Here is a 57,671-nt window from a genome sequence, read left to right as displayed (position 1 = left end):
CTCCGCACAGATGTTGGCATTGTGTTCATCTGCACAGTAATAGTCGGCACTAAAGGAGGTACTGGCTCGTCACTTCTGGGGCTAATGACTCTAGGTATTTATCTAGATAACTCTGACTTCTTTCTTCCATGAAAACAGGCACCTTTACGATTAAAAATAAGTAATATTAAGCTGTTAAATTAATGGCATTAATGAGCTATGCTTTTTTCACATATTTAGCGGTAACGAGCATTTCGCCTGCGCCATCAAGCTTACAATCAAGCTGGTGATCCTTTCCTTCAATGATCCGTTTGATAACAGCTTTCGTACCAATTTTTAGATTTATAGAACTGCCTTTTGCTTTTAAATCTTTTACCAGAGTGACTTTATCACCTTGCTCCAAAACTTTTCCATTCACATCATGCACAGTGAAAGCTTCTTCAACTTCTGATGGGTTCCATTCATAGGCACATTCAGGGCATACAAGATGGGTTTGATCTTGATAAACATATTCAGATTGGCAATTAGGGCATGGTGGAAATGACATAAGCTACAACTTTATTTAATAAATTCAGCCGGTATTTTAATTATTAAAAGCTATCTTAGCGAGTATGTTTGTTGGAATTTTTAGAAGTAGGCTCTAATATCTCACTAAGTTAATGGGGTTACCCTCAACTCTCCTTTATCAGTATCTCTTTATCGCATGATCAAAAAAGGCGCTCAACGGCGCCTTTAGTTTTCATTCATGAGAGTTTAGTAATCTCTTAGCCAAATATCATGATTTGATAGCGCTTTTTTACGCTTCTTCTTTCCCGTTCCAGCCGGTTTCGCTACTGGCTTGATTGCCTCTAGAAGTTCTTTTGTCGCTTCTTCATCAACTTCAAAACCTTCAACTTGCTCACGCTCTAGTCGAATCTTGTTCTTTTTCTCGATTACTTTGAAATGATGGTAATCTTCGTAATCAATCAACGATAGCGCCAAACCAACTTCACCAGCGCGTCCACTTCGACCAATACGGTGCATGTAATCTGAAGGGCTTCTTGGTAAATCAAAGTTGATAACAACAGGCAATTTTTCGATATCTAAACCACGCGCAGCAATATCTGTCGCAATCAGTACATCAATTTCACCTGATTTAAAGTCTTCAAGTATACGCGTACGCGCGCCTTGCCCTTTATCACCGTGGAATACTTCAGCAATAATGCCTCGCTTATAAAGCTTATCAGCCAAGTGTTCACAGCTATTCTTAGCATTTACGAAGATCAGCGCTTGGCGCCATTCGTGCTTTTTGATCAAATGTGCAAGCAGCGCTGTCTTTTTTCCTTTATCTACAGTAAATACACGCTGAACAAGAGTTGAAGCATCATTACTTTGAAGCTGTACTTCTACAGGATCATTTAATAGCTCTTGAGTAAGAGCTTGAACTTGCTCTGGGAAAGTTGCAGAAAACAGCAGTGTTTGCTTTTGTTTAGGCAACAAAGCCAGTAATTCAGATAGCTCTTCAGTAAAACCTAGGCTTAGCATTCTGTCTGCTTCATCAAGAACCAGCGTATTTACTTTATCCAGCTTAACCGCATTGCTTGAAATAAGGTCAAGTAGACGACCAGGAGTCGCAACAAGAATATCCGCACCACCACGTAGAGCCAGCATTTGTGTATTTGCTGATACACCACCAAAAACAGAAACCGTTTTAATTGCGCCATTAAAATGCGTTGCGTAAGACTTCACGCTATCAGCAACTTGTTTTGCTAATTCACGGGTAGGAACAAGGATTAGGTTTGAAACAAAGTTACCCTTGCCATGTTTGCTACCAGAATGGACACCTTCACGCTTATTGGTATACAACTCTTGCAATAAAGGAAGAGCAAAAGCGGCAGTTTTACCAGAACCTGTATTTGCCCCTGCAATTAAGTCACGACCAGTTAAAACACTTGGGATGACTTGTGCTTGAATAGGAGTTGGTTGTTGATATTCCAACTCGTTTAATCGAGCTAACAGTGGAGAGATAAGACCAAGTTCAGTAAAGTTGTTTGGCGTTTTAGCGGTAGTCATGAATATAAAGGCTCAGAGCTAAGATAATAGCGGCGTATTTTAACGTATTTATGGCTTGATGAGTGAGTTAAATTGCATTTCCTAAGCAAACTAAACAATCAAGCTACTACCTATTGATAATTAAGGTTTAATCCAGCCTGCAACAGTTTGCTCTGGTTTGAAAGAGCCCGGTTTGGTTAGCCACACGGCAACAGCATCTGCTTTAGCAATTAACAGACTTTCAGGAATAGTAAAGTGCCAATCAGATGAAGCTTTCATGTTTCCTTCATACAGCACCACAAAGTCATGCTCTAACAATTTTCCTTTATTCTCACCAGCTTTCACTTCAGTGATCTCATCCATGGCAAGCAGAGTAATATGAGCAATATACTCCCCCTTCTTCTCGTAACGGATATAATACTCTTCACCCAGCTTTTCAAGCGCTAACAATGATCGTTCCTTAGTCGCTGATTCTGGTAATGATCGCTCTAGCCAATTGAAATAACCGCGCCACTCATTTCCATCCACAATAAAACCCGGGGTATAGACGCCACTGGTTACACCATAAGCTTTATATAAGCGTTGCTTTTGGCTAAATGCTGCACTGGCAAACTTATCTTCCCAGCCTAGATAATTCCAATAGTCGACATGATAGGCAACAGGAATGTACTCCTGCCAAAGTGTTGGCTTATCTTGAAACTCACTTAGATATTGATCGGCTGGAGGGCAACTGGAGCAGCCTTCCGAAGTAAACAGCTCGATAACTTGGGCAGGTTTCCCTTGATGTTCCCACGTTTGTGCAACAGTAGAGAAAGGGAGCGCAACTAAAATCTTAGCCGCTAAAAGAAAAGGAGTGATTCGAAGCATCTGGACAGCCTATAGAAAGTGGAAGCCTACTCTACAAGACCGCAACAACGCTGTTTTTCTTTCAGATACAAAAACGCCAGCTTTATTAGCTGGCGTTTATAATTCATTTGCGAAAATTAACGGTACATACCGATATCTTTCTGCATGTGCCCAGATAAATCATTTGCGTAGTAGCTTTTTGGAGCGTTATCTACAAATAAGATATCTAGAATGTGAGCAATCAGTCCTTTGAAGTTAACCGAGTAGGTTTTCTTATCCATAGAGTTTGGAACAGCGATAGTATTCATTTGAATTGCTTGAGCCATGATTGCCTCTCTATAAATTTGTTTGTGTGATTCGTTTCGTTGAGAAGAATATTAAGTGTTTTTATGACAATTACAAAATGACAAAAACTCCTAATTCAGATTAGTTTTTCTAATAAAACAAACCATTAACAATCTCTTTGATTATGCATTCGATATAATTGAATACAAATTCAAAATTGTGCTTATTTATTGAATTTCGCATAATTTACTACCATTTACGCATGCTTTGCATCACAATTTTTTTACACAATTTATTTTACACAGCCCCTCCCATTCTATATTAACCATATTTTTTGATTAGTTATTTTGTTGTTAACGTAAGAAACCAGTAAGGATTATTTATTACTACTTTGCATCGGTTTACCAAAACAAAATATAGTGAACGGCATATTCTTCATGCCTATATTCCAAAAAGTATTAGTAGGATGGTGTCTGTATGATTTTTATAATAATGAACTGTATCAATCAAAAATGAATCATCATTCAAAGCGATAAATTATTGATTGGAAGATGCAATAAAACGAATAAAGAATGATGTCTTTATAGGGGCATTGATTTTGATGAGAATGAAAGTAAATAGCCAGTCATATGGATAATGACTGGCTACTATCTTGAACTGCTACTTAGGAAGTGATGACCGTTTTTTTACTGTATACGGATGCCACAACTGCAATCAGCATAGTTGAAACTAGAACACCCAGTGAAACAAAGGTTGGAATTGCCCATTGGCTTTCGACCAACAACATTTTTACACCGATAAAAACCATAATGAACGATAAAGCAGGTTTCAAATAAATAAACTTATCCATCATACCTTGAAGCACAAAATACAGTGATCGTAATCCTAGTAGTGCAAATACGTTCGCAGCTAATACTAAGAATGGTTCTTGAGTCACTGCAAAGATTGCAGGAATCGAATCTAAAGCGAACATCACATCCATCACTGCAATTGCACCGATTACTAGCATCATTGGTGTTAAGAGCCACTTGCCACTTTGTTTAATTAGCAGTGCATTACCGTGAAAACTATCACTCACAGGCATAATTTTACGCAGTAATTTTTCAGGGTAAGGGCTAATACTGTCTTCACCTTTGTCTAGTGCAAGCTTAACACCAGTGGCAATTAAGAAAGCAGCGAATACATAGAGAACCCAATGGTATTGAGCGAGCAACTGAGCGCCAACAGCAATCATAATCGCTCGTAGGACAAGCGCCCCTATTACACCCCATAATAATGCTCTAGGTCTTAAATGCTCAGGTACCTGGTATTGACCGAAAATCATGGCAAATACAAATAAGTTATCAACGCTCAGTGATTTCTCTAATAAATAACCCGTTATAAACGCGATAGAAGCTTTCTGAGGCGAGTAATCACTTGAAGGTGAATAGACATCCCAGAATAAATAAATGGAGCCTGCAAAAACGAATGCGAGCATTATCCAGAAAACGCTCCAAGTGCCAGCTTTTTTGATCGTGACATTAACGCCGCGTGTTTGATAGATATCAATAGCAACCAGAACAAGCGTTAACAAGAAGAAACAAGCGTAAGTAATAGTACTTGATGAATTCAATACAGTTTCACTGCTCGATGCCACAGAGCTTACAGTTACAGAGCTAGAGTTAACAGCACTTGCAGTCGCTATACTTGCGCTAACTAAGTTTGATATAACTGAGCTTGAAGTGTCTAAGCCTGAAGAAGCGAGGCTTGAAACGGTGGAACTAATTGATGATATAGATTCAGTTGGGTTCATTATCCCTCCGGGCGGAAGGACTTTCATTAGACCTTCCGCAAACAAAACTAATTAAGAAAAACACTGTATAGATCCAGTGTTACTCAATGTTGATTGCGTTGGTCTCGTTGAAGTGAAATTGGGATTTCACCTTTATTTACCGGATAAGCTCTTTGGCTTAACGAGATGACGATAAATAAACTTGCGCTAACTACTCCCCAAACGAGTGGATAGTAGTCCTCAAATTTTCTGACGTCTATATAAATTTTACCAAAATAAACAAAAGGAGCATTTCGCTCCTTTTATGTCATCACGCTGTAGTAAGAATGTTACTTCTATAGGGCTGATTATTATGTTTTTTCTATACATTAATTGCATTTTAATTAAGAGCTAAGGTCTAATACGAAAACATAATAAACGGTATTAGGAACATTCTAGACACCAGAAATAGGTACAAAATAAACCAGTACCGACCAAGCTGAAACCCAACCTACAACGACAACTGCATCTACCCAATCTTTATTCCACATCTGATTTCTCCCAAGCCTAATATCCTTTATTAGGGTCAAGAAAAATAGAGCAAAAACCATACCGAAAGTACGCGAGTTAACACCTTTATTTTCGAAAATTTTCAGCCATATTACCTATCTGTACATTACCCTTCGCAAACGCACGCGAGGCAATCATAGCCATTATTATTACCTAATGCTTGAGGTTGATCGGTCAAGAACTCGATGAAACAATCGGCCATTGAAACATTAGTAACCAATCCTTCATCCAGCATATCTAATACTGCACCATAGCCTTCTTTACCTTTCATGGTATAAGCAGATGAAGTACCTATATAGGTTTGATTAGGTATGACCTTCTGCCATCCCATCGCTTCCGTGTAAATTTCCAAGTGGCTGATTCTATGATTGATCGGGTGTTCTTTGTGATAACAGAATTTAAGGTTATGGGTATATGGAAAGCTACCAGTACCCGTGCCCACTACACCATTGTCTATTGAATTGTTAATTGCCCCCTCTAGCATTGCCATCATTGTACTGCCCAGTACGGTATAAACGCCAATAGGCACGGCAAACGGAAGCAGTTTTCCGGCAATATCTGCCACAGATACATCGCCGGCATTAAGTGAATTTCTGACTCCACCAGCATTATGGATAGCAAACTCAACTTGGTGCCCTTTCTTATTCATCATGTAATGAAAAGACTGCGCAACAAGAGGGGCTAATTCACTTGCGCCTTGTTCATCAGGCACTCGCACATGGCGAAGTTTTTTATCTGTAGAAGCGATCACTTGTTGCTGAAGCTTTCTTACTCTTGGTAAATACTTATCAACAAGAATGCTCTGAATGCCAGAGTCTTTCTTACACACAATAATATTGGGGTGCTGGTGCAAATAGTTACATGCAAACTGATGGGCTTGATCATTGCCTTCTTCACTCATTTTGGCATCTAAAAATAATCGGCGCCCCAGAAGCAACTCATTTTTTCCGTTAAAACTTATGACTTCACCTTCAGCTGAGAACTCAATCTCACAATGACCTAAACTCATAGAGTGGAAACCGGCTTGAACGACATAAGTGCCATCAATTAAGACACCGTATTCATCATCTTTTACTAAACCCACGCCAGAAAAGTCACCCTGTAACCTATGACTATGCCCCCCCACGATGACACTGATTCCTTCAATTTTGCTCGCTAGATCTAAATCTGCTTCATAGCCTAAATGGCTGAGCAAAATAATTTTGTTAATCCCTTGCTGGTGAATTTGTTCAATCGTCGCTTTCGCTGTATTCAATGCGGAGGTAAATGGCGTATCCAGATCTGGGTTGGCAATGTCTGCCATTTTATCGATGCTTAAGCCAAAGATTGCGATCTTTTCTCCATCAAAATCTTTGGTAATAAAAGTCGCGCTATGGGTTTCAGGGATGTAAGGCTTAATAATGGGGTTATCAGATAAGGTATGAGTTTTATTGATATCTTCATTCGATAAATCCCAGTTACCTGCCAGTAAAGGAAACTTAATCTTTTTAGCGAAGATAGCCACCGGTTCATTACCCATATCAAGCTCGTGATTACCCAATGTCATTGCATCTATATTCAGAGCATTCAACAAGTCGGCATTCGCTTTGCCTTTAAATAATGAAAAGTACAAAGTACCTTGGAAACAGTCTCCAGCATGCAGAAACAGTGTGCCCTTACCTTGTCTTGTTGCTTCATCTTTTAATTGTTTAAAACGTGTTGCGATTCGAGCAAACCCGCCAGTACTAACATAAGGTTCGATGATTTGCTTATTCACATTTAGTGATAGCTGTAATGACGTTGGTTCAAAGTATGAGTGGGTGTCATTAATGTGTGCCAAAACAATTTTGGTCGGCTTATTATTTTTAGTCATATGATTTCTCTCTTTGTCCCATTCATACTAGGTGGAGAATCATGACAGAATCGTGAATTTTATGAAACAAGACTGCAAAAAAATCTCACTCTTATTTCAGTATAGAAAAGAGTGATTTCTACCAAAAGATTTTGATTTGTGACCAGGCAAGACACCAAACGGTGAATTTTCTATTATGATGAAAGTAATCTGTTAGCTTTCAAACAATTAGCAGATACACCAGCAGGAGTAAGCCTATGCAATTAGAAAGAATAGAAATTTCTGGCTTTCGCGGTATCAAACGTATGTCTTTAGCTTTTGATGAGCTCACCACTCTAATAGGTGAAAATACGTGGGGTAAATCGTCTTTATTAGATGCACTTTCAGTCGTATTACCCGCAGATGGCATCCCCTATCATTTCGAAATGCCCGATTTTCATGTCGACTATTCTGTTTCTCACCCACAATCTCAGCACCTTCAAATCGTCCTTTCTCTTAAAGCTAATGACAAAAGCGAACTTAATGCTGGTCGATACCGAAAATTAAAACCGATTTGGGTTCAAGACGAATTTGGCGTCTTTCGAATCTATTACCGAATTAGTGCAACCCTTGAGCAATACGAAACCACTACCCATTACGCCTTTCTAGATTTAGAGGGAAATCCTCTTAAACTTCACCACTCTGAAAAATTGGCGCAAGAATTAATGACGCTTCACCCGGTAATTCGCCTGCGTGATGCTAGGCACTTCGAGCGACCATTTAATGCTCAAACAGCTAAAAGCAATGGCAATGGCAATGGCAATGGCAATGGACAGACTAACGGTAACACTAGAGTTGAAAAACGAATTGATAACACTTGCCGACGTTTAATGGCTATTCCGGGGCATGTAAACAAAGGTGAAATGCGTAGCAGCCTTAATTCAATGCAAAGTTTAATTGAGCACTACTTTTCATTTAAGAGCTTAACAAGAAAGAATCCTCGTAAACCAAGGGACGGTTTACTCTATTCATCAGGGGCAAATGACAAAAGTATTCACCAAATTGTAGAAGAAACGAAAAACAAACAAACTCAACTGCTGTTTATGGGACTGTTGAATGCCTATTTACAAGCAAAGGGACCAACCGATCTAAGGCGTTGCGCTCGCCCTTTATTGATCCTTGAAGATCCTGAAGGTCGTTTACACCCGACACACCTTGCTAGAGCTTGGAGTTTATTGCAGAAGTTACCCATGCAAAAGATCTTAACGACTAACAGTGGTGACCTTCTTGCAGCTGTACCTCTACAATCCATTCGTAGGTTAGTCCGTCAATCAGACAAAACTGTCGCAAATCAGCTATCTACAAACAAATTCTGTAAAGATGAACTGCGTAGAATCGGTTTTCATATTCGTTTTCACCGTTCTGGTGCTTTATACGCAAGGTGCTGGTTATTAGTAGAAGGAGAAACGGAAGTATGGCTTTTCAATGAGTTAGCGAATCAATGTGGCTATAACTTAGCAGCCGAAGGCGTTCAAATCATTGAGTTTGCACAATCCGGTTTGAAAGCTCTTATCAAAGTAGCCAAAGAGTTTGGGATTGATTGGCACGTAGTGACTGATGGAGATGCCGCTGGTAAAAAGTATGCTTCCACTGTTATTTCACAGCTCGGGCACGATCAAGAGAGACATAGACTGACAGAACTGCCAGATAAAGACATTGAGCATTATTTATATGCGAATGGCTTTGAAACTTTTTTTAGAGATATGGTGAAGATCCCGCATGATCACCCTATTCCAGCCAAAAAAGTGGTAATGAAAGTCTTAAAAAAACACGCAAAACCCGACCTAGCTTTAGCTATTGTTTCTTATTGCGAAAGTCGCGGTCAAGAGTGCATCCCTCTGCTACTTAGATGGACGCTAAAGCGTGTAATTACCATGGCAAACGGTAATACTTAACTTTCTGATTTCATATCAGAATACTTTATAGATTGATCTGATTATAACTTCTATTAAAAAAGGCACACCAAATGGTGTGCCTGTATAAAAACATATACAAATTAATCGGGGGTTAATCTTAATCCTTACAGTACAACCAACATTGTGTAAAAACTGATTTAAGCTTTCGCGTGCTTAAGCTTTTACTTGTTTAGAGTGTTGTTCTGGTAATTCAGAAGATTGGTTTGATTTTTCATGAAGCCATAAGCCCGTTGCTTTCATTAAGTATCCAAATACACCACCGAGCAGAAGTGAAGGCACAACAAGTTGCCAATCACCTGCTGCTGCAAATGTCGCACAACAACCAATGAAGGTACCAGGGATGTACCCTAGCCAAGCTTGTTTTGCTTGAATACACATAAAGAAAGCAACCACAGCCGTAATCACATAACCCAGAATTTCAAGACCTGCAAATGTTGAGCTGTGAATAATCACCATCGCCCAAAAAACGCCAGTCATGTTTGTCAGTAAGCTACTCAATAGCCCCTTAAACCCGGCAGTAGGTGAAGCAAAGTAGCTGGTGCACCCTAAGAAACCAGCCCACGAGAGTAAGCCAAAAGAAATGGCAATCCATCCCCAAAGACCTGACAAAATACCTGTTGTTAAAGAAATTGCGACTAATGTACTCATACTATTTCTAAACATTCAGTAGTTGCTGTTGCTACTACCTGTTTAGCCTCATATAAAATCAAGTATGCATACTATGTGAAGAATGGACTTTTTCTAGCGATCTAAATCACACTAACAATGTACGGTGGATTAGGTTTATCACAATAAGGAGACCGATATCGCTTAATCAACAGATATCGGTATCTAGGTTTGGGTGGGATTTTTATGAATATTATCTAAATTAGAATCTTAAAGGACCGATGGTCTACCTTTCATCATTCGTTTACCTTCTTGCTTTATACATTCAGCAAGCGGGTTTTCAGACATATCGGCACGCCAAATAAATGAAAGTGTTCTTTCCATTTCTAACTGCGGCACATTCAGTGTTACTAACTGTCCTGATTCGATAAAACGCTCTACATCTAAAAATGGTAAGCATGTTAGATATTGACCATTCGCAACCAAACTTCTCAGTACAGGAACGTGCTCATACTCACGCCATACATCAAGATCTGAAATTAAATGATGAATAGAGCTATCAAATATTTTTCGAGTGCCAGAGCCATGTTCACGTAAAACCCACTTTGCTTGCTCTAATTGAGCCAAACTGACCCTTTCACGTTTTGCAAATGGATGATGAGCCGATGCAACAACGGTTAAATGGTCTGTACACCACACTTCTTGATTCACTCGGTTGTCGTCACAGCGCCCTTCAATCACACCTAAATCATATTTGTAATCCAGAACTCCATCAATCACAGCTTGGGTACTTTGCACTCCAAGTTCAATTCTCATTTCCGGAAAGTCGTTATCAATAATACTGATGAGGTCTGGAACTAAGTGCTCTGCTGGAGTTTGGCTCGCGCCAAGTTTAAGTTCACCACTTAATAGATGCTGCTCATAAAAGCCCATCTCAATTTGCTGAGCATCTTGCAATAAACGCTTGGCTTTGGGTCTAAGCCACATCCCCCAATGAGTAAGCGCCATTTGCTTCCCTTGCCTTTCAAACAAAGGTCTGCCGAGCATTTTCTCTAGTTGTGCAAGCGACATACTGGTCGCGGATTGTGTCAGGGCTAACTTGTCAGCAGCCTGGCTCACACTGCCGGACTCTGCAACAGCGTCAAACACCGTTAGTTGCTTAAGTGAATAGCGCAATTTTCTTCCTTAATTTTATTGTCATTATTTGTGGATCCATCGCTTTATAAAACTGACGTTGTAAGCAATCAATTTCATTTTACCCTCTGAAAAATCTATATCAATATTTTTGATAAGGTTTTTAAAAATTATCAATTTTACCTAAGCACCTTCGAGCCGTAATCTGATTTGGCAGCACAGAAACACGGTCTGCAAAAACAAATAAATAAACACTTTTACTCATTAAACACTGACTCATTAAAACACTAGGAATTACGTATGAAGGATTGTTCAAGGAGGTGGTATGGCTGCCAGTACTTCTGAAAATCATCAATTGTTTTCACCGACAGAAATGATGGCTGAAGCTGAAAAGTTTGCATTAAGTAAAGCCAGTAAAACGAGCGGGATGACAATCAGCTTAGCCATTATGGCAGGTGCTTTTATCGGCTTAGCATTTTTATTCTACATAACCGTAACAACAGGTAGTGCAGATGCAGGCTGGGGGCTCAGCCGCTTAGCAGGCGGAATCGCATTTAGTATGGGGCTTATATTAATCGTGATATGTGGTGGAGAGCTTTTTACAAGTTCAGTTCTCTCTAGTATTTCATGGGCAAATAAGCAAATTACATTTGGCAAGATGCTGTCTATTTGGGGAAAGGTCTACCTAGGTAATTTCATAGGAGCAATGTTTCTTCTTGCTCTTGTGGCAGCGGCAGGTTTGTACCAATTAGATCATGGTCAATGGGGACTTAATGCTCTAAACATTGCACAACACAAGCTACACCATAGCCCAGTTCAAGCGTTTGCTTTAGGGGTGCTATGTAACCTACTCGTCTGCTTGGCTATATGGCTAACATTTAGTTCAGCCAATGCCATGACTAAAGCAATGATGACAGTTCTACCCGTAGCAATGTTTGTCAGCAGCGGTTTTGAACACTGTGTTGCCAACATGTTCATGGTGCCATTGGGGATTACTATCCAAACATTTGCACCTGAAAGCTTCTGGGTACAAATAGGCGCAAGCCAAGCAAGCTATGCAGATTTGAATATTGTGCAATTCGTTACCGCGAATTTAGTACCCGTAACACTTGGCAATATCGTCGGAGGTGCAGTACTCGTTGGATTAGCTAACTGGAGCATCTACCGCCGTCCACAACTAAAAGCAACTCAAGTTGCCACTATTACTCAAACAACAAATATTACGTCAGTTAAGGAAAATCCTATGAACACTAACACTCTAGTTAAAGAAATCATGAATACTCAACCTATTACTCTTAGTGTGGAAATGCCAACTGCCGTTGCTATCGATACACTTTTGGATGCTAACCAAGTTGGCGCTCCAGTATGTGACATTGAAGGTCGCTTAGTTGGATTTTTCTCTGTGCATGACGTGATGGTTGATTTGTGGTGCCAAGATTACTTACCAGTTAAAGGTCAAAAGGTTGTTGATTTAATGAGCCGTGATGTCATCGCAATTAGCTCTACAGACAAACTTGTGGATGTTGCTGAATTCTTATGCATCGATAAAGAGCAGCTATACCCAACAACAAGCATGGGCATCGCGACTCGCTTAACTTCTCTATCTCTTGAAGAGCGAGCAAAAGCGATGAAAGTGAGCCAGCCACATATGCTGCCTGTTTTAGAAAACGGCGTGATGACTGGCATGCTCACCAGAGCAGAAGTAATGAAGTCATTACGACCAGTATACGGTGATCGTTTGAATATTGTAGAGCCAGCACAACTAGAAACGGCGTAACTAAAAACCTTAGCTGTAAGAGCATTAGTTGGTAAAACAGTAGTTAGAACGCTAATCATAAAGAATTAGTCGCCATACAACGTTAGGCTAATAGTTGGATAATAAGTAACAAATCTAAATCCACAAAGATTAAAATAAATAATAATCAAGTGGTTAGTATAGATTTAGTGAGTATAGTTCTAGTGAGAATACGGCTTAAGTTAATATGATTCTTGCTAGACGCTCTAGAAATGAATAGCTTAAATTCAGCATAATAAAAAGGCGCAAAGTAGTAATACTTTGCGCCTTTCTTCATTCTATATTTTTATGCACTCAGTCGATTGCAAAATATGCATGCTTCTTAAATTTAGAAGCCACTCACTGAAAGCATATACCTAGAAGACTCTAGGCTAAGCAAATACTACTATTTTTTTACACCTTCAACATGCAGATCCATATCTACATAGCTTGAAGCGCCCATTACTGGAATGTTGAAATCAACAAGCTCTAGACGAGTAGTACCAACGAAACCAGCACGCTCTCCGCCCCAAGGGTCTTGACCAGCACCGATGAACTCTGCAGCTATTGTAATAGGCTTAGTAACACCATGAAGAGTCAAGTCACCCATCACATCTAGTTTACCATTACCTTTATCAACAACTTTTGTACTGTTGAATTTAGCGTCGCTAAATTTGCTTGTGTTGATAAAATCTTTACTACGGATGTGCTTATCACGCTCGGCATGATTTGAATCTAAACTAGTTGTATCGATAGTTACATTTACTTTAGACGCTTCAACGTTGCTTTCATCAAAAGAAAAATCGCCTGAGAATGTGTTAAAGCGACCTTGAATAAAGCTGTAACCTAGGTGGCTTACTTTAAAGTTTACTGATGCGTGCGCACCTTTTGTATCAATCACATAATCGGCTGCGTTTGCTGCAAAAGGCATTGCCATTGCGAATGCTAGTCCTGTAGCGATAATTGATTTTTTCATTTTGAAGCTCCTATCATTTTTCGTAACGTATCGTCTTTGTCGATAATATGATGTTTAATTGCAGCTAGAGCGTGTACTGACGCCATGATGATCAGCACCCAAGCTGCGTAGTAATGAACTGAACCCGCAAGATCAGATTGATTTTCAAATAATTCACCTAAACTTGGAACGGTGAACAAATTGAATACGTCTATTCCTCTACCATCTGATGTTGAAATCAAATAGCCCGAAATAAACAATGCAAATAAATTAATGTACATAAAACCATGCACTAGTTTAGCCGCAACAACTTCATAAGGTTTCCCTTCAACAGAAGGTGACGTGGTCACATGCTTCCAAACGATTCTAATTAGAGTTAAGGCCGCTAGCAAAATTCCAGCAGAACGATGTAAATCAGGGGCAGTTTTATACCACTCACTATAGTAAGAAAGATCAACCATCCATAAACCTACACCAAATAAGCTAAAAATAGTCAGCGCTGAAATCCAGTGGATTGCTCGAGCAACTGCATTATAATTTTTGATTTTGTTTTCCATGAATAACCACACTAATACAAATGGGAATGATTTCGGCTAACTTTAACGTTGTGCCCCTTCTTGTTACACATTATTTACCAAGCTTTACATAAAGGACACAGGATGAAATGAATCAACTTATTCAAAATTTTCGAACAAGTCGTGCTTTCCCTAGCTTAAATCTCAACAATTTGCTCAATTTCATACAATTCATCTGCAATATCTAACATTTTTCTTTCCATTACTTTTTGAGCATCTTCAATACCTTTGTTGTAATAAACGGCTCCAAACTTCTTACTTACAAAATCAACAAGAAACTCTGTATCAAATTGACCGAGTTCGACATCAAGCTCATCTTGTAGGTAAACTTGCAATGAATCGGTTAACGCTTTTTTTTGATTTTTGTCTAACTGAATGTCCATCATTAATCCTCTTTTTTTACAATAATTTAAAACACTCATTATCATATCGCTAGCTACTCAGATAATTACTCGCGCTATTGTTTATTTTTGATAGAGAGATCATGAACTAACTATTTGATGATAGTCATCTCAAATGAATTTACCGTACTATGACAAACTCTCAATTTCATTACCTGGTAGTAAGGGTGCTCATTGTTATTAGATCTCGTCATTCAAAGTGTCAATCTGTTTCAAGACGATTGCCTAAAGCTCTGTGAACGCCATTACCCAACAGTCCATAATCAAGGTATTAGTGAGCATCATATCGGTAAGGCATTTGCCAGAAGAATGCAGCACACCTTTCTCAGCTTCGAGCATGCTTCTGAAATTAGCCCCTTAGATACAGTCGAGTCACCGGATTACCCGCATCATTTTAGAATCTCTTCCGAAATTGGGACAGTTTGGGTGATCACTCATCATATGGTCAGTGCAGGAAAGGTATGCCGTAAGAAATTAATGTCAGATATTCAAAGTTGGCAACAAGAATATGGCTTTGCAATACAACCTAATGACTTACTAATTTTAATTAGTGACCATTGGATCGGTAGAAATAAAAATAGCCGAGAACTTCTTCATTGGTGGATGGGTGAACTTCCTGATACTGTCAATGAATATACGCAACAGGGTATCACTTTATATAAAAGTGACTCGCAACTTGCGCATATCCTAAGCGATAATTTCAATATAAGTCCTTGTTATATAAAATTTGGACATCCATTAAAGCGTTCAATAAATCAACAAATGGTAAGGAAATATATTCAACTTTATGCCGTTCTTCAATGGCAATAGTTATTATTACTTCTCACTTTAAAATACCTTTATAATTCGACATTCATCGCAAGCTGAAAATATCGTCATAACATACAAACCCTCACTCATTCGAACCTTTACCCACTAGGTCTCAAGTGATATTTGATTCATATGCAGAAACAAAATGTAATCGATTACTAGAGTTAATTTAGACACTCGTCCATAATCGATAAATAATCATCCGTTAATTACATAGTATGCTTACTTATTATTTTCATTTCTGATAATACTAAGACTATATAAATTCACCCAATATATTAGCCATGTATTTTCAATGGTATACAGTAAAAAGTTTCAAATAAAATGTAAGTTTTGGGGGCTGTGATTGCATATTAATTAGCTAAATGGGGTGTTATTCTAAATACTCGAAATTGGGCTTTATTAATTGACAATTCACTCATACATGTCAATATTGTGACACTTGGTTAAACAATGGCTTCACCATTGTAATGTATTACTTGTAGCGTATTAAACTATGATTTTAAGTGAGAGAAGTGAGTTTATAAGCTGCATATACGTCGATGACGACATGCAGTTTGTAGCTGATTACAAAAATTTGACGCTGGGCAGTGTTTATCAACCCATATTTGATTCAACAATGACTCAAATCGGTGTTGAGGCATTAGTCCGTATTGTTGATGACAAAGGCAATACTGTACGCCCTGATGAGTTTTTTCATTCTGATGCAACCTGCAATACAGATAAGATCAATGTTGAGCGCTTAAGTCGAGTCATTCACATTAGAAACTTTGCTCAATCAGATATTTCTCACCTACATCTTTTCTTAAATGTCTTACCCAATGTAGGCGAGTTATTTGCTGTTGAAGACGTAAGTGATAGCCTGTTAGCTAAACGCCTTGTTGAACTTAATTTGTCAAGTAGTCAAATTGTCATGGAGCTTGTTGAGCTCGATGCAAAATGCGAAACCAATCTCAAAATTGCTGCAAGTTCATTAGCTGACAATGGTTTTCAAATCGCTATCGATGATTTTGGTTCAAATGCTTCAACAGTCAGTCGCGTTAAGCTAATTGCACCACACATTATCAAAATTGACCGCTCTCTCATGCTTGAGTTCGAGCAAGGGAATTCAGAGAAAATTGAAGTCGCCCTGTCTTTAGCAAAAAAAATGAACGCTAAAACTGTTATTGAGGGTATAGAAACACCAGAACAACTCAATGCGATGCAAAATCTTGGGTTTGATATGTACCAGGGCTACCACCTTGCAATGCCTGAAAAAATCAACCTGAACACTCAGCAAACAGGTTAAACAACCTATATTTAAGGCCTGTTCTCCCTGAACCAGGTCTTTTTACATTAATGGTTTCTCACCTACTCCACTAATTTCAAGTTCTGACTTCTAACTACCAATTCTTCGTATTAACAGTAATTGTTCCACTGTAATCACTACCAGCATGTGGAATTTACTTCCACTTTACCCTCACCTCTTTTTTACTTCTTATGTTTCTATGTATAGCTTCCACAAAAAAACAATTACTTTGTTAACCGCTAAAAAAACCCAGTCTTTCGACTGGGTTGGCTAAAGAATCACGAGATTAAAAATCCTTTTATCCGGCAGTGGATGGTTTGATTCTATATAAGATAGCGAACATCACAGGTACAACGATTAATGTAAGTACCGTAGCAAAGCCTAAGCCTGCCATTATTGTTATTGCCATCGAGCCAAAAAATGCATCAAATACCAAAGGTATCATGCCTAAAATAGTGGTTAACGCTGCCATTGAAACAGGTCTAACACGGCTAATTGCACTATCAACTACAGCTAAGTAAGGGTCTTTACCTGTTAATAGTTCGCTGTTGATCTGGTCAAGCAGTACAATACCGTTCTTCAAAATCATGCCGCTTAGGCTCAGTAAGCCTAAGAATGCTGTGAAGCTGAATGGCATATTGGTGCTCAACAGACCAATAGACACACCAATGATTGATAGAGGTACTGTGAACCAAATTACGAGAGGCTTACGTACCGAGTTAAACAGAAGCATAGTGATGATGAACATCAGCAAGTAACCCATTGGCAACGAACCAAACAGGGACTCTTGCGCATCTTTAGAACTTTCGTATTCACCACCCCAGCTAATGCCATAGCCTTCTGGTAAATCTAATGCTTCTACCTTTGGTTTCACACGCGCAAACAAACTCGCAGGCGTTTCATCCCCAAGTACATCGTGGTCAGCCAGTACCGTTAGTGTACGTTTTCTATCTCGACGCTGAATCAGTGGTTCTGACCATTGAAGCTCTACACCATCAATCACCTGTTCAACCGGAATGTAAGTTTGCAGCGATGGGCTCCAAATCTTCACTTTGTTCAGTGATTCAAAATCAAAGCGTTCTTCTTCTGGTAAGCGCGCTACGATTGGCAGCATGTGCGTACCATCACGCAATAATCCGATGTTATAACCGCCAAATGCCATTTGTAGCGTTTCTGACAGATCAGTTTTTGAAATACCAAGACGACGCGCTTTTGATTCATTGAACAGTGGAACTAACTCTTTAGTACGTTCACGCCAGTCGTGGCGAACATTTCTCGAGCCAGGATCCGCTAGCAAGATATCTTCTACTTCCACTGCTATGTTTCTCAGCACTTGTGGATCAGCACCAATGATGCGCGCTTCAATTTTCGAAGCTGGTGAAGGACCAAATTCAATCAATTTGAGTTGGAATGTTGGTTGTTCAAATTTGTTGGCTAAGTCCTTGTCTAGCTCTTCTAGGACTTTAAACATAGTGTCACGGTCAGTCGTTCGAACTTGCAATTGACTGTACGCTTCGTAGCTTTTCTCAGGTTGATATGTCAGAGCAAAACGTTGCATGCCCTGCCCAACGGTTGTTGTTACAAACTCCACATCATCTTGATTACGAATATAGCTTTCAACTTTTTCTGTCTGTTTGATCGTTTCACGGACATCAGTGCCTTCTGGCATCCACATATCTACGTAGAACATTGGTGTATTTGAAGGCGGGAAGAACTGTTGCTTCACCATACCGAAACCAACAACTGATACCGCAAGCAATGCAATCATGCTAACTACAGTTACCCATCTAAAACGTAATGCTAATTTTAAAGAGGCGCCAAACACAACGAATAGGATGCCTTTGTAAGGATCTTCGTTTTCATCAACCTTATCTTCTTCTTTAAGCATCATCTCAGCTAAGAATGGCGTCAGCGTTAGTGCGGTTACCCAGCTCAAAAACAATGAGAAACACAGCACCCAAAACAATGAGCCCATGAATTCTCCGGTTGCATCTTTCGATAAACCGATAGGCGCAAAGGCAGTGATAGCAATAATGGTTGCGCCTAGTAGTGGCCATTGTGTTTGCGTCACAATGTCTTTAGCAGCTTGAAGTTTAGTCTTGCCTTTTTTCAAGCCAACCAAAATACCTTCAACCACAACAATCGCATTATCCACCAGCATACCCAGAGCAATGATCAAAGCACCCAGCGAGATACGGTGCAATTCTACATTGTTGTAGTCCATGAGAATGAAGGTGCCGAAAACAGTCAACAAAAGTACTAAACCAATGATTAAACCACTGCGTAAACCCATTGCGAAAAGCAAAACGATAATAACAATCGCAACGGCTTCAATCAGACTAATTAAAAAGTCAGCAACTGATTTATCGACTTCCTGCGCTTGGTTGTAGAAATAGTTAAGCTCTACACCCGCTGGTTTAATGCTTTCTAAGCGATCAATTTCTGCATCAAGTGCTTTACCTATTTCAACAACGTTTACGCCTGATGAAAATGCAATGCCGATATTGATGGCTGGCTTGCCATTGTAAGTTAGTACATTTCCGGGTTTCTCTTGGATTCCTCGTGTAACGTCAGCTACGTCTTTTAATCGAATCAAGTTGCCCGTATCACGACCATGAATGATCAGGTTTTCAAGCTCTTCAACCGTACTCAATGTACCATTGGGTTTGATTGTTAAGCTTTGACCATTCAACATAACTTCACCAGCAGAAACTACATTATTCTGCTGTGCTAATAGTGAATTCACGGTACCCATATCTAGGTTAAGAGCAGCTAACCTCTCAAGGGACATCTCAACAAAAAGTTGCTCTTGTTGGTTACCAGCAATGCTGACTTTACCAACACCTTCTACCAATTCGATTTCTCGAGTCAGGTAATCTGCGTATTGCTTAAGCTCAACGTAGTCATAACCATCCCCTGTCAGCATCATCATCACGCCAAATACATCGCCAAAATCATCGATGATTTGAACAGAGTTAACACCACTTGGAAGTGTCGGTTGTAGATCGTTGATTTTACGGCGCATCTCATCCCAAATTTGTGGCAGCTCATCAGGACCGTAATCCATCTTCATACTAACCATAATTTGAGACATACCATTCGACGAGGTTGAAGTAATCTTGTCGATATAAGGAAGCTGTCGTATCTCTTTTTCAAGTGGATAAGTCAGTTCCTCTTCAACTTCCATTGACGTAGCGCCAGGGTAAGTTGAAATAATCATTGCATCTTTAATGGTAAAAGCTGGATCTTCTAAACGGGATAGGTTGCCAAAAGAAGTCACACCGCCAATGGCTAAAATGACTAGAAATAGCCAGCTGATTACTTTATTTTTTATTGAATATTCTGCGATGTTCATTCTGTTTTTCCTGACAATTTGATTCCGTCACGGAGTTTTCTTAGATTTGAATTTACGAGTAGCTCGCCTTGTTCAACACCATGAGCGATAAGAGCCCCTTGACCGCTGATCTTGTCAACTTCAACTGCGCTTCTGAATGCTTTGCCATCATCCATTTTCCAAACATAAAACTGGTTTTCTGCAGCACCCGCTTGCAGTGTCGTCATTGGGAGCAGGTAACCTTGTACATCACTTAAACCAGCTTTTGCCATATCGACATTTACCGTGACGCTTGTACCCGGGAGAATCTCATTTTCTGGTTGCGGCATTTGCATCCAAAATTCATAAGTACGAGATTGAGGGTGGAGTTCACTTGTGTGCTCTAAATAAGTCAGTGGGTATTGATCAATGTGACCACCAAATGTTGCTTGAGGATGGTAGGAGCTTGAGCGCATTTCAGGGCTAATTGATGCCAAGATAGAATCTGAAACTTGAATGCGCACATACACTTTGTCGTTTTGATAAACACTTAATAACGTTTCACCTGGTGTCGTATTTTCAAAACGCTGTTTATCTACTGTGGAAATTGTTCCCGAGAATGGTGCTAGAAGTTCGGTATAGCTTAGTTTACGTTTTGCAGCAGCAAAATTAGCCGATGCCAACTTATAATTAGCCGTCAACTGATCATGCTCTGATTGCGAAAGCATCTTTCTGCCAAACATCTCTGTACCACGAGCCAACTGCTTACTTGCAAGTTGGAACTGCGATTTAGCATCCGTTAAATCTTGAAGATAAGTAGCGTTGTCTAGAGTTGCAAGTAGCTGCCCTTTTTCGACATTATCGCCAGCTTCAACCAATACTTGCTGAATTTCGCCAGACAACTTAAATGCCAAAGGTGTCAGTTCAGCAGGCATAACTTGACCATTAAAGCTTCTGAATTGATCAGTAAGTGGTGCGTCAACTTCAAATGTTGAAACTAAAAGAGAAGGTTGTTCTCGGTGAGCCACTTCATTGTTGCAAGCTTGCAACAGCAATGCAGACAAAACTACAACGGATAATTTAGAAAGGTTCATTAAATACCACCCTCACGTAACCAAGCTTTTACTTGCTGTCCATCAGATAACACATCTACACCTGCTTCTACGATAAGGTCTCCAGAGGACAGACCATCGATCACATTGCCTTGACTATTTAGAGTAACTTCAACTTTAGAGATAAGCTGTGAATCTGGGTTATAGCGCCACAGTTCACCACTATCTGCGTTTTTACTTAGCCAAGCTGAATCAACAATTCCAATACCGTATTCAGATTTATTTTTCTGAACTTCAACTTGCGCTGTCATGCCTGAAAGCAGATTAATGTCTTCATGTTTTGCAATAGACACAACCGCCTCATAACTATTAGTGTCTTCATCTGGTTGAGTTGAAATTTCTTTAAAACGAGTCGGTATGCGAATGCCGCGGTGGCTATCCATTACAACCCACATATTTGAATTGGATAGATCTTGAATTGAGCGGTCTTCCAGTTTCGATACCGGAATAGAGAAAGTTACATCCATTTCGCTGTGGTTTAGAATGTTAAGTACCGGCTGCTTTTCTGCAATCAATTGATATTGCTTACCAAATACCATAGACACTACACCATCGAATGGAGCGACTAATGCGGTATAGCCTAGGTTCGTTTTTGCTTGGTCTAACTCAACTTCAGCCGCTGTAAAAGTGTTTACGGCTTGATCGTAGTAATCAGTACTTACAAGTTTTTTCTCATACAACTCCGACGCTTGTTTGTACTGGCTATTTGCTAAGTCAAAACTAGCCTGTGCAGCATCAACCGCAATACGGAAGTCTGTTGCGTCTAATACAGCTAACACTTGACCTTTCTTTACTTCTTGCCCCATACGAACAGAGAAAGTTTCAATATCACCACCGACTTGAAATGAAAGTGCCGCGCGATCAGTTGCGTCAACTTTAGCAATAAAGCGATCTAATGCCATTTCACTCTGCAAAGGCACTTCAAACAACTTTACTGGTTTAACAACCAATTCATTTTCTTCTGATTGAGCTTTATCACACCCGGTGAGAACGCTGCTTAACAGTAACGCCATAATCGTAATGCTGATTACTTTAATAGACCTATTGGGCTGCATAATGCATCTCCATTTATCATTATAATTTATTACACAGGTGTGCAGTATATTGAAATTGAGACATTACACAAGTTTTACTTTCCACGTGTACAGTATTTTTTATTATGACAAAAACAGTGTAGAATCTATTCCAGCTATTATTAATGTAGAATTTGATATGACAGAGAAGAAGCAAGGCAGAAGAAGCGCAAAAGATGCTGAAGAAACACGCTTTCAAATTATGACAGTTGCTGCAGAGATGTTTTGCGACTTAGGTTATGAGCGTGTATCACTAAGAAATATTAGTGAAAAAGCGGGTGTCTCTCACAGCCTTATTCGTCATCACTTTGGTAGCAAAGAGAAAATATGGCACTCAATAAGTGATTGTTTACACTCATACTTTCAATCTTACATTAGTAAGATAATGCAAGAGCTACCAAAAGACATTACGCCAAACATCTCCATTTATTTGTTTTCTATGCGACTTTTTACCAACATGATTCATTCGCGTAGACCTATGCAATTACTCTCGGATTCCGTTCGTCAAACAGACAATCTAGTGGATTACTTCATCGACAATGTTGGTGATCTTGAATATGAAATTAATATGTTGGCTGACCAATTTAACGATGCTAACCCAGATAACATCGTCAATATTTACGAAATAAAATGGCAAATGATCATGTATGCCAATGGAGCCGTCTGTTTGACTCCGTTTATGGAAAGCACTTGGAACGAAGGCGATATGAAAGCCACTTCTGAAGAAGCTTTGATGAAGCATTGGCAAATGTTCAATTCACAAATGATCAGTAAGTTTCAAGTTGAAGATGAGTGGGTGCTTAACCCGAGTTGTCTAGAAGATCTGATTTATGATGTGCCTTGTGTTTGGAAATGTAACCACGATCAAGCGTAACCAGAAAGAAAATACAACTTTACTTTCTCAGATACAAAAATGCGCCGTTACAGAGTTTCTGTAACGGCGCATTTTTATGTGTAATCAGTTAATACCTTAACAAGGGCGATACCTTATCGACGGGATTGACCTCGACCTTGATGAATTTTCAATTTAGCTTTCATCTTTCTTTTTTCTGACGAGCGGCTTTTTCCTCGCCCACCACGTTCTGGTGCAGAGTCATCCACCAAACTTGGCTCAAAGCCTTTGAGCCACTCTTGAGGAAGTCTATTACCAAGCAAAGTCTCAATAGCTTCAAGAAGATATTCTTCGTCACGTCCCATTAAAGAAACAGCAAGACCGCTATTGCCAGCACGCCCTGTTCGACCAATTCGATGTATATAATCTTCCGCTTTATAAGGCATATCATAGTTCACAACTTGTTCTAGCTGCTGAATATCGATACCACGAGCGGCTACATCAGTTGCAATTAGTGCTCTTACTTTACCTGATTTAAAATCATCTAGTGATTTTTGACGCGCACCTTGGCTTTTATCTCCATGAATGGAAGCAGCTTTAATTCCATCTAACTTTAATTCTTTTACAAGGTCATCTGTGCCCTGCTTTGTTTTAGTGAAGACTAATACTTGTTGCCAGTTTTTAGAGCCAATTAAATAAGCAAGTAACTCACTTTTACGCTTTTTATCCACTGGATAAACTATCTGTTTAACCGTTTCAGCTGTGCTATTTTTCGGCGTCACCTGAATTTCACTAGGTGATTGCATCATTCGGTGAGCAATCGTTTTGATTTTATTATCGAATGTAGCTGAAAAGAAAAGCGTCTGACGAACATCATTCATGCGTTTCAAAATACGCTTAATGTCAGGTAAGAATCCCATATCAAGCATTCTATCTGCTTCATCTAGTACCAAAGTCTCAGTCTGGCTTAACATGATATTTTTTGTAAAAACATGGTCAATTAAACGACCAGGTGTCGCGACAAGAATGTCGGCTCCTGACCTCAAATTGTCGGTTTGTACTTTCATACTTGTACCGCCGTACGCAACCACAATCTTAAGGTCGGTTCCTTTTGCATAACTCACCAAGTTATCAAACACTTGCTGGGCCAGCTCCCTTGTCGGCACTAAAATCAATGCACGAACTAATTTAGGGTTTGGGATCACGTTATCTTTTGTCTCAATTAATCTTTGAATAATAGGTAAGCCAAACGCTGCCGTTTTACCAGTACCGGTTTGTGCGCCTGCTAAAACATCTTTGCCTTCTAAAACCAATGGTATTGCTTGCTCTTGCACGCTGGTGGGCGTTGTGAAGTTCAGCTCAGATAACGTCGACAATAATTGCTCAGTTAAGCCAAGTTGATCAAAGGCTTTGGTGGATTCAGACATAATAAGTTGCTCAAAGATTAAATAGGCGCGGATTGTAGCAAACCTACATAAAACTGTTTAGCTTTCGTGATTATTTTTCTGTATTTCAAGCTGATTGAATTGGTAGGCGTTCATTAACACGATAGGATAGAAAGACTCAAAGTGACACTGTAGCGAACTGTAGTGATCCTCTAAATCTTTAAAGCAGTGTGCCAGCGCTGCTAATTTTGGCCTTCTTAGAGCCATGCGTTGCAGACGACTTCTATCGACTCCATGCTTTGATAAGACTCAAGCCAACGACCTTGACTCATTTTCTCGTGAACAAATACGAAGTTTTCAGACCAATGCGGTTCAACTTCATGCTGAATCGTTCGATGTGAGTTTTGACAAAAGTTGAATAACGGCTGTGGGTGATACTTTGACCAATTCTGAGCGAGGCAATGATCCCAAAACACATCTAAAGCAATTGGCGAATAACGACGAGTTTCATTAGAAAATAACCGCTTACACTGCAAAGTTATCTCGTGAGTGTCCGTAAAACTATCAACAAAACGATGAAGCTTAATACCAGCACATAATTCAGGATTATAGTGTTTTGAAGGATCACCTTTAACAAAATCTCCCAGTAAATTACCGGCAAGACTACTTTTGCAATGCTGAGCGATATGAAGATGGGCGAGAAAATTCATTGAACCTCATTAAAGCATGCTTAATCGTATACGGTTGTGAACGTATTCATCATCTCTACTACAAATAGAAAACATTGACTATAAACTTATTGTTTGAAAGCTTATTTTTTGATGATGTAATTCTAGCGAACTTTACGAGGTTCAGGTTAAACAATGTGATAGCTAAACAAGTTAATGGTTAATAAATCGATGCTTAAGCTAATTAATAGTTAGCGCAAATTATTCAGCTGGTTTGAAGATGTCTTCAGCGAGTTGCTGAATCATTTGCTCATAATCTGATAACTGGATACCAATTTCCATGGCATCTAGCAATTCCAAGTTTTCTTCGTTTGTGTATTGGTCACTCATATTGTGCCCTTCTATTCCTTGATTCGGACCTAGCGTCCATTTACTGATAACGTCTTGCACCAGTACTTTTTATCAAACTAGTTGTATCTAATATATATGACAGTTTTAAGACAAGACCAATCTCATAAATTTATATTTATGAACAAGATCATGGTAAATCGTTTGCGTTTCTGCCGACCTCATTAAAAAACCAAAATGCGTAAACATTAATTTACAGTGGATATTTTATATTACATTTACAGTTGTAAATTCCATTAAAATTCTACAAAATAGAGTCATACAAGATGATAACAGCTATTTTACCACCTAAAATTGGTTTAATTATCTTAAACAAACCCTCTACGTAAAGAATTATATACAATGAATAAATCAAAGGTTTTTGGTAGTACTTTGATCATTGCTGGCACAACAATTGGCGCGGGCATGTTAGCTTTGCCACTTGCATCTGCTGGGATTGGTTTTTCAACATCTTTAATTTTAATGCTAATACTTTGGGCATTAATGGCATTTACCGCTTTGCTGATGGTTGAATTACATCAATTCGCGGATAACGATGCGACTTTGCATACCTTAGCTGAGAAAATTCTAGGGACAAAAGGGAAATGGGTAGCGAGCTTTGCTGTTATGTTCCTATTTTATGCTTTATGTGCGGCATATATTGCTGGTGGTGGTTCACAGTTTAACCAACGTATATTCGACTTATTCGACATATCTCTTGATAGCCAATTAACCACACTTTTATTCACTGTACTGGTCGCAGTAGTCGTGACGATTGGTACGCACAGTGTTGATAGAGTCAACCGAGTACTGTTCAGTTTAAAACTTATAGCAATGGTTTTAGTACTTAGTTTCTTAGCGCCTAACATCACTTCTCAGTACTTAATGAGTATGCCAATCCAACAAGGTTTAATAGTTGCAGCGATTCCCGTTGTTTTTACTTCATTTGGTTTCCACGGCAGCATTCCATCCATCGTCAAATATTTAGATGGGGACGTAAAATCTTTACGTAAAGTAATGCTCATTGGCTCTGCATTACCATTGATCATTTACGTCTTTTGGCAAGGGGTAACGTTAGGAGTGGTTAGCCAAGAAACACTATTGGCAGACTCAAGTTTAGGGGCTTTGCTTGTGTCTTTATCTCAGACCGTTCAGCAATCTAATTTAAGCGTAATTGTAGGTATCTTTGCTGATCTAGCACTGTTAACTTCATTTATTGGAGTGAGTCTTGGACTATTTGAGTTCATGGGCGACTCAATGGGGAAACATTTAGGCAGTGCTAAACGCGTTAAAACTGCAATCATTACTTTTGTACCGCCTCTAGGGTTTGCTTTATTTTACCCTCAAGGCTTTATCACCGCACTTGGTTATGCCGCAATTGCATTGGCTGTATTAGCCATCTTACTGCCTACCATCATGGTTCATAAAGTACGTACCCAACCTCAATCCTTAGTAATGGCAACATCGGTTCCAGCTTCTAATGCTAGCCAAACAGAAAGCTTATACCAAGTACGCGGAGGCTCTAAGTCTCTTATTATCGCAGGCGGTATCGGGTTACTTATCATTAGCTTTCAATTGATGATCTCTTTTGGGATGTTACCTTCTCTAGGTTAAGATTCCGTCGCTAAAACAGCCCCTTAATTATTATTAAAGGCTTCTTACTATAGAAGCCTTTTTATTTTAGAAGTACACATACATTCTGCAACTTCTATACTAATAAATTGTTACAAGTATAGTCAGCCAACCCAAAATAATACCAAGTTGCATATTAATGAAAATGCTTAAGATCTCATAAATATGATTCATGTAACACTATGTTTCAAAAATAGCAGATTTGTATCACGTTTTTATTAGGTCGTGTTTATTAAAGTTCAACGTAATGGATATACCGTGGAGTCTTTATGAAAGAAGTTGAATTTCGAACGATAGATAAATTATTTATTAAGATGTCTATCAACGATAAAATGTGGGTAATTTTCTTTATCTTCCTTATGGCACTGAGCTCTGTTTCTGGTGCTCGATATTTTTCAAGTGTCGATAAAATCAATGATAGTGCAAAACAGCAAGTTGAAATGAAACTTGATGGGATACTCACGGTTCTGGATAACCCTTCAGAGCAATACGGTAAGCTTCAATCAGCTTCATCACCAAGTGACACCATCATCAATCGAAACGGTTTAGTTACGGCGACTGCACAAGGAAAAGATGGAAAATACTATTCTCTTTCACTCCCAAGCAGCAATACAGAACAACAGAAGCAGCAAGCACTTTATTCTTTCCTTTTAAGCTACTTGTGGTGCATTCCTTTTGCACTCTTTGTGTATTGGGTGGCAACCTTCCTTGGTGGTGCGCTTTGGGTGCTTTACTCAACCACACAGAAAATTGGCGATGGAGATTTAACTTCTCGTTTGGGCTTCCACCCAGGGCGAGATGAGTTTGGTACGATTGGTTGTGCACTGGATCGCTCAATGGACACATTAAGTGAACTAGTGAATAACGTAAATGAAAGTGCATCGACATTAAGCGAAACATCTTCATCATTTGAAACTGAAATGAAACGTAGCGAAAGCCAGATTTCTAGTCAGCACGCTTCACTTGATTCGGTAGCTACTGCAATGGATCAAATGACAGCTTCAGCTCAAGAAGTATCGAACATTTCGGCTCGTGCTACTCAGCAAAATGAACATGATGCACAGCATGTACATAATAGCCATGCAAAAGTTCAGCAAGCTATTTCTGAGATTTCGACTCTTTCAACATTAATTGAACAAACTTCGTCTTCAGTGACAAGTTTGAACGAAAATACCAACCAAATTAATGAAGTGATCACCACGATTAATGCTATTTCAGAACAAACTAACCTGCTTGCCTTAAACGCTGCGATTGAAGCAGCACGTGCTGGTGAGCAAGGTCGAGGTTTCGCAGTAGTAGCTGATGAGGTTAGAACCCTTGCGAGTCGAACTCAATCTGCGACAGTTGAAATACAAGCGATGATTGAGAAACTGCAAAGCGAAAGCCAAACCATTGCAACTATCACTCAGCAAACCGTTAGTCAGGCTCATACGAGTAGCGACTTAATTTCCAATATTGGTGGTGACGTCAATGCGATTGCAGATTCTGCACAAGCTTTAATGGATATGAGCATACAAATCGCGACATCTGCCGATGAACAAAGTAGTGTAGCAAATACTATTGCGGCGGAACTTAATGACATTCGAAGCCAATCTGATGTGATACGAGAAGTTGCTCAAAGCTCATCAAGCGGCGTTTCAAAGCTAACCGATGCTTCTGTAAACTTGTCTAATACACTTGCTCGATACCGTACTAGCTAAAAAAATCAGCAGTTTACTTACGTAGATAATGAAAAAGGACTCAAAATAGAGTCCTTTTTTGTACATCATAGCTTTAGTTCATCATAGCTTTAGTTCATCATTGCAACGCTTCGACCAACTATAAATAACGACAAACCTAGATTCGAGCAACCATACAGTGACCTACCTAACCTACATTGACACAAGTTCCTTACCAGCTTTCGCATCGTTTGGTTCGGTCTGAACTTGATCATGTTCTCTAAAAAATAAGCTATACAAAACAGGTACCACACCTAAAGTAAGTAAAGTCCCTACCGCCATACCAAAAATCATCACAATAGACATTGAGTACCAGAATTCACCACCAGATATCGCAAGTGGTACAAGACCAAGAATAGTCGTCAATGTTGTCATGACAATCGGTCTGAAGCGAGTTACACAGGCTTCAATGATAGAATGGTTGATATTCCTACCTGAATTACGATTTTGTTCAATACAGTCGATTAGAACAATCCCATTATTAATAATAATACCTGCAAGACTGAATATCCCTAACATCGCCGGAAACGTAAAATACGCATCCATAATCAGCAGTCCTGATACCGCACCAATTAAAGACAAAGGAATCGTCAGTAAAATAATCGCCGGTCGGCGTATTGAATTGAATTGCAGTAGCAGCAATAAAATCATAGCAGCGAAACATTGAGGCAGGTAACCAAACAGAGCACCATTAGCTTTGCTCGCACCTTTAAGCTCTCCTCCTAACGCAATATGATAGCCCGGCGGCAAATCGATTTGCTCAAGAGTCGGTTGTATGAGCTTATTCAGCTCACTGGCTTGCAGTGATTCATGCTTGAGACTTATTGTTACTGTTCGCTCAAGGTTAAAGCGTCGAATGATAGATGCTTCACTTGTCGGTTCAATCGTTGCAAACTGTATCAATGGTAAAGCAGCACCATTAGTTGACGATATAATTTGAGTCGTGAATAGTTTATCTATCGACTTTTCATCTTCAGATGCTTTTACCACAACAGGAATCACATCCTCATCGTCACGATAACTTGTGACCTCATGCCCTCTTAAATAGCTGTCTAAGCTTGTCGCTATATCTCGGCTGCTAACTCCAGCTCTAAGAGCCTGAGCTTGATCAATATTGAGTACAAGTTTAGGAACATTGTTTTCCCAATCATTACGTATACCAACCGCACCAGGCACTTGCCTTAAAGCAATTTCTATATCTTTTGCGATATTTTGAATAACTTTGATATCTTTACCAACTACTTGGTACTCAACTAACCCAAGCTCCGTTCCGCCAAGCCACATGCGTTTTGCTTGTCCACTGGCTTCTGGTAGCTGCTGGGTAATAAAGCGATTTGTTTTATTGACCATGGTCAGTGCAGATTCATAGTCTTTTGTATTCACGACCATAAACACTCGGTTTGGCACTCTATCAATGGGTGATAAAGCAAGGAAAAACCTTGGTCCACCATCGCCCACATACCGAACAGTACTAACTACATCAGGGTTTTCTTTGGCATCGAGCAACCAATTATCTAGACGTGTAGATACCCTATCTGACTCTTTAGCTGTTGTCCCAGCGGGGAGATCAACAAAAACAAGGTACTGATTACGTTCAGAACCTGGCATAAATTGCACGGTAACAAACTTAAACCCATAGATTGATACAGCGAAGATCATCAAAACGACTGTTAAAGTAATGAATCTCATTCTTAAAATTCCGCTGATAAAGCGGCGATATAATGAATGAAATAATGACTCAGGATTAGTCGTTACAGTTTCATTACTTGGTTTAATGAACCACACGCACATGACAGGTGTGGCAAACAAGCATAAGAACCAAGAAGATAACAAGGCAACGGTGATCACTTGAGACAGTGAGCGTAAGTATTCGCCTGTAACGTCTTGTGCCAACAATAATGGCATAAACGCTAAGATGGTCGTTAATGAGGACGTTAATAAAGGAACTGCCATTGATTTTGAGGCTAAAATTGCCGCTTCAGTTCGTTCCACCCCTTCAGATATTTTACTCTTAATGAATTCAGCCACCACGATGCCATTATCCACCAGCAAACCTAACGATATAATAATAGCGGCAATAGACATCCTCTGAAGCTCAACCCCCCAAAGGGACATTCCTACAACGGTCATCAAAATCGTTAAGGGCACAATGCTTCCAACGATAAGCCCCATACGAACACCAAGAAAGACCATAACCACAGCCAGTACAACCGCGACCGTTTGCATTAGGTTAGTTGTTGCAGAGCTTACAGATGCGTTCACTTTGTCAGGCTGAAATGTCGCGAGGTCGAGCTTCATACCAACAGGGAGTGCAAGCTGGCTTTCTTCTAAAAACTCGCGGACTTTAATTCCAAATTCATCACTTTGGCTGCCAGATGCCATTGAAGCCGCAATAATGACCGCTCTTTTTCCATTAAAGTAAACTGGCGTGTTGAATGGATCTTCATACCCTCTTTTTACGTCCGCTAAATCACGTAAGTAAACAGTGTTACCAGATTCTCTTTCTTGGAGGTCTAAATTTAGAATTTCATCAACAGTATTAAAGTTTCCTGTAGGTTCAATTTCAATTTGAAGAGTATCACTTTCAATACTCCCACCAGGAAGAACAACATTACGAGACTGTAGCGCTGTAACTATCTGACGAAATTGAAATTTTTCATTTTCAATTGCACCACTTCTCGTTTTAACCCAAATTCTTTCTTCATTAACCCCGTACAGTTCGACCTGTGAGACAGTTTGGATACTACTCAATTGATCTTGAAGATCTTCTGCTGTTTTTCTCAGTTCGCGGTCATCAAATCCATCACCTGTAAGTGCAATCGTCGCTGAATACACTCGCCCAAATTCATCATTAACGATAGGACCAATTGTTCCATCTGGTAATTCGCTTTTAATGCTGTCCATTCGGTTTCGTAACGTGTCCCAAATAGGCTGTAGATCGAAGTATTTATCATCCACCGTTACCGTGATTTGAGAAACTCCAGTACGCGACCAAGATTTAATTTCTGTCACTTCAGAGATCTGTTTAATCTCTCTTTCAAGCGGCTTGGTAATAAAGTTTTCGATTCTATCCGGCGACATCCCTGGAAATTGAGCAACCACAATAGCATTACGAATCAAAATTTCAGGGTCTTCTTTACTCGGCGCATTCTTGAATGTGCTGATGCCTAAAACAAAAAGCATGATTAGAAATACTTGAGTAAAACGGTGGTACTTTAAAGCAAGTTCGGTAATTTTATACATATGAGAATCCCTATAGCCCTTCCCATAATGTGACTTCTTGCCCTTCATATAAGAATGGGATACCGGCAGTCACAACTTGCTCACCTTCAACGAGGTTATTTAAGACAACTACTTCTGAATTGATATTTTTCTTTATTGATACATGGCGCTTCTCAAGACGCGATGTTGTCGGATCAACAATATATATCGCAGCATTTTCTTCAGTGTTTGCTCCTTTATCATCGAAGTTAAACGCTTCTAATGGTAATAGGACAACATTTTGGCTCGTACTTCCTATATTAAGTTGGATGTTTGCTGACATGCCATTTCGCAGTGCTGAGGAAGGTTCACTGAGTACAAGTGTTACTGCATAAGCATTACCTCGTTTCACAACCGCACCTATTTCTGACACTTGCCCAATAAATACGGTGTCGTTTAGCGCTGGAACTATAATTTGAATTTTCTCGCCGAATGTCACCTCTTGGATCAAAGCTTCAGGTAAAAGAAAATCTACTTCGTATACGAAATCATTCACTAACTCTAAGATTTTTTGACCTGAATTGACCTCAGTGTAATCGTCAATAAACACTTGGCTAATTTGACCAGAAAATGGGGCGTATAATTTGGCACGCTCAAGGTTTAATTCTGCATTTGAAAGGTCGGTGAGAGCTAATTGCTCCTGTTGGTGTTTAGCATCAAATTCGGCGTGGATAGCATTAAGTTCAGAATCGGAAACGAAGCCTTTATTATTTAATTTTTCAGATCGTTCGAATTTATCTTGAGCTTGAAGGCGTGAAGCTTTTGCTGCTCCTACCGATGCTTGCGCCTTACGAAGTGCTAATAGGAGGTTACTGGTTTCAAGTTGAGCAAGCACTTGACCTTGCTTTACTTTGTGCCCTTTGGAAACAAGTACATGATTAACTGTACCACTGACTTGAAAACTGATTGGTGAAGTTTGGGCACTTCTAATAATACCCGTAAGTTCTCGGAATTGAGTGTGGGATTGATAGACAGCTTCAGTATATTTTACGCTTCTTACCGGTTCGTCAGAAACAAGATTTGAACTATCTATTTTTTCATTACAGCCAGACAAGATTGCTGCGGATACGAGCAAATAAAAAAATTTCACAATTAAGCCTAAAGGTTATGGTACTCTATACCATCATACCTTATTGCATATTGTTAATCTATTTTAAATAGATTACCTTGAGGCTTGTCTCAAATTTCAGATCTATTCTGTAGATAACTGTCCAATATTCGAGCATAGCGTTAATCTAATATGGTGACATTTATTCGCGCTATCTTATTGCTGCTAGGTGACATTATGACTACAAAAAAAACACCGCCAAATGATATATCATGCCCTCTTTGCCAACATGATGAATACTTCATATCAGAAAATGGAGAAAAATTCACTTGTGGTTCCTGTGGGTTTCATACCAAACAATTTAGCCAAATTAATCCAACTAACCTTGTTCCAATTAACCCACAACCTCAGAGCGTGATGCATTGCTTAAGTAGTGCTTGTCATTAATCCACGCCGTAAGTTCATTTAAACTATAGATATTTAAGGTCGACGCATTATGTGTTTCGACCTTAGTTTTATCTGCAATATTAAATGTTTTTAGACAAAACGTTTTAATTCCTGCACGAATACCAGCTTCAATACCTTTCTTTGTATCATCCACATAAATACAGTCACTGGGCAAAAAACCCATATTCATTGCCGTGTATAAGATTAGATCTGGCTCAGGCTTCCAACTGTTTGCGTCAAAAGCAGAGAAGATTTTTCCTTTGAAATGATCGAACAAACCAGTCATCAATAAAGATGATTCAATCCTAGACTTGGGAGCGTTTGAAGCGATACAAAATTCAATATTTTCATTTTTTAAATATTGAATTAACTCAAACGCGCCATTCATCGGCTGTAAATGACGCAGAAATAAACTTTCCACTTCTTCACGATATAAAGGCTCTAAAATATCGAGTGAAATCGACAAACCAAGTCGATTTTGCGTCTCAGATAAAATATCGGCAAGTTTTCCACCTTGAAAATGTGTCAGAGACTCCTCAATAGATAAGTCAGCATCGAATTCTGAAAAGACATTTACTAATGCCTGACAACATAATCTCTCACTATCTATTAGCGTTCCATCACAATCAAAAATGACGCATTTAACTTCTTGTTGAACCATGCTCTACTCAATAAGCCTTGACCTAAGTTTCATAGTATAGGCTCCTCAACTTTAGAGGCATGACTGATGTAGCAATTTGCAGATGCTGACTTATTTAGCTTTGCGAAATATGAAATAGATCACGTGATTAAGCGGATATTGGAGCAATTTAAAACACTAAAGATAAAACTCGTTCTGTAGAGAAGACCGTGAGTTGGTTTATGTGGTTAGCTGAATGATGAATCTGAGTGCGTATTTCAACAACATCAGCCAAGCTCTTCATAAACGACTGAGTAAAGTATGGGGGTTAAAGCATTTTCGATGTTTTTGGAGATAAGCCGTCCATTGATAAGACGGCTCGTAGGAATTCACAATATATTTGCGTTTAATGTCCCAGTCTAAAGGGTCAGCAAAAGCTTGTTAGGTAAAAGTAATCGCACCAATACAGTAATAGCCAATATTGTCTTTGAATATTCGCCACTCAATAAGTGAAGCTGTTATTGCTGTATCTTGAAATCGACTAAGAAATGCTTTTAGCTCTCTAACCAATTTTTAGCTCTCTAGCCAATATTGAGACTTCAAACCATGGGCGTCTTTCCAAACTGATATTAATTGCTCTACAAAACTGAGTTCACTTTGACCTTGTTGCCCATGTACCACATCTGAGATGAGTAATGATTTTTCATCTGCTGTTAAAATAGCACTGGCTACCACTTCACCATTGGATAGACCAATATATAAGGTATGTTCATCACAAAGAATGATTTGGCTAAAAAATTCAAGAAGATTATCTTTGTTACTTTCATTCCTGCAAGCAGTGGCTTGGTTTAATGAAAACATCACCGTCAACTTGTGGAAATCAACTTTGTAAATTTCATCGACTTGACTTTCACCAGTATCAATACCATCAGGTGTAATAAGTTGATAAGACTTTGTCTGAGTACTTTGTTGATAAATATCTCGCCCTAGAAGGCACTCTTTTGTAGGAAAAGCAACATCCACCTGACTCAAGAGCCAGTTGTTTTTTTTGATCGCGATTGCAGGTATTTCATTATTCATTCTTTTATTACCTTTAATTGTTACCCCCAAATATCACAATTATTTGGTAGGCACACATTCGACTTAGGTGCCGAACTGCAGGCAAAAAGCATACAGACCATCGATACCAGCAACAAGCACTTTAAATACTTCATAATTTCTTCCTTTTTATCTACAACAATGGACCTTTCGTTAATGTAAGAAAAGTTCTAAACTCCTACATAAATCTTAAGTCGCTGATTAAAACAATTAGAACTCATTAAATTAAAAGGATTTCTTATGAAAAAAGCCTTAGTTGCCATTGGACTTGTAACACTACTTGCAGGCTGCTCTGATAATGAGGTGGGTGACGTATCTCTTGGTATGTTTACCATGAAAGATATCAAACTCAACACTCTTATCGACCCTGAAGTACCAGGTGTAACATGCCACGTTGCAAGCATCGAAGCTGATTTCAGTTTAGCTGATCCTAGTGACAGCTCAATTTCATGTCGCCAAACGGGCGAAATCACTCTCGATATGCTGAGTAATATCGACACTAGTAAGTCTGGTGAAGTTGTTTTCAAAAAATCAAAAAGCATATTTTTTAAGAACATGAAAATTAGACGTATTTTTGATCCAGCCAATCAAACCCTAATGTATCTATCATATTCTACTAAAGAGACATCTGGTAGCTTTAAGCATAGCCTTTCGACTGTTCCATTATGGGGAACAAAAGCTTATACAGACCCTAACACTCTCAATTTAGAAAAATAGACCAGTTATAAACCACCTGTTCAATAGATGTTCAGGTGGTTCTTTATGTAATAAAAATGAAAGAAAAAATACAATAATGTGATATGATACGGGAAAATTTTCTCACTGTATTTTTCATATGAAGTTTCCTGGACAGCGTAAATCTAAGCACTACTTTCCTACTCATGCACGCGACCCATTGGTCAACCAAATTCAACAAACACCTAAATTGCATCGCGCGACTATTGTTGGCGTAGGTCAAACTATTGTTGATATTGAAGCCCGTGTTGACAACGCATTCCTAGAAAAATACGAGCTGAGTAAAGGTCACTCTCTTGTGTTGGAAGAAAGCAAAGCCGATGCACTTTATGAAGAGTTAGTTGAGCGCGGTTTAATCACACACCAATACCCTGGTGATACGATTGGTAACACACTTCATAACTATTCAGTACTTGCTGACAGTAAATCTGTTTTACTTGGTGTTATGTCTAAGAAGATTGAAGTAGGCTCATTTGGTTATCGTTACCTTTGCCGCACATCTTCTCGTATGAACCTTAACCACCTTCAAACTGTTGATGGTCCGATTGGACGTTGTTACACGCTTATTTCAGAAGATGGTGAACGTACGTTTGCAATCAATGAAGGGCATATGAATCAACTTCTGCCGGAAAGTATTCCTGAGAAAATTTTCGAAAAAGCATCAGCATTAGTTGTTTCATCATACCTAATGCGCGGTAAGCCTGAAGATCCAATGCCAAAAGCGGTACAAAAAGCGATTGAATACGCTAAGGCACATAACGTCCCTGTAGTACTAACACTCGGAACTAAGTATGTGATCGAAGGTAACGCAGAATGGTGGCAAGAATACCTAAAAGAAAATGTCACCATCGTCGCCATGAATGAAGATGAAGGTGAAGCATTAACAGGTGAAAAAGACCCACTTTTAGCCGCGAACAAAGCACTGGATTGGGTTGACCTAGTTCTATGTACTGCTGGTCCTATCGGCTTATATATGGCAGGTTACACCGACGAATTAGCAAAACGCGAAACGACCTTGCCTTTACTTCCAGGTAACATTCCTGAGTTCAATAAATTCGAATTTAGCCGAGCTATGCGTAAGCAGGACTGTAACAACCCCGTTAAAGTGTATTCTCATATTGGTCCTTACCTTGGTGGTCCACTTGAGATTAAAAACACAAATGGTGCTGGTGATGGCGCACTTTCAGCCCTACTTCATGACATGGCTGCAAACAGTTACCACCATGTTAACGTTCCAAATTCAGAGAAACATGAGTATGAATGTTTAACTTATTCGTCACTTTCTCAGATTTGTAAGTACGCAAACCGAGTGAGCTACGAAGTGTTAACTCAGCACTCACCTCGCCTTTCTCGAGCACTGCCTGAGCGAGAAGATAGCTTAGAAGAAACGTACTGGGATCGTTAATTAAAATTTAATATGGGCTTAATTGCTTAGTTAAATATAAAAGAAAGGCTACTTTTTGTAGCCTTTTTTTATTGGTAATGCCTTAAGTCGTTATATGAAAATTTTGTAGTTTTACGACTAGTGGTTTCTAGACTTGATCTCGCGCAATATCACTGCAGATCTGTTATCTTCTAGCACATAAATTCATTCGTTTGCCTTTACATCAGAATTTAATGCCTTAACATCCTCACGCAAACGATTACGTACACTATTTCTTGTTTGATAGAGGAGCGCAAATGCTTTCTGATATTGATATCTGTCGTTCGACAGTACTAGCCCCAATCAACTCAATTGCTCGTAAAGCAGGATTACTGGATCAAGAGTTCCAAGCACTTGGTCAACATAAAGCAAAAGTATCCCTTAGTTGTTTAGACCGTTTGACCAATGATTCAGCTATAAATGGCAAGCTAGATCACAACCCAAAAACGCCAGGTAAACTCATCGTTGTTACTGCGATTACCCCGACTCCCCTCGGTGAAGGTAAAACAGTGACAACAATTGGTTTAGCTCAAGGCATTGCAAAATTAAATGAATCAGTTTCAGCGTGTATCAGGCAACCATCAATGGGACCTGTTTTTGGTGTTAAAGGAGGAGCGGCTGGAGGTGGCTATTCACAGGTCGCTCCAATGGAAGAGCTTAATTTACACCTCACAGGTGATATTCACGCTGTTACTGCAGCGCACAACCTTGCTTCAGCCGCAATAGATGCCCGTATTTACCATGAGCAAAGAGAAGGTACGCTAGCCTTTGAGCAACGTTCAGGTTTACAAGCTTTAAACATCGATTCAGATCGAGTGGTATGGCGCAGAGTCCTTGATCATAATGACCGTGCTTTACGCATGATTACTGTCGGTAAAAATGAAGCTGGTAAGTCTATTAACGGTTATGAGCGTGAAGATGGGTTTGATATATCTGCGGCATCAGAATTAATGGCTATTTTAGCTCTTGCCTCAGATCTACAAGATTTGAGAAAACGTATTGGTAAGATCGTATTGGCTTATGATATTAACAATAAAGCACTGACAGCAGATGATTTTCAAGTAGCAGGAGCCATGACGGTCACTCTTAAAGATGCAATTGAACCGACATTAATGCAAACTCTTGAAGGTGTACCTGCGTTTATCCACTCAGGTCCTTTTGCCAATATTGCTCATGGTAACTCTTCCATTATTGCCGACAACATCGCTTTACAACTTTCAGATTACGTTGTCACAGAAGGCGGATTTGGCTCTGATATGGGATTTGAAAAAGCCTGCAATATCAAAGCACAAACATCGGGGAAATCACCAGATTGTGCTGTTATTGTTACTACCTTACGAGGGTTAAAAGCAAATTCTGGTTTATATAATCTTCAACCAGGTAACCCATTGCCAGACTCCATTTTCAATGATGACAATAAAGCATTGATCGCAGGCTTTGAAAACCTTAAATGGCACCTTAAAAATGTCAAAAAATATGGGGTCACACCTGTCGTCGCTATCAATCGATTCCCACAAGACTCAGACAATGAATTAGCGTTGCTTAAATCAATGGTTAATACCTATGACCCAGAAGTTTCAGTTGAGATCAGTAACGCTTTTGGACAAGGTGGTGAAGGAGCTATTGAGTTAGCCAAGTCCGTTATTAAAGCCTGTGATAATGATGACACATTTACGCCGCTCTACAAATTTGAACAAACGCTAGAAGAAAAAATCATGGCAGTCGCCGAAGTTGGATATGGGGCAAGCAGTGTTACCCTTTCTGAAACCGCCAAATGCCAATTGGAACAATACACAAAATCTGGATACTCCGATTTAGCGGTATGCCTAGCAAAGACACCTTTATCGATCTCCACTGAAGCACGGGTAAAAGGTGCACCAACTCAATTTGATGTACCAATTCGAGAACTCAAACTCTGTGCCGGTGCGGGCTTTATTTATGCATTGTGTGGCAATGTAATGACAATGCCAGGTTTACCAGACAAGCCAGCCTTTATGTCATTAGACATTAATTCAAAAGGTCAAATTGTTGGGTTAAGTTAATAAAGCATATTTATTGGTCATGGATTTACCATTTATCGTATTTTCATGACCATAAAAACCATTAATAACCAGTTATTAAGTAAGGCTAAAATTACTACTGGGGTAAAGATCACATTATTTTTCAATATGAAACTGTATTATGCCGCCCACATTAGAGGGGAATAATGAATACGAATATCATTAAATTAGCCGGACAATTCATCTTTGTTGCTTTCGCACTTGGTCTGGTTCCTGCCCTCTATATAAATTCAGAACTTGATCGTATTGAGACCCAATACAATCGAAATATTCAGCAATCTAGTTACAATCAAATAGAATACAGTTCGCATAAATTAAAAGATATTATTCGCGAAATTGCTATTTCAATTCCGACTCTAGCTCAATCTAAAACTTTGCTAAAAGCAATAAAGCACCCGACAACTGATAATACAGAATCTGTTGAAGACCTCTGGAATATGCTGGCTTTAGGTCAAAAGTATTACTCACAAATTCGCTACCTTGATTTAGATGGCAATGAAGTCATTAGAGTAAATTATAATGAAGGGACATCTGAAACTGTCCCAAGCCCTAAGCTTCAAAACAAATCTTCCCGTGATTATTTTAAGAAAGCACAAAGTCTAAACATTGGACAAGTGTCTGCTTATGGTATTGATCTTGAAATCGAAAATGGAAAGATTGTTCAACCGCTAATACCCGCATTCCGCATCATGACTCCTGTTGCTACAGCTAACAATCAGATACTTGGGTACTTTATTGTAAACCTCAGCATGTCTGACATTTACCAACAACTTCAGTATGAAAAGCAGGTCACTCAAACCTTACCTATTTTGCTCAACCGATCTGGTCATATCATTATGGATACTGACCTAGAGAGTGCATTTGGTCACTTATTGCCAAACCGCGCTGATAAAACTTTCGCAATCACTCAACCAGAACTATGGGCTGAAATTCAAAATCACGCGAGTGGTAGCTATCTAGAAGGTGAATCATGGTACATCTACACTGATGTTGCTCCTGATATCCAGCAAATTACTGAGCCTTTATACATGGTTCTTAAAGTCGAAAACCGACAATTTAATAAACTTTACAACAGTGAAATTCGTTCAACAATCGAGCAATCCATTGCCCTTGGTATAATTATATTTCTGCTTTCTAGTGGCTTTGTTTTGTGGAATTACACACACAAGAAAAACAGCATTGAAAGCCAATTAGCCACAGCGGCTATGAATGGTATGTCCGCGCTCGTTATTACTGACCGTAACAACCGAATCATCAAAGTTAATCAAGAATTCACTCGCATCAGTGGTTACACGATAGATGAAGTAAGGGGAAGACAGCCTTCAATGTTTGCATCTGGTAAGTATAACCAAGAGTTTTACATTAATATGTGGGCTGTAATTCGTGATAATGGCATGTGGGAAGGTGAAGTCATAAATAAACGTAAAGATGGCTCACTGATAACTGAAATACTCCGCATACAAGCAATTAAAGACAAACTAGGGGTGATTCAGTTTTACGTCGCCTCTTTCGTAGATATTAGTCGCCATAAAGAACTAGAAAAGCGTTTAAGAGACTTAAGTGAGAAAGATGCACTTGCCGGATGCTGGAACAGAAGAAAGTTTGATAATGAGCTACGAGATGAATGTCTTCGTACCACCCGCTACCCTGATAAAATTGAATCTTGTCTAGCCATTCTAGATATCGATCACTTCAAACGAATAAACGATATGCATGGTCACGACCATGGAGATGAAGTCATTCAAACCGTTGCGAAAGTATTGCAGCGTGAATGCAGGGAAACCGATTTTGTAGCCCGAATTGGTGGGGAAGAATTCGGAATTATTCTCCCGCACACATCAACTAATGAAGCATATTGTGTATTAAACCGCTTAAGAATTGCTATTCATGTAGAGTTGGAATATAAAGTAACAATAAGTGGCGGCGTCACCAATATTACAGATAATGCTAAGACCAACTATAAATGTGCGGATTTAGCTCTCTACGATGCCAAAACTAATGGTCGTGATACGATCTGTATCTTCCTTGATGAAGAAATCAATCAAATTGCTTAAGCGAAACAACTAAGGTTTCGCCCCTTCCATAAATCACTTTAAAACCATCTAGTTTTAATACTCATGTGACTTAAATTTCAATCATTATTCCATTTACTCGTGTTGCTTAAGAAGTGTGGCTCAGATGAAGCGGTTCAACTGATCGGTTTAGGGAATAGCTCTAACTCACTACCATTTATGACCATTATGCAGTCCATATTCGCAGCATGGGCGGCTTTCTTTCCTAACTCCGTATCTTCGAACACCACGCATTGACTAGGCTCTAACCCAAGTTGCTCGCAGGCTTTAAGAAATGTCTCTGGGTGTGGTTTGTGCATTTCTACATCCGTCGCAGTCACGAGAGCACTTATTTTATCTAATATGTTATTTTTCTTTAATAGTTGAGTAGCGCTCACTCTTTGGCTTCCTGTCCCAACCGCTAATTTTTTATCGGTTTGGTGTTCCATTAACAACGAGTAAGTGCAATCAATGATTGAGCCTTTATCTTCAATTTCAGAGAAAACCTTCATTTTGAATTGTGATACTAATCTTGGGTCCAGATCCAAACCATATTTCATATTTACTTGAGAAGTAATTTTAAAACTAGGCATACCACCTAAACTATGAATCCATTGCTCGTCATATTGGAAGTTGAAATGCTCAGCTGTCGATCTCCAAGCTTTCATATGCGCAGGCATTGTATCGATTAAAGTCCCATCCATATCAAAAATTAAGCCTTCATAAACGCTTAAATCTATAGTCATAAAATTATTATCCTATTAAAAAATTACTGATACCTTAACCAACATTGCGTATCATACTCCATCAATTTCCATAGTGAATATAGCTCTATGTTACATATTTCAAACTCTGTCACCATCAAAAGCTGGGAACTCCAGCTAACTGCGATCCGCTCACAAGGTGCTGGAGGACAAAATGTCAATAAAGTATCGAGTGCAATACACTTACGTTTTGATATACACCACTCTTCCCTACCCGACTTTTATAAAGAAAGGCTACTAGCCTTCAAAGATAGCCGTATTACAAAAGATGGGGTCATCATCATTAAAGCTCAGCAATACCGGACTCAAGAAAAAAATCGAGATGATGCTTTGGAACGGCTTAAAGAGTTAATCTTAAGTGCAACGAAAGTTGAGAAAGTGAGGAGACAGACTAAACCAACTCGTAACTCTCAAAAAAGACGTCTAGAATCAAAGAACCAACGTAGTCAAACTAAAAAGCTAAGATCAAAGATTAATTAACGTATTGCATCCTATTTTAAGGATTCAGATTGATTATTTCTCTATTTATAATATGCTCAGATAGTTAGTAATATTTATATTAATAATATACATAATAAAAACAGTAATATATTTTTGAGATATGCATAAAAACAATAGTTAAGGATCGATGATGAACATTAGGCAAAAGCTATATTCACTTGGTTTTATTGCCGTATTAGGTGTATTAACACTGTTATTTACAGCAACACATTTTGCGACAACCACCGGTGATTTAAACCAAGCAACAAATTTAGTTTCACAATTAGAAACTCGCCTACTGCATCTACGTAGGAATGAAAAGGATTTTCTTCTCAGGCATAACATAAAATATTTAGACAAATTTGAATCCAATGTCACTTTGTTTTTAGATTTGGAAAAACAACTTTCGGTCATATTAGACAAACATCAACTCCCTTCGAGTAGCAAGCTACGTCAAGATCTCGTTGCCTATCAGAATGGCTTCAATAAACTAGTTTTCGGATATCAAAAACTAGGGCTGAGCAGTAAAGAGGGCTTAAAAGGTTCTTATAATAAAGCCTTTGATACTGCTTACTCGCAGGCCTCAACTAAACAAGCCTTAGATTTATTGCTTTTCAATAAAGAAGTCTATAACGGTGTATACAATTTTGATTTAATTTCCTCTATTAATAGCAGTCAGCTAGTCGATACTAGCCGTCAATTTATAGCTCAAGAGAAAGTAATCGGGCTCAAATATAATGAAGGTTTATTGGGTGATACGCGCTCATTATCACACGCAGTTGAAGAGCAATTTAAAAATTTTTCAGCGACCATACATGATGAAAATTCACAACAACTGGAACGCTTAAGTTTTATAAAGCAGCTGGTGTCTGTTGTTGTCCTTCTTGTTATATCAGGTCTAGTTTTCCAAATATCACGCTCCATCAACCGCCAAGTTCAATCTTTATCTAATGTTATAAGCAAAATATCTCAAACGAATGATATCGGCGTACGTGCTAATTTACCGGGTAATGATGAACTAACTTCTATTGGTAAACATTTCAATAGTTTATTAGATAAGATCGAAGCCTTGATTCTTGGTTCTCAAGATAAGTCTAAACATTTATCCGGCAGTACTGGCAACATGCATAATCAACTTGAAGGTGTAATTACTCAATTCCATGTTCAAGCCGATCACACAGCAACAATGGCTACATCAGTTCAAGAAATGGTCTCAACAATCAATGAAATCTCCGAAAGTACTACGATTGCGGTAGAAGGTGTTCAGCAAGCGGCTAATAATGCGCAAAGTGGGCGTCAAGTCGTAAGGACAACTGTGCAAAATATAAGTGAGCTTTCCTCGACCCTAGCGAATAGCCAAACTTCTATTAATTCTTTAAATGAACATGTTGATAAAATTGGTGGTGCCGTAAACATTATCCAAGAAATTGCAGAACAAACTAACCTTCTTGCTTTAAATGCTGCAATTGAAGCTGCACGTGCAGGAGAGCAAGGAAGAGGTTTTGCGGTTGTTGCGGATGAAGTTAGAGCACTTGCCAGCCGAACGCATCAATCAACTGAAGAGATTACTAAGGTTGTGTCAGCGATTCAAAACCAAATGTCGACAGTTGTTGGAGACATCGATAAATGTAACCAGCAAGGGCAAGACACACTATCTGACTCTGAATTGCTTGATTCAAGCTTAAGTCAAATAATAACGGATATGAGTACCATTCAAGCCAATTCTGAACGTATTGCTTCTGCAATAGAGGAACAAGGCATTGTAATGAATCAAGTGAGCGAATCCATTACGGAGCTAAACGGTATATCCGAAAATAATATGCATTCAGCGCAAGAGTGCTTACTAGAAGTAGATAACGTATCAGCGCAAGCTAATGATATGGATTCTGCTGTCGCAGAATTTAAAACAAGCAAAGTTTAGTTTCATAGATAACCTAGCCTAAACAGGCATTACAACACGCACTAAAAAGCCGCTCAATTGAGCGGCTTTTCACATCATTCTCAAAATTTTACTTCATCTTTCTACGTCTTAAACCAGCTAATAAAATAAGTGGTAACCCCAATATGGAGATACTACCGCCGCTAGAGCTACTGCTGCTTGAAGAATCACCGTCTGTTGGGCTGTTACCAAAGTATTCAATTTCACCATTAACTGCTAAGTAATTAGTTCTGAGATTATCAGAACTAGTAGACTTAGGAGTTTCCCCGCCAGCTAAAACACTATCAATCCAAGCATTGTAATCATGAATTTCGGTGAATACTGAGGTCACGCCTATATTCGCACCACATGATGATGGACCAAAGCTAGTGATCCCTACTTGTACGTATTTACTTCCATCATACCAATATACGGGGCCGCCAGAGTCGCCTTGGCAGGTACCATTTTTAAGTCGAGTTAAAGAGCTGTAATCCCCATCAAAACAAATTTGCTTGGTGGTTATTCGATCGCCATTAAGAAATACAGATGAACAGGCGCTATTACTAACTAGGTTTAAATCAACTTGCAGCAACTGATCATTACCATCATAGCCTGATACAGTATCTCCGTGCCCTACAGCAGTAAACTTAGTGTTGACCTGATCATTTCGATAGGACTCACTATCTGGTCTACGAATAACATCATTAATAGTATCAATGTTCATGGCTGTTTCCAGCTTTAAAATAGCAACATCGTTCTCTAAAAAATAATTGATATCATCGTTATAGTCATTGCGATAGTAAATTTCTTTGACTCTATTCCTTTGAATATCCCCTAAAGGGTAAGCATCAACATTTTGCAGTTGAGGTACTACAACCGTGAACAGAGAGATTGCTTCATTGCCATAAATACAATGCGCCGCGGTTAATATATGGTGTTCATCTAAGATGGTGCCACCACAGAAAGGATTGGTGAAATATTTACCATCGTATTCAAAGCTATCAAGAAATAAATTAGCAATAGAAGGATATTCACTGACTGGTGCATTTACGCCATTAACTATATAACTAGATACATCATTGTTGTCACTTGCACTTACACTTACACTTACACTTACACTTGCAAAGCCTGACAGCAATAAACATAAAGTTACGGATAATCGATTCACCTTCATTATGTTGCTCCATTACATCTTTATAAAATACGTAGCTACTAGATACGATTTTTGTTGCTAATACAAGTGTAGCGTTAAATCAATAGACAGAATGAGATGAAGGTCGAGGCTGGTTACATGGATTAAGTTATTTTTTCAAATCTCCTCTTCGATATCATCGTTTAGTTCATTTAAAAACGCAGGCAACTGCCTAATAAAAAACAAAAAAACCTACTGCTTACTCAGCAGTAGGTTTAACTTTCTCCACCTCTGTAAATGGAGAATATTACGAGTTATTTAGAGAAAAAAGTAAAATCTAACCTTTGACTCTTAACAAATTGTACTAACCGCGGTAATAGCGCTGCGGTACAAATGGCATTTTTTCGACAGTCATTGCAAGTTTCTTACCACGAACTTCAGCAAATACTTCCGTTCCAATAACGGCTAAATCAGTACGTACATAAGCCATAGAAACCGGCTTACCTGCATTTGGACCAGCAGTACCACTTGTTACTACGCCAATTTTGTTATCATCAGCATCAAATAATTCAGCGCCTTCACGAACCGGGGCTTTAGTTTGACCAACTAAACCTACACGCTTACGTTGTACGTCTTTAGTAACAATTTGTTCTAAAATAATGTCAGCACCTGGGAAACCACCAGCACGTTCACCATCAGTGCGACGAACTTTTTGAATTCCCCATAGAAGGCTAGCTTCAACTGGCGTTGTTGTTGTATCTAGGTCATGACCGTACAGACATAGGCCACATTCAAGACGAAGTGAATCACGAGCACCAAGACCAATCCACTCAACTTCCTCTTCGCCCGTTAATTTACGAGCCAGTGCTTCAGCGTTATCATTAGGTACTGAGATCTCGTAACCATCTTCACCAGTGTAACCACTTCGGCTCACGATGCACTCAACGCCATCGATATCTACTTTTTGAACATCCATGAACAACATGTCTGCAACACTTGGTTGGAAACGAGCAAGAACTTCAGATGCTTTAGGTCCTTGAAGTGCTAATAGAGCACGATCATCAATCACCTCCATCTCAACATCAGCAGGAAGATGAGCAGTTAGATGGTCGATATCTTGTGTCTTACACGCAGCGTTCACAACAACAAAAAGGTGATCACCTAGGTTTGCAACCATAAGATCATCCATAATGCCACCTTGCTCGTTAGTAAAGAACGCATAACGTTGCTTACCCGCAGGGAGATCCATAATATCTACCGGAACGAGTGACTCAAGTACTTTCGCAGCATTCTCACCATGCAGGCGTAGTTGTCCCATATGTGAAACATCAAATAAACCAGCAGCATCACGCGTGTGTAAGTGCTCTTTCTTAACGCCAAGTGGATACTGAACTGGCATATCATAACCAGCAAAAGGAACCATTTTCGCGCCTACTTCAACATGTAAAGTATGCAGTGGTGTTTTCAGTAAGTTAGCTTGTTCTTGAGTCATTTTATTCTCCATGCGTCGCAGGGCTTTCATTTTAAGCCTGCCGCTTTGTCTCTATTAAGAGTCATCTCTTATTTGCTTGATTGTAGATCTTATTAATTAAGATACCTTGTACAAATATCGATAAGACCCGGTAGATAGTGGGAACTTAATTTAAGCGTAAATCAAATCCCCAAGAATTCACTTCAATAAACCATGATCTACATGAGTAAACCTTGTTCACTATAGTAAACAAGCATGAGACAGTTTTATAGCCTTAACAAGATTAAAACAGTCTAAAATGTGACATTTAACAATTAAATTACAATTAAATCGCCCAAACAAAAACGCCACTTTGATGATTATCACATCAAAATGGCGCTTTTTAATCGAAGTTAGCAACACAAGCAAACGGTTGCCTTCACTATAAGAAATTTATTATTCTTTGTTTTATTTTGCAGTAACCCACAAAATATGAGCATCATCGACGCTCGAAGAGATCAACATATGCCCCATATTCGCATCATAATACATGCTATCCCCTTCACTCATTGAAACCGGTTCATAGAACTCAGAATAAAACATAACTGAGCCAGATATGATCATCAAAAACTCTTCACCATCATGTCGAACCCAATCACTATACTCATCAAAGCTACGCGCTCGCACTCGGCTCTTAAAAGGCATCATCTTTTTGTTTGATAATTCAGTGGCTAGAAGCTCATGCTCGTAAGTAGGTGTTGGATGGGGTTTACCTTGCCCTGACTTGGTTAAATCCCTACGCCCTGTTGCCACCTTTTTTCTTGGCGGTTCAAAGAGTTGAGGCATATCTATCTGCAAACCCAAGGCGAGTTTTTGCATAGCTTGATAAGTCGGCGAGATTTGTTCGTTTTCAATTTTACTTAAAGTAGACCGTGCCAAACCTGTTCTTTGACTGGCTTCTTCTAGAGTTATACCCAATTTGCTACGGATATCTTTGATTCTCTGACCAAGCTTTAAAGGCTCGATATTTTGATCTAGCGACTCTTTCGCCAACGTTAAAGATGGGTACTCATCATAAATGTCTTCTGACATAGGTCCCTCATTATTTTTATGCATCCTGTCTATAAATATTATTGTTGCACGAAGACCTTTGTTGATTAAAGAGCACGCAGCAAAATAAACCGTGCTCTCGGTAACAGAATCAGAAAATCTGTTTCCTATAGGAAATTTTTGATTGATTGTTTGTGACAGGAAAGCTATGTTATCGACTTGTTAGATGAAGAGATGCTACTTCTGCTCGAAGCGAATGATAGTTTTAACATTTGCTTAAGCTATTTTTACCCTACTTTTTGGGGACCAATTCGTACTGCATTAACCCTACAAATAATCGTTAGACGTAATAACAAATATGACGCGAACGATAACAATGCAGAAACTAACGTAATACTGATGGAACAATAATAAACACTCACCATTGGTTATAATGAAAGGTCATCGACAATGAACAACGCACATCAAAGCCATAGCCTAGACAGCTTTTTTTCTACTACTCTTGCTGCGACAGACGATGCGGTGTTTGCTGGAATTCAAGCAGAGAACACACGCCAAAATGATCAAATCGAACTTATTGCTTCTGAAAACATCGTTTCAAAAGCAGTAATGCAAGCTCAAGGCACATGCCTAACGAATAAATATGCGGAAGGCTACCCTGGCCGTCGTTATTACGGTGGTTGTGAACACGTTGATACTGTTGAATCTATTGCTATTGAACGTGCTAAGCAGCTTTTCAAATGCCAATACGTAAATGTGCAGCCTCACTCTGGCGCACAAGCAAACGGCGCAGTTAAACTTGCACTTCTTCAGCCGGGCGACACTATTCTAGGGATGTCCTTAGATGCAGGTGGTCACCTTACTCACGGTGCTCGCCCAGCAATGTCTGGTAAATGGTTTAACGCGGTTCAATACGGTGTTGATCGTGACACGTTAGAAATTGATTACGAAGCAGTACGTCAATTAGCTATCGAAAGTAAACCAAAAATGATCATCGCGGGTGGTAGTGCTATTCCACGCGTAATCGATTTTGCAAAATTCCGAGAAATCGCTGATGAAGTTGGCGCTATCTTAATGGTAGATATGGCGCACATTGCGGGTCTTATCGCGACAGGTGCTCACCCTAGCCCACTTCCACACGCACACGTTGTAACAACTACAACGCACAAAACATTACGTGGTCCTCGTGGTGGCATGATTTTGACTAATCACGAAGACATCAATAAAAAAATCAACTCTGCCGTTTTCCCTGGTCTTCAAGGTGGCCCACTAATGCATGTTATCGCGGCTAAAGCGGTTGCATTTGGTGAGGCTCTAGGTCCTGAATTTACGACTTATATTGATTCAGTGATCGATAACGCAAAAGTTCTTGCTGAAGTATTGCAAACTCGCGGTTGTGACATCGTGACAGGCGGAACTGACACACACTTAATGCTCGTTGACCTTCGTCCTAAAGGATTGAAAGGTAACGTAACTGAAGAAGCATTAGAGCGTGCAGGGATCACATGTAACAAAAATGGTATACCATTTGACTCAGAAAAACCTATGATTACTTCTGGTATTCGTTTAGGTACACCCGCTGGAACCACTCGTGGTTTTGGTACTGAAGAATTCAAGCTTATCGGTCAATGGATCGGTGATGTACTAGATGGGTTAGTTGAAAGCCCAGAAGGTAACGCCGAAGTTGAGCAACGTGTTCGCAAGCAAGTAAAAGAGCTTTGCAAGCGCTTCCCTCTTTACCGTTAAGACTTTTAAAATAATTACTCGTTTTTTAAATTAACATCTCATAAATTTTTGGAGAATTAGCAATGGACAATACACTGAAGTTTGCAGACAGCCATGAGTGGGTAAAAGACAACGGTGACGGCACTGTAACAATCGGTATTTCTGAGCATGCTCAAGAAATGCTAGGTGACGTTGTATTCGTTGACCTACCAGATACAGAAGACGAAATCGAAGCTGGTGAAAGCTTCTCTCTTATCGAATCTGTAAAAGCAGCATCAGATATCTATGCGCCAATCACTGGTGAAATCGTTGCAATAAACGAAGAGCTAGAAGATAGCCCAGAGCTTATTAACGAAGAACCTTATGACGGTGGCTGGATTGTTAAAGTGAAGATGTCAGACGCATCTGAACTGAACAACCTAAAAGACGCTGAAGAATACCTAAGCTCTATTGAAGAAGATTAATAGGTAAACTCATTACGATAAAGCTGCTCTTTGGAGCAGCTTAATTTTAGGGGCTAGCTCACGGTTCCTATAGAGAGAAAGTAGAACGATATCATGACAGAATTACTTCAAAGCCAATTACTGAAAGACTTGGGTACTCAAAACGAGTTTGTTGCTCGTCATAACGGCCCAAATAAAGCAGACCAGCAAAAAATGCTTGAAGCTATCAACGCGACTAGCCTAGAAGCACTGATCGACGAAACGGTACCTGCACAAATCCGTTTAGAAAAGCCAATAACACTTGCAGCGCCACTAAGCGAAGTCGACATGCTGACTTCTCTAAAAGAGATCGCTAACCTAAATCAAGTGAAACGCACTTTCATTGGTCAAGGCTACTACAACACATTCACTCCAAACGTTATTTTACGTAACGTTTTAGAGAACCCAGGCTGGTACACAGCTTACACACCATACCAACCAGAGATCTCTCAAGGCCGCCTTGAGGCTCTGCTTAATTACCAACAAATGGTAATGGACCTAACCGGTATGGAAATCGCGAACGCATCGCTTCTTGATGAAGCAACTGCGGCTGGCGAAGCAATGACACTGTGTAAGCGTGCTGGCAAAAGCAAGAGCAACGTATTCTTCGTTGCTAACGATGTTCATCCTCAGACACTAGAAGTCGTTAAGACTCGTGCTGAGTACATCGGTTTTGAAGTAATGATCGGCGCACTTGAAACACTCCCAGAGCAAGACGTATTTGGTGCATTGGTTCAATATCCAGGTACTACTGGTGAAGTAAAAGACCTAACAGACATCATTGCAAAAGCTCAAGCAAACAAAACACTCGTAACGGTTGCTACAGACCTACTTGCATCCGCTCTACTTAAGCCTGCTGGCGAAATGGGCGCAGACGTTGTAATTGGTTCAGCACAACGTTTCGGCGTTCCTATGGGTTACGGCGGTCCACACGCTGCATTCATGGGTACTCGTGAAAAGCATAAACGTACAATGCCAGGTCGTGTAATCGGTGTATCTATCGATACTCACGGTAAACAAGCGCTTCGCATGGCAATGCAAACTCGTGAGCAACACATCCGCCGCGAGAAAGCGACGTCGAACATCTGTACAGCTCAAGCACTTCTAGCAAACATGGCGTCTTTCTACGCGGTTTACCACGGTGCAGAAGGCCTACGTACTATCGCTCGTCGTACACACCACATGACAGCTATTCTAGCAGCAGGTCTAACTAAGACAGGCTACGAGCTAACAAACAACAGCTTCTTCGATACCATCACAATCAACTCTGAAGATAAGACAGATGCACTGTACGCGAAAGCGCAAGCAGCAGACATCAACCTTCGTCTGCTTAAGGGTAAGATCGGTATCAGCTTAGATGAAACAACAACGATCGACGACGTGAACGCACTGTTCGCAATCTTCGACGTGAAAGAAGACATTCAAGCGCTATCTTCTGACATTGCATCAAATGAATTTGCAGCAATCCCAGAAAACTGCCGTCGTGAATCAAAGTTCCTAACTCACCCAGTATTCAATACGCACCACAGCGAAACGCAAATGATGCGTTACCTAAAACAGCTTGAGAACAAAGACTTCTCACTAACGCACGGCATGATCCCACTGGGCAGCTGTACCATGAAGCTGAACGCTGCTGCTGAGATGATCCCAGTAACATGGCCTGAGTTTGGTTCTATCCACCCATTCGCGCCTCTTGAGCAAGCGGCTGGTTACACAGCGTTAGCAAAAGATCTTAAAGAGAAGCTATGTGAAATCACCGGTTACGACGATTTCTCACTACAGCCAAACTCAGGTGCATCTGGTGAATATGCGGGTCTAATCGCAATTCAACGTTACCATGCAAGCCGCGGTGAAGGTCACCGTAACGTTTGTTTGATTCCAAGCTCTGCGCACGGTACTAACCCTGCAACGGCATCTATGGTTTCTATGAAGGTAGTGGTTGTTAAGTGTGATGAAGATGGCAACATCGACATGGTAGATCTAGCTGCGAAAATCGAGAAGCACAAAGACAATCTATCAAGCATCATGATCACTTACCCTTCTACGCACGGCGTATACGAAGAGCAAGTGAAAGAAGTGTGTGAACAAGTACACGCAGCGGGCGGTCAGGTTTACCTTGACGGCGCGAACATGAACGCTCAAGTAGGTCTTACTTCACCAGGTTTCATCGGTTCAGACGTATCTCACTTGAACCTACACAAAACTTTCTGTATTCCACACGGTGGTGGCGGTCCGGGTATGGGTCCTATCGGTGTTAAATCACACCTAGCACCTTTCCTACCAGGTCACATTGAAAACGGTGTACAAGGTTCTGATTACGCAGTATCGGCTGCCGATCTAGGTAGTGCTTCAATTCTACCTATCTCTTGGGCTTATATTGCTATGATGGGTGAACCGGGCCTAACAGAGGCAACGAAAGTCGCTATTCTGAATGCTAACTACTTGATGGAACAACTTGCTCCGCATTACCCTGTTCTTTACCGCGGTACTAATGGTCGCGTTGCGCACGAATGTATTATTGATATTCGTCCGCTTAAAGAAGAAACGGGCATCAGTGAAGAAGATATTGCTAAACGTTTAATGGATTTCGGATTCCACGCTCCAACAATGTCATTCCCAGTTGCAGGTACATTGATGATTGAGCCAACTGAATCAGAAGATTTAGAAGAGCTTGAGCGTTTCTGTGAAGCGATGATTGCAATTCGTCATGAAATGACAGCAGTGAAAAACGGTGAATGGCCACTAGACAACAACCCTCTAGTAAACGCACCGCATACACAAGCGGATCTTTCAGGCGCAGAATGGAATCGCCCTTATTCTCGCGAACTGGCTTGCTTCCCATCGAAAGCAACGAAGAACTCGAAGTACTGGCCTACTGTTAACCGTGTAGATAACGTATACGGTGACCGTAACCTAATCTGTTCTTGCCCAAGCATCGACAACTACGAAGATTAATTGTAGTTGATCACAGATAACCAAGTTGGAAACTGTGATAACTGAGTTGGAAACCGATAACTAAGTTGGAAACTAACTGAATAACAAAAGGCGAACCATTTGGTTCGCCTTTTTTATATTTTCAGCTTATCCGATTCCTTTCGACGCATCACGTACTGGTTTTCTCGAATCATATCTCTTAGAGCTTAATGAACAAACCGCCATAAATGTTGTAAGTTGAAAATAATAAATGGAGAACAAAGAAAGCCAGAAAGACTATAATCGAAGAAGAAATCAAAACATTCATATAAGCAATGAAGTTGTCTGCAAGGCCAATCTATACCAAGGGTTAAGCGTTAAATTAGTGAGCTAAAAGTGCCAGAGACTCAACATCCCCACTCAACGTCCCTTCATCAAAAAAGGCGAGTTTAAAAACTCACCTTCTCGCGTTTGCTAAAACTAACTATCAAATAAACCTAGACTGTTTTCTAAGAGCTTCGACAGCCTTTGATATAGAATCATCGGTTGAGTTTTTTGTAGCCCATTCTTGCCAAAAGTCTTTGGTAGCACTGGCTGGCTCTAAAGTTGGAGGGTTCAGTTTGATTCTTGACGGCAACAACACGGAGTCACCCATCACTATAGCTTCACCAGTATCTAAGATAGGTAGAACACTCGCTAGTGAACTCAAGGAATCAGGCATAAGTTTATTAACAACTGCCTGATCTTGAGGATTACTTAACCTTAAAGAAATCAGATTGTTACATTGACTTAATATAGTTCTACTTACGTCTGAAGGACGCTGGCTTACCACAAATAAGGAGACCCCATACTTACGTCCTTCTTTGGCTACTTTTTCAAATGTATCTAGTGCAATTCGAGAGTCTGAATCACTAGAGTCCTTAGTTGGCAAATAAATATGTGCTTCATCACATACAAATGCCACAGGGGTTCTGTCCGATTCCTCTCTCCAAAATTGAACATTGTATAAAAAACGCGTAAATACACCGATCACTATAGGTAGAATATCTGAAGGGACTTCAGAAAAATCGATTACTTTAATTCCAGGCTCCTCGATAGAGGTTGCTAAAAATCTCTTAGCGTAATTCTCTAACCAATCGTAAGCATCCCCGCCATCTGGAGACTTAAATAAGAACGCATTTCTTTTGTCTTCGACTTTTGTAGTCAAGCGTCCTATAAACCTCGTCAATTTACCATTCCAATCACCTTTGACTGGTTTGTTATTTGCACCTGGTTTTGTTCCAGAGTCATCAGATAGCAATCGATCGATTAAGTCTTCTATTTTGTAAGGTATTGGAGAGTCTATCGTTAGAAGTTCTGCATCTTCATTTTTTCCAATCGAGACCAAATATGCTTGTTTTAGCTCTCGAACATGATGTGTGAATCTAGATGCTTGGTTTGGAGCATTGTTGTCAGAACGATCCAAAAGCAGTGCTAACATTTCTTCTTTGTTTAACATCCAATGGGGAACAAAAATGCAGTTATCTTTCTCTTTTTCAACATCAGACGGCCCAGCGATACGAAAGTAACTCGCTATCGGTTCCTTGCCTTTTGCTACACCATCTTTGGTTAACGGCTTATATTCCCCATGTAAATCAAAAAGAATAATATTAGTGTGCGGTAGCTTTGCGGCTTGCTCAAGTAATGAAGCTACTGTCCAGCTTTTTCCAGAGCCAGTACTTCCTAACAAAGCCGCATGCCTCTGAAATAACTTATCTCCATTCGCGACCGCTGTTGAATTGCTGGAACCATACTTTCCTAGCACTAGTTGCTGTTCTTGAGGCGTTTCTGATGCAACTACAGACATAAGTTGTTCAAGGCTATGAGCTTTTATAAAGTATGCTTTCCTCTCTACGCGAGGAAAATATTTAGCCCCCCTTTTAAACACTTTATGCTTATCACCAAGAACCTCCCAATATGTGCCAATCAATGCGACCTGAACGACATCATGATCATAGTCTAAAAGACCTTCCTCAGTGCCTTCGTCATCATCATCTTCAACTTCAAAAGGAGCTCCAATTGTCCTTTTAACTTTCTCAATTAAGCCTATGAGAAACTCACTAGGAGAATTCCCTTCAATCGCTACCAAATCAAAAACTGATAGCTCTTGAACAATCTCTGAAGACTCTGCAATAATCATCGCTCGGTGAGTATCAACGGCTGCAATACGACCAATGTAATGGTCTTCGTCAACGTTGATTACATAATCATTGTTGCTCATTTCAATACCTCGGAAACAAATTCATTTAAATTCCACCAATTACCCTCGAGAACAACCTCATCTCCTTCGATAGTGGCTTTTGTTTTATTAGACCCATGCTCAAGTTCTTCTACGATGAGTATGTTTGATCGGTCTTTACAAACTTTCTTAGCGTTGGTAGACATTTCTTTTGTTATAACTAAAGTTGGAACACCATCTAACATTCTTTGCTTAAGATGCACTTCTAGTTGCTCATCATTAAACCCGTACGCAATCACCAACAATGCGTGAGCTTTCTGTATGTAGCTGTTTGCTTTTTCACGATGGTAGTCAAATGGATTTTGATAGCCAGCACGGAACTTGCTAGTTCCTGGAGTAATTATTAACCGCTTCTCATTAATTTCTGTTTGAGTTCTAACTATTCGACCACCAACATCGTACCAATCTAAGCTTCCATGTGGCTTGAATATTTTGGCATGAGTGCGTTTAATTGTTGTGTATGCAGGCCTACCCCCAATGCCTTTTTTACTAACGATAGACTTAACTTTCCCCTCTTCCACTATAGGGATGTGCTCTCCAACATAATAACCATTGAAACCTGTAAGAATATCCAGATTAGAGTTTTCACATGCTAGTTCAATCAATCTGTCATAATTGGGCGTGATAAAAACCAGTTCATTTTGATTATGAGTTAAAAAAGGAAGAAGCTTTGATAAAGCTAGCTCCTTTTTCTGACGTATCACATCACTAAAAACAGCACGCTCATCTGACGAAATCAGAGTTGTCGTTTCTTCTATGATATGAGGGACTAATTCACTGTCTTCCTTTAATTTAGACATTGCTTCTTCAAACATCACATCGTTATCAATTAGTTCTTCGATTACGCGCCAGTCATCAAGCAAATTACCATCAACTCTCTTAGGTATTTCAGCTTTAAGGTGTTGGGATAGCCCCCACATTCCTGAAATTCCCTCACCAGTAGAAAGACCAGAGCCAATCACAACTAAGGGCTTTTGTGTAAAAAACTGCTGTAACCTTTGTTTAACTTTATCTACTTCCATCGGCTTAAAGTACCAATCATTTATGCAACATAACGCTTAAATTAACATATTACACTGATATAAGTATTTGAGGTAACTCAGAAAAAATAGGAATACACATATCAAAGTGTTGCGTACTAGTCACCATAAGATAAACCTACAGCTCAAAGGCATGTTGATACATTGCTCCTAGCGGTGATTTAAAAAGGGAACGAACATTGGCTCTTTCTATACAAAAGACGACCACGAGGTTACTGTTTAAACTGGTGGTAATACATCCTCTAAGCCAAAACGTCTCATGACATTCCAGCGGGGCGAGCGCATCAGCTCCCTCAAAGATGACAAGTGTCTTGCGTCTACATTGTTCCAAAGTAACAACTAATTCTCGATTTTCTTCTGCTGCGAAAGCAGCTAAAGGGGATTCATAGTCATTAAAGTTCAGGCTAAAGACATCGATGCCTCTAAGCTTCGCTTGGTCTCTACACATATCCAGATAGCCCGCTGGCGTGCGCTGAGTTATTAGTGAGCAGATGGTAAGCTCTAATTCCCATGCCATATTGATAAATCTTTCTGCACTAACCATAACGAGGCTTAACTAACGATCACATATTTCTAAGAGTAGTCGATTTAAAATAGATAGCTAACTCCGAAAATAATGTGCAAATACACTCACAAAAACATTTATTTCGGCGCAAAATTAAAAATAAAATCAAAAAATACGAATAACTCACAAATTATAGATTAAGCCACTGATAAATATAAACATTAAAAACAGTGACAATTATTTAGATAATAATATTAAAGTCACTAAAAAATATGTAATTAT

At 39.6% G+C, this 57,671-nt stretch carries 44 protein-coding genes and 2 pseudogenes (1 of these 46 running past the window's edge); 17 read left to right on the top strand and 29 right to left on the bottom strand.

What is annotated here, in order from left to right; all coding sequences use genetic code 11:
* The 7 genes and pseudogenes from L4C37_RS15140 to L4C37_RS15110 form a co-directional block, all read right to left on the bottom strand.
* Positions 1-130, bottom strand: a pseudogene (locus L4C37_RS15140) (ASCH domain-containing protein); it reaches 333 nt to the left of the window's first position.
* 66 nt (positions 131-196) lie between these two features.
* Positions 197-526, bottom strand: a complete 330-nt coding sequence (locus tag L4C37_RS15135; protein ID WP_429769071.1) for a zinc ribbon domain-containing protein YjdM — start codon at positions 524-526, stop codon at positions 197-199.
* A 206-nt stretch (positions 527-732) separates the two neighbouring features.
* Entirely contained in the window at positions 733-2,031 is a 1,299-nt protein-coding gene (locus L4C37_RS15130; protein WP_273297125.1) for a DEAD/DEAH box helicase, read from the bottom strand.
* 120 nt (positions 2,032-2,151) lie between these two features.
* Positions 2,152-2,877 (bottom strand): DUF1223 domain-containing protein, encoded by a 726-nt coding sequence (locus tag L4C37_RS15125; protein WP_429769070.1) that lies wholly within the window; start codon positions 2,875-2,877, stop codon positions 2,152-2,154.
* Between the two features lie 116 nt (positions 2,878-2,993).
* Entirely contained in the window at positions 2,994-3,182 is a 189-nt protein-coding gene (locus L4C37_RS15120; RefSeq protein ID WP_137374187.1) for a hypothetical protein, read from the bottom strand.
* 623 nt (positions 3,183-3,805) lie between these two features.
* A complete protein-coding gene (locus tag L4C37_RS15115) occupies positions 3,806-4,933 on the bottom strand; it encodes a TerC/Alx family metal homeostasis membrane protein (protein WP_429769069.1) in 1,128 nt (375 codons plus the stop codon).
* 634 nt (positions 4,934-5,567) lie between these two features.
* Positions 5,568-7,313, bottom strand: a complete 1,746-nt coding sequence (locus L4C37_RS15110; RefSeq protein WP_429769068.1) for a bifunctional metallophosphatase/5'-nucleotidase — start codon at positions 7,311-7,313, stop codon at positions 5,568-5,570.
* 236 nt (positions 7,314-7,549) lie between these two features.
* On the opposite strand from L4C37_RS15110, the gene L4C37_RS15105 reads away from it, so the two are divergent.
* The gene (locus L4C37_RS15105; RefSeq protein WP_429769067.1) at positions 7,550-9,226 is read left to right on the top strand and encodes an ATP-dependent endonuclease; all 1,677 of its coding nucleotides are present in this window, start codon (positions 7,550-7,552) and stop codon (positions 9,224-9,226) included.
* 174 nt (positions 9,227-9,400) lie between these two features.
* Here L4C37_RS15105 and L4C37_RS15100 read toward each other — a convergent pair whose 3' ends face one another.
* Positions 9,401-9,895, bottom strand: coding sequence for a DUF1097 domain-containing protein (locus tag L4C37_RS15100; protein WP_137374183.1), 495 nt, complete (start codon positions 9,893-9,895; stop codon positions 9,401-9,403).
* A gap of 228 nt (positions 9,896-10,123) precedes the next feature.
* Complete coding sequence (locus L4C37_RS15095) at positions 10,124-11,029, bottom strand: LysR substrate-binding domain-containing protein (RefSeq protein WP_137374182.1); 906 nt, start codon at positions 11,027-11,029, stop codon at positions 10,124-10,126.
* Positions 11,030-11,312: 283 nt separating this feature from the next.
* Between L4C37_RS15095 and focA the strand changes: the two genes are divergently transcribed.
* Positions 11,313-12,764, top strand: a complete 1,452-nt coding sequence (focA, locus tag L4C37_RS15090) for a formate transporter FocA (RefSeq protein ID WP_137374181.1) — start codon at positions 11,313-11,315, stop codon at positions 12,762-12,764.
* A 403-nt stretch (positions 12,765-13,167) separates the two neighbouring features.
* Here focA and L4C37_RS15085 read toward each other — a convergent pair whose 3' ends face one another.
* The 3 genes from L4C37_RS15085 to L4C37_RS15075 all read right to left on the bottom strand — a co-directional run bounded on the left by L4C37_RS15085 (position 13,168) and on the right by L4C37_RS15075 (position 14,674).
* Positions 13,168-13,737 carry a YceI family protein gene (locus L4C37_RS15085; protein WP_429769066.1) on the bottom strand — a complete coding sequence of 190 codons (570 nt, stop codon included), beginning with the start codon at positions 13,735-13,737 and terminating at the stop codon, positions 13,168-13,170.
* Positions 13,734-14,273, bottom strand: a complete 540-nt coding sequence (locus L4C37_RS15080) for a cytochrome b (RefSeq protein ID WP_429769065.1) — start codon at positions 14,271-14,273, stop codon at positions 13,734-13,736. Before L4C37_RS15080 ends, L4C37_RS15085 begins: the two co-directional genes overlap by 4 nt.
* A gap of 155 nt (positions 14,274-14,428) precedes the next feature.
* A complete protein-coding gene (locus L4C37_RS15075; protein ID WP_137374370.1) occupies positions 14,429-14,674 on the bottom strand; it encodes a DUF2164 domain-containing protein in 246 nt (81 codons plus the stop codon).
* Between the two features lie 192 nt (positions 14,675-14,866).
* On the opposite strand from L4C37_RS15075, the gene L4C37_RS15070 reads away from it, so the two are divergent.
* Positions 14,867-15,502: a hypothetical protein gene (locus L4C37_RS15070; RefSeq protein ID WP_372265922.1), complete on the top strand. Its 636-nt coding sequence runs from the start codon at positions 14,867-14,869 to the stop codon at positions 15,500-15,502.
* Between the two features lie 550 nt (positions 15,503-16,052).
* The gene (locus L4C37_RS15065; protein ID WP_429769064.1) at positions 16,053-16,790 is read left to right on the top strand and encodes an EAL domain-containing protein; all 738 of its coding nucleotides are present in this window, start codon (positions 16,053-16,055) and stop codon (positions 16,788-16,790) included.
* 298 nt (positions 16,791-17,088) lie between these two features.
* On the opposite strand, the gene L4C37_RS15060 is transcribed toward L4C37_RS15065, so the two are convergent.
* From L4C37_RS15060 to L4C37_RS15050, 3 genes are read right to left on the bottom strand one after another with little or no spacing between them, the layout of a single operon-like run.
* The gene (locus L4C37_RS15060; protein WP_429769063.1) at positions 17,089-20,145 is read right to left on the bottom strand and encodes an efflux RND transporter permease subunit; all 3,057 of its coding nucleotides are present in this window, start codon (positions 20,143-20,145) and stop codon (positions 17,089-17,091) included.
* Entirely contained in the window at positions 20,142-21,197 is a 1,056-nt protein-coding gene (locus L4C37_RS15055) for an efflux RND transporter periplasmic adaptor subunit (protein ID WP_429769062.1), read from the bottom strand. The genes L4C37_RS15060 and L4C37_RS15055 overlap by 4 nt, the downstream gene beginning before the upstream one ends.
* The gene (locus L4C37_RS15050; RefSeq protein WP_429769061.1) at positions 21,197-22,270 is read right to left on the bottom strand and encodes an efflux RND transporter periplasmic adaptor subunit; all 1,074 of its coding nucleotides are present in this window, start codon (positions 22,268-22,270) and stop codon (positions 21,197-21,199) included. Before L4C37_RS15050 ends, L4C37_RS15055 begins: the two co-directional genes overlap by 1 nt.
* Positions 22,271-22,427: 157 nt before the next feature.
* On the opposite strand from L4C37_RS15050, the gene L4C37_RS15045 reads away from it, so the two are divergent.
* Complete coding sequence (locus L4C37_RS15045; protein ID WP_273296645.1) at positions 22,428-23,162, top strand: TetR/AcrR family transcriptional regulator; 735 nt, start codon at positions 22,428-22,430, stop codon at positions 23,160-23,162.
* A 113-nt stretch (positions 23,163-23,275) separates the two neighbouring features.
* On the opposite strand, the gene L4C37_RS15040 is transcribed toward L4C37_RS15045, so the two are convergent.
* From L4C37_RS15040 to L4C37_RS15030, 3 genes and pseudogenes are all read right to left on the bottom strand, one after another.
* Positions 23,276-24,547 carry a DEAD/DEAH box helicase gene (locus L4C37_RS15040; RefSeq protein ID WP_429769060.1) on the bottom strand — a complete coding sequence of 424 codons (1,272 nt, stop codon included), beginning with the start codon at positions 24,545-24,547 and terminating at the stop codon, positions 23,276-23,278.
* A 57-nt stretch (positions 24,548-24,604) separates the two neighbouring features.
* Positions 24,605-25,215: pseudogene (locus L4C37_RS15035) on the bottom strand (acyl carrier protein phosphodiesterase).
* A gap of 219 nt (positions 25,216-25,434) precedes the next feature.
* Positions 25,435-25,623: a hypothetical protein gene (locus L4C37_RS15030; RefSeq protein WP_137374170.1), complete on the bottom strand. Its 189-nt coding sequence runs from the start codon at positions 25,621-25,623 to the stop codon at positions 25,435-25,437.
* Positions 25,624-25,923: 300 nt separating this feature from the next.
* On the opposite strand from L4C37_RS15030, the gene L4C37_RS15025 reads away from it, so the two are divergent.
* Positions 25,924-27,174 carry an aromatic amino acid transporter gene (locus L4C37_RS15025; RefSeq protein WP_137374169.1) on the top strand — a complete coding sequence of 417 codons (1,251 nt, stop codon included), beginning with the start codon at positions 25,924-25,926 and terminating at the stop codon, positions 27,172-27,174.
* Between the two features lie 287 nt (positions 27,175-27,461).
* A complete protein-coding gene (locus L4C37_RS15020) occupies positions 27,462-28,892 on the top strand; it encodes a methyl-accepting chemotaxis protein (protein ID WP_137374168.1) in 1,431 nt (476 codons plus the stop codon).
* Positions 28,893-29,063: 171 nt separating this feature from the next.
* Here L4C37_RS15020 and L4C37_RS15015 read toward each other — a convergent pair whose 3' ends face one another.
* Together L4C37_RS15015 and L4C37_RS15010 are read right to left on the bottom strand one after the other, a co-directional pair.
* A complete protein-coding gene (locus L4C37_RS15015; protein WP_429769059.1) occupies positions 29,064-32,153 on the bottom strand; it encodes an efflux RND transporter permease subunit in 3,090 nt (1,029 codons plus the stop codon).
* Positions 32,154-32,163: 10 nt separating this feature from the next.
* The gene (locus L4C37_RS15010) at positions 32,164-33,261 is read right to left on the bottom strand and encodes an efflux RND transporter periplasmic adaptor subunit (protein ID WP_429769058.1); all 1,098 of its coding nucleotides are present in this window, start codon (positions 33,259-33,261) and stop codon (positions 32,164-32,166) included.
* 195 nt (positions 33,262-33,456) lie between these two features.
* Between L4C37_RS15010 and L4C37_RS15005 the strand changes: the two genes are divergently transcribed.
* Complete coding sequence (locus tag L4C37_RS15005; RefSeq protein WP_429769057.1) at positions 33,457-33,666, top strand: hypothetical protein; 210 nt, start codon at positions 33,457-33,459, stop codon at positions 33,664-33,666.
* On the opposite strand, the gene L4C37_RS15000 is transcribed toward L4C37_RS15005, so the two are convergent.
* Together L4C37_RS15000 and L4C37_RS14995 are read right to left on the bottom strand one after the other, a co-directional pair.
* Entirely contained in the window at positions 33,614-34,327 is a 714-nt protein-coding gene (locus tag L4C37_RS15000) for an HAD-IA family hydrolase (RefSeq protein ID WP_137374164.1), read from the bottom strand. The genes L4C37_RS15005 and L4C37_RS15000 overlap by 53 nt on opposite strands.
* A gap of 531 nt (positions 34,328-34,858) precedes the next feature.
* Positions 34,859-35,365 carry a hypothetical protein gene (locus tag L4C37_RS14995; RefSeq protein ID WP_429769056.1) on the bottom strand — a complete coding sequence of 169 codons (507 nt, stop codon included), beginning with the start codon at positions 35,363-35,365 and terminating at the stop codon, positions 34,859-34,861.
* A 258-nt stretch (positions 35,366-35,623) separates the two neighbouring features.
* Between L4C37_RS14995 and L4C37_RS14990 the strand changes: the two genes are divergently transcribed.
* The 4 genes from L4C37_RS14990 (at position 35,624) to L4C37_RS14975 (ending at position 41,655) form a co-directional block, all read left to right on the top strand.
* Complete coding sequence (locus L4C37_RS14990) at positions 35,624-36,100, top strand: CreA family protein (protein ID WP_137374162.1); 477 nt, start codon at positions 35,624-35,626, stop codon at positions 36,098-36,100.
* Positions 36,101-36,218: 118 nt separating this feature from the next.
* Positions 36,219-37,523 (top strand): inosine/guanosine kinase, encoded by a 1,305-nt coding sequence (locus L4C37_RS14985; RefSeq protein WP_137374161.1) that lies wholly within the window; start codon positions 36,219-36,221, stop codon positions 37,521-37,523.
* Between the two features lie 275 nt (positions 37,524-37,798).
* Positions 37,799-39,583, top strand: coding sequence for a formate--tetrahydrofolate ligase (locus L4C37_RS14980; RefSeq protein WP_273294006.1), 1,785 nt, complete (start codon positions 37,799-37,801; stop codon positions 39,581-39,583).
* Between the two features lie 164 nt (positions 39,584-39,747).
* Positions 39,748-41,655, top strand: a complete 1,908-nt coding sequence (locus L4C37_RS14975; protein WP_273294007.1) for a sensor domain-containing diguanylate cyclase — start codon at positions 39,748-39,750, stop codon at positions 41,653-41,655.
* A gap of 134 nt (positions 41,656-41,789) precedes the next feature.
* On the opposite strand, the gene L4C37_RS14970 is transcribed toward L4C37_RS14975, so the two are convergent.
* A complete protein-coding gene (locus tag L4C37_RS14970; RefSeq protein ID WP_429769055.1) occupies positions 41,790-42,398 on the bottom strand; it encodes a beta-phosphoglucomutase family hydrolase in 609 nt (202 codons plus the stop codon).
* 87 nt (positions 42,399-42,485) lie between these two features.
* Here L4C37_RS14970 and arfB point away from each other — a divergent pair, with 87 nt between their 5' ends.
* A complete protein-coding gene (arfB, locus tag L4C37_RS14965; RefSeq protein ID WP_137374157.1) occupies positions 42,486-42,896 on the top strand; it encodes an alternative ribosome rescue aminoacyl-tRNA hydrolase ArfB in 411 nt (136 codons plus the stop codon).
* 151 nt (positions 42,897-43,047) lie between these two features.
* Positions 43,048-44,817, top strand: coding sequence for a methyl-accepting chemotaxis protein (locus L4C37_RS14960; RefSeq protein WP_429769054.1), 1,770 nt, complete (start codon positions 43,048-43,050; stop codon positions 44,815-44,817).
* 88 nt (positions 44,818-44,905) lie between these two features.
* Here the strand turns inward: L4C37_RS14960 and L4C37_RS14955 are convergent, their stop codons facing one another.
* The 3 genes from L4C37_RS14955 to L4C37_RS14945 all read right to left on the bottom strand — a co-directional run bounded on the left by L4C37_RS14955 (position 44,906) and on the right by L4C37_RS14945 (position 48,488).
* Positions 44,906-45,988: a S1 family peptidase gene (locus L4C37_RS14955; RefSeq protein ID WP_429769053.1), complete on the bottom strand. Its 1,083-nt coding sequence runs from the start codon at positions 45,986-45,988 to the stop codon at positions 44,906-44,908.
* Between the two features lie 322 nt (positions 45,989-46,310).
* Positions 46,311-47,438, bottom strand: a complete 1,128-nt coding sequence (gene gcvT, locus L4C37_RS14950) for a glycine cleavage system aminomethyltransferase GcvT (RefSeq protein WP_137374155.1) — start codon at positions 47,436-47,438, stop codon at positions 46,311-46,313.
* A gap of 426 nt (positions 47,439-47,864) precedes the next feature.
* Positions 47,865-48,488 carry a helix-turn-helix domain-containing protein gene (locus L4C37_RS14945; RefSeq protein WP_429769052.1) on the bottom strand — a complete coding sequence of 208 codons (624 nt, stop codon included), beginning with the start codon at positions 48,486-48,488 and terminating at the stop codon, positions 47,865-47,867.
* 408 nt (positions 48,489-48,896) lie between these two features.
* Between L4C37_RS14945 and L4C37_RS14940 the strand changes: the two genes are divergently transcribed.
* From L4C37_RS14940 to gcvP, 3 genes are all read left to right on the top strand, one after another.
* The gene (locus L4C37_RS14940; RefSeq protein WP_137374153.1) at positions 48,897-50,192 is read left to right on the top strand and encodes a serine hydroxymethyltransferase; all 1,296 of its coding nucleotides are present in this window, start codon (positions 48,897-48,899) and stop codon (positions 50,190-50,192) included.
* Positions 50,193-50,254: 62 nt separating this feature from the next.
* The gene (gene gcvH, locus L4C37_RS14935; RefSeq protein WP_273294012.1) at positions 50,255-50,635 is read left to right on the top strand and encodes a glycine cleavage system protein GcvH; all 381 of its coding nucleotides are present in this window, start codon (positions 50,255-50,257) and stop codon (positions 50,633-50,635) included.
* A 93-nt stretch (positions 50,636-50,728) separates the two neighbouring features.
* Positions 50,729-53,608 carry an aminomethyl-transferring glycine dehydrogenase gene (gene gcvP / locus L4C37_RS14930; RefSeq protein WP_429769051.1) on the top strand — a complete coding sequence of 960 codons (2,880 nt, stop codon included), beginning with the start codon at positions 50,729-50,731 and terminating at the stop codon, positions 53,606-53,608.
* 445 nt (positions 53,609-54,053) lie between these two features.
* Here the strand turns inward: gcvP and L4C37_RS14925 are convergent, their stop codons facing one another.
* The 3 genes from L4C37_RS14925 to L4C37_RS14915 all read right to left on the bottom strand — a co-directional run bounded on the left by L4C37_RS14925 (position 54,054) and on the right by L4C37_RS14915 (position 57,401).
* Positions 54,054-55,826, bottom strand: coding sequence for an ATP-binding protein (locus L4C37_RS14925; RefSeq protein ID WP_429769050.1), 1,773 nt, complete (start codon positions 55,824-55,826; stop codon positions 54,054-54,056).
* Entirely contained in the window at positions 55,823-56,866 is a 1,044-nt protein-coding gene (locus L4C37_RS14920; protein ID WP_429769049.1) for an SIR2 family protein, read from the bottom strand. Before L4C37_RS14920 ends, L4C37_RS14925 begins: the two co-directional genes overlap by 4 nt.
* A 136-nt stretch (positions 56,867-57,002) precedes the next feature.
* Positions 57,003-57,401 (bottom strand): hypothetical protein, encoded by a 399-nt coding sequence (locus L4C37_RS14915; RefSeq protein ID WP_429769048.1) that lies wholly within the window; start codon positions 57,399-57,401, stop codon positions 57,003-57,005.
* Positions 57,402-57,671: the final 270 nt, after the last annotated feature.

This window comes from Vibrio kagoshimensis (assembly GCF_050337535.1).
Classification (GTDB): Bacteria; Pseudomonadota; Gammaproteobacteria; order Enterobacterales; family Vibrionaceae; genus Vibrio; species Vibrio gallaecicus.
The sequence above is the reverse complement of the archived record's forward strand: the minus strand, read 5'-3'. Positions and strand labels throughout refer to the sequence as shown.

Coding starts and splice junctions, on each gene's coding strand:
- L4C37_RS15130 (WP_273297125.1), bottom strand. CDS start 2,031: ATGACTACCGCTAAAACGCCAAACAACTTTACTGAACTTGGTCTTATC.
- gcvT (WP_137374155.1), bottom strand. CDS start 47,438: ATGACTCAAGAACAAGCTAACTTACTGAAAACACCACTGCATACTTTA.
- L4C37_RS15055 (WP_429769062.1), bottom strand. CDS start 21,197: ATGAACCTTTCTAAATTATCCGTTGTAGTTTTGTCTGCATTGCTGTTG.
- L4C37_RS15135 (WP_429769071.1), bottom strand. CDS start 526: ATGTCATTTCCACCATGCCCTAATTGCCAATCTGAATATGTTTATCAA.
- L4C37_RS14960 (WP_429769054.1), top strand. CDS start 43,048: ATGAACATTAGGCAAAAGCTATATTCACTTGGTTTTATTGCCGTATTA.
- L4C37_RS15105 (WP_429769067.1), top strand. CDS start 7,550: ATGCAATTAGAAAGAATAGAAATTTCTGGCTTTCGCGGTATCAAACGT.
- L4C37_RS15025 (WP_137374169.1), top strand. CDS start 25,924: ATGAATAAATCAAAGGTTTTTGGTAGTACTTTGATCATTGCTGGCACA.
- arfB (WP_137374157.1), top strand. CDS start 42,486: ATGTTACATATTTCAAACTCTGTCACCATCAAAAGCTGGGAACTCCAG.
- gcvH (WP_273294012.1), top strand. CDS start 50,255: ATGGACAATACACTGAAGTTTGCAGACAGCCATGAGTGGGTAAAAGAC.
- L4C37_RS15100 (WP_137374183.1), bottom strand. CDS start 9,895: ATGAGTACATTAGTCGCAATTTCTTTAACAACAGGTATTTTGTCAGGT.
- L4C37_RS15015 (WP_429769059.1), bottom strand. CDS start 32,153: ATGTATAAAATTACCGAACTTGCTTTAAAGTACCACCGTTTTACTCAA.
- L4C37_RS15120 (WP_137374187.1), bottom strand. CDS start 3,182: ATGGCTCAAGCAATTCAAATGAATACTATCGCTGTTCCAAACTCTATG.
- L4C37_RS15020 (WP_137374168.1), top strand. CDS start 27,462: ATGAAAGAAGTTGAATTTCGAACGATAGATAAATTATTTATTAAGATG.
- L4C37_RS15075 (WP_137374370.1), bottom strand. CDS start 14,674: ATGGACATTCAGTTAGACAAAAATCAAAAAAAAGCGTTAACCGATTCA.
- L4C37_RS15115 (WP_429769069.1), bottom strand. CDS start 4,933: ATGAACCCAACTGAATCTATATCATCAATTAGTTCCACCGTTTCAAGC.
- L4C37_RS15000 (WP_137374164.1), bottom strand. CDS start 34,327: ATGGTTCAACAAGAAGTTAAATGCGTCATTTTTGATTGTGATGGAACG.
- L4C37_RS15050 (WP_429769061.1), bottom strand. CDS start 22,270: ATGCAGCCCAATAGGTCTATTAAAGTAATCAGCATTACGATTATGGCG.
- L4C37_RS15065 (WP_429769064.1), top strand. CDS start 16,053: ATGCAGTTTGTAGCTGATTACAAAAATTTGACGCTGGGCAGTGTTTAT.
- L4C37_RS14955 (WP_429769053.1), bottom strand. CDS start 45,988: ATGAAGGTGAATCGATTATCCGTAACTTTATGTTTATTGCTGTCAGGC.
- L4C37_RS14970 (WP_429769055.1), bottom strand. CDS start 42,398: ATGACTATAGATTTAAGCGTTTATGAAGGCTTAATTTTTGATATGGAT.
- L4C37_RS15085 (WP_429769066.1), bottom strand. CDS start 13,737: ATGAAAAAATCAATTATCGCTACAGGACTAGCATTCGCAATGGCAATG.
- focA (WP_137374181.1), top strand. CDS start 11,313: ATGGCTGCCAGTACTTCTGAAAATCATCAATTGTTTTCACCGACAGAA.
- L4C37_RS15005 (WP_429769057.1), top strand. CDS start 33,457: ATGACTACAAAAAAAACACCGCCAAATGATATATCATGCCCTCTTTGC.
- L4C37_RS14915 (WP_429769048.1), bottom strand. CDS start 57,401: ATGGCATGGGAATTAGAGCTTACCATCTGCTCACTAATAACTCAGCGC.
- L4C37_RS14995 (WP_429769056.1), bottom strand. CDS start 35,365: ATGAATAATGAAATACCTGCAATCGCGATCAAAAAAAACAACTGGCTC.
- gcvP (WP_429769051.1), top strand. CDS start 50,729: ATGACAGAATTACTTCAAAGCCAATTACTGAAAGACTTGGGTACTCAA.
- L4C37_RS15080 (WP_429769065.1), bottom strand. CDS start 14,273: ATGGAAAACAAAATCAAAAATTATAATGCAGTTGCTCGAGCAATCCAC.
- L4C37_RS15045 (WP_273296645.1), top strand. CDS start 22,428: ATGACAGAGAAGAAGCAAGGCAGAAGAAGCGCAAAAGATGCTGAAGAA.
- L4C37_RS15110 (WP_429769068.1), bottom strand. CDS start 7,313: ATGACTAAAAATAATAAGCCGACCAAAATTGTTTTGGCACACATTAAT.
- L4C37_RS14940 (WP_137374153.1), top strand. CDS start 48,897: ATGAACAACGCACATCAAAGCCATAGCCTAGACAGCTTTTTTTCTACT.
- L4C37_RS14920 (WP_429769049.1), bottom strand. CDS start 56,866: ATGGAAGTAGATAAAGTTAAACAAAGGTTACAGCAGTTTTTTACACAA.
- L4C37_RS15040 (WP_429769060.1), bottom strand. CDS start 24,547: ATGTCTGAATCCACCAAAGCCTTTGATCAACTTGGCTTAACTGAGCAA.
- L4C37_RS14990 (WP_137374162.1), top strand. CDS start 35,624: ATGAAAAAAGCCTTAGTTGCCATTGGACTTGTAACACTACTTGCAGGC.
- L4C37_RS14985 (WP_137374161.1), top strand. CDS start 36,219: ATGAAGTTTCCTGGACAGCGTAAATCTAAGCACTACTTTCCTACTCAT.
- L4C37_RS14925 (WP_429769050.1), bottom strand. CDS start 55,826: ATGAGCAACAATGATTATGTAATCAACGTTGACGAAGACCATTACATT.
- L4C37_RS14945 (WP_429769052.1), bottom strand. CDS start 48,488: ATGTCAGAAGACATTTATGATGAGTACCCATCTTTAACGTTGGCGAAA.
- L4C37_RS15125 (WP_429769070.1), bottom strand. CDS start 2,877: ATGCTTCGAATCACTCCTTTTCTTTTAGCGGCTAAGATTTTAGTTGCG.
- L4C37_RS14975 (WP_273294007.1), top strand. CDS start 39,748: ATGAATACGAATATCATTAAATTAGCCGGACAATTCATCTTTGTTGCT.
- L4C37_RS15060 (WP_429769063.1), bottom strand. CDS start 20,145: ATGAACATCGCAGAATATTCAATAAAAAATAAAGTAATCAGCTGGCTA.
- L4C37_RS14980 (WP_273294006.1), top strand. CDS start 37,799: ATGCTTTCTGATATTGATATCTGTCGTTCGACAGTACTAGCCCCAATC.